The sequence below is a fragment of the Streptomyces sp. MS06 genome, assembly GCF_047200655.1.
GTDB lineage: Bacteria > Actinomycetota > Actinomycetes > Streptomycetales > Streptomycetaceae > Streptomyces.
On sequence record NZ_JBJZOJ010000024.1, the window covers coordinates 1 to 57,671 of the forward strand.

Here is a 57,671-nt window from a genome sequence, read left to right on the forward strand (position 1 = left end):
CCCTCCTCTCCCCCCCCCCCCCCCCCCCCCCCCCCCCCTCTCCCGTGCGGGGGAGTGCCCGCCGGTGCCGCGTCCGTGGTGCGGACCGGCGGACCGGTCTCAGCGCCGGGTGAAGGCCTCGTACTCCTTCATCACTTCCTCGGTCGGGCCGTCCATGCGCAGTTCGCCCCGCTCCAGCCACAGCACGCGCTCGCAGGTGTCGCGGATGGACTTGTTGCTGTGGCTGACCAGGAACACGGTGCCGGCCTCCTTGCGCAGTTCCCGGATGCGTTCCTCGGAACGCCGCTGGAACTTGGCGTCGCCGGTGGCGAGCGCCTCGTCGATGAGGAGCACGTCGTGGCGTTTGGCGGCGGCGATGGAGAAGCGGAGGCGGGCCGACATGCCGGAGGAGTAGGTGCGCATCGGCAGGGTGATGAAGTCGCCCTTCTCGTTGATGCCGGAGAAGTCGACGATGTCGTCGTAGCGCTCCTTGACCTCGGCGCGGGACATGCCCATCGCCAGACCGCCGAGGTGGACGTTGCGCTCGCCGGTCAGGTCGTTCATCAGGGCGGCGTTGACGCCGAGCAGCGAGGGCTGGCCGTCGGTGTAGATCTTGCCGTGCTCCACCGGGAGCAGGCCCGCCACGGCTTTCAGCAGGGTCGACTTGCCGGATCCGTTGGTGCCGATCAGTCCGATCGCCTCGCCCTTGTAGGCGATGAACGAGACCTTCTTCACCGCGTGCACCCGGCGCACCCCGGCGGCCTGCTCGGTCTGCTTGCGGCGCAGGATGCGGTTGAGGGCCGCGGTGGCGGAGCCGCGGCCGGAGCCGGTGCCGTTGACCCGGTAGACGATGTCGACGCCGTCGGCGACGACGGTGGGGATGCGTTCCGCGGGGGCTCCGGCGGTCTGCGGGTGCGGAGCCTGTGTCTGCTCGGGGATGTCGGTGAGGGTCTGCTCAGCCACGGCCGTAGGTCTCCTCTGCCTTCCAGAAGTAGATGAATCCGCCGACGCCGATGACCAGGGCCCAGCCCAGCGAGACCGCCCACACGTGCGGGGGCAGCTGGGATGCACCGTAGCTGTCGATCAGGGCGAAGCGCATCAGGTCGATGTAGACGGCTGCCGGATTGCACTGCAGCACGGTCACCAGCCAGTGCGGCAGGTCGCTGTTGCGCAGGGTGGCGTCGATGCTCCACATCACGCCGGAGGTGTACATCCAGGTGCGCAGCAGGAACGGCATCAGCTGGGCGATGTCGGGGGTCTTGGCGCCCATCCTCGCCATGATCATTGCCAGGCCGGCGTTGAACACGGACTGGAGCACCAGCGCGGGCACCGTCAGCAGCCAGGAGACCCCGACGGGCACCCCGAAGGCCAGCAGGATGACGATCAGCGCCGCCATCGAGAACAGCAGCTGCTGGAGCTGCTGCAGGCAGAAGGACAGCGGCAGTGCGGCGCGCGGGAAGTGCAGGGCCCGCACCAGGCCCAGGTTGCCGGAGATGGCACGGGTGCCCGCCATCACCGAGCTCTGGGTGAACGTCCACACGAACACACCCGTGACCAGGAAGGGCACGAAGTCGTCCACGCCCTTCTTGGTGCCCAGCAGGACGCCGAAGATGAAGTAGTAGACGGCCGCGTTGAGCAGCGGGGTCATCACCTGCCAGAGCTGGCCCAGCTTCGCCTGGCTGTACTGGGCGGTGAGCTTGGCGGTGGCGAAGGCCGTGATGAAGTGGCGGCGCGCCCACAGCCGGCGGACGTAGTCCGGCAGGGAGGGGCGTTCACCGCTGACCGAGAGGCCGTGCCGGGCGGCGAGCGCCGCGGGGTCCAGCTCGTCCGCGGTGCCCGGCAGCCGGGGCGGTGTGTCGAGAACCTGGCTCACATCCGCAGCTTTCGTTCGGGGGGAGGGGGGTCGCGCCGTGACGGTCCGCGGTGGGTACTGCGGTGGGCCACCGTGTGTTCCGGTTTCTCCGAACTGCTCCTACGTCGGAACGGGACCGTATCGTCGCAACGTGAGCGTAAGCCGATCCGACGTCGGAACGCAACCGTTTCGTCGCTACGCCCTATGCTGATGCCATGAGCACCAACGCCGACGGCTCACCGCCGCGTCCGCGCCGCCGGCCCGCCGGGGCCGCCGTCCTGCGCGAGGACGTGACGGAAGCCATCCGTGAGGCCGTCTTCGAGGAACTCGCCTCGGTCGGCTACGCGCGCATGTCCATCGAGGGCATCGCGCGGCGTGCGGGTGTCGGCAAGACCGCGGTGTACCGGCGGTGGCGGTCCAAGCTCCACCTGGTCCTCGACGTGGTGTCGGCGCTTGCGGTGATGGGCCTGCCGGTGCCGGACACCGGCAGTCTGGAGGGCGATCTGCGGCTGCTGTTCGAGGTGACCTCACGCGCCCTCCGCCATCCCGTGGCCTCCCAGGTCATCCCCGATCTGCAGGCCGAGGCGGCCCGCAACCCGGACATCGACGAGGCGATGCAGAAGGCGCTGCGCCAGGGGCAGGAGAGCGTCGCGAGCGGCATCGTGGCGGCGGCCGAGGCGCGCGGCGAGGTGCGCCCGGGGCTCGACCGCGAGCTGGCGCTGGACCTCATCTCCGGTCCGCTGTACTGGCGCTCGGTGGTCATCCGCGGTCCGAAGCCCGCCAGGGCGTACCTGGACGGACTGGCCCGCGCGACGTGCGAGGCCCTCAAGGCGCTCTGAGCAGGCGGCGCCGTCGGGTCCGCCCCCGCCGCCCGGGCGAAGGGCGTCGACGGCACCGCGGTACCGGACGGCGGCTGCACCGGGGTCCGGGCGACCCGGACGGGTGCGCTCCGCGGGGCCGGGGAGGGCTCAGGCGACTCCGGCGCCTTCGGCGAGCGCGGCGTCGTCGAGGGCGGCCGCGTCGAGCGCGGCGGTGAGCCGGTCGAGTCGTTCGCGCAGATCGCGCATCTCGTCGAAGTCGAAACCGGTGGCGGCGGCGATCTTTCGCGGCACCTGGAGGGCGTGCTCGCGCAGGGCCCTCCCCTCCGGCGTGAGCCGCACGTCCACCGACCGTTCGTCACGGGCGCTGCGCTCCCGCCGTACCAGCCCTGCCGACTCCAGTCGCTTCAGCAGCGGCGACAGTGTGCCGGAGTCCAGTCGCAGGTGCTCTCCCAGCTTCTTGACCGGCTGCTCGCCCCGCTCCCAGAGCACCAGCATCACCAGGTACTGCGGGTAGGTGAGGCCGAGGTCCTTGAGGGCCACGCGGTAGACGCCGTTGAAGGCGCGCGTCGCGGCGTGCAGGGAGAAGCAGATCTGGCGGTCGAGGCGGAGCCAGTCCTCTTCGGGGGCGGGGGAAGCGGTGCAGCTCGTCATGGCTCCAGGGTAGCCCTCGGGAAATTTAGTTGAGCACAATTGAATTGTGTGCTCTACTTATGGCCGTGAGGCGGCCGGAGAGGGCCGCCTGCCCGTGATCTGAGAGGGATGGACACCCATGGACGCGCTCTACACCGCAGTCGCCACCGCCACCCACGGCCGTGAGGGCCGGGCCGTCAGCTCCGACGGCAAGGTCGACCTCCAGCTCGCCGTGCCGGTGGAGATGGGCGGCACCGGTCAGGGCACCAACCCCGAGCAGCTCTTCGCCGCGGGCTATGCCGCCTGCTTCGCCAGTGCGCTCGGCCTGGTCGGCCGCCAGGCGAAGGTCGACGTGAGCCAGGCCGCCGTCACCGGTGAGGTCGGCATCGGCAAGCAGGGCGAGGGCTTCGGCCTGGCCGTGACCCTCCGGGTGGAGCTGCCCGACGGTGTCGACGAGGCCACCGGCCGCAAGCTGGTCGAGACCGCGCACCAGGTCTGCCCCTACTCCAACGCCACCCGCGGCAACATCCCGGTCGACCTCGTCATCGAGTGACCGACTGACCGAGTGAGCGCGTGGCCGAGTGACCGGGCCGGCGCGTGGACCGGGTGAAGGAGTGACCGGTCGCAGGAGTCACCGGTCGCAGGAGTCACCGGTCGACGGCAGGCCGGACCGGGTCCGACCCGGTCCGGCACCCGTTTCCGACCCGGTCCGGTACCCGTTTCCGACCCGGTCCGGGTCCGGCCCGGCGGCGATCAACCGACCCGGGCCAGCACCTCACCCGTCCGGTGGCTCCACGCCACCACCACCGCCTCCTCGGGCAGCGGGTCCCGGGGGCCCAGCAGCAGCCAGCGCACGTGGTAGCGGCGGACCACGGCGGCGCGCTCGGCGCGGGTCGAACCGGGTGCCAGATAGGCGCGCACGTCGGCCAGGCGCTGCCGCCGCCGCGGTTCCGGCAGCGCCGGGTCCGGCCAGGGCGGCGCGACGAGGTTCGGGCCGTAGCCCGCGATCGACCGGACCGCCCGGCGGCCGTCGGCGATCACCACCTCGCCGGGGGCCATGTAGCGCGCCGCCCACGCGTACGAGGGCCAGTCCGGCGGCTGCTCGGACCCCACCGGGTCCAGCCATCGCGGTACCACCGCCCCCGCCTGCACCGTGAGGAACCCCAGGCAGGCGCCCGCGGCTGCGGCCGCCGCCAGCGCCCGCCGCCCCGCGCCCCACGGCCGGGGCGCCGCCAGCTCGACCGCGAGCGCGAACTGCGGCGGCACGACGGCGAGTCCGAGGATCCTGCCGTAGGTGTAATGGCCGCTGACCCAGCCGTACGCCGCCACCGCGCAGTCCAGCACGAACATCAGCACCAGCGGGTCCCGCCACGACTCGCGCCGGACCCGGAGCCCCAGCGCGGGCAGGCCGAGCACCAGAGCGAGCCAGAACCGGCCGGGCAGATCGTCGTAGAGCTGCCGGTGCATCGCGTCCACGCTGCCGTCGGCGGGCAGCACGAACACGTCGAAGTACGGCCAGGCGGCGGCGACCAGCACGGCCGCCGCGGCGGCCAGCGCCCAGCGCGCCGCCACCGCCGCCCGCCGGCCGCGCTGCCACCCCGCGACGAGCGACACCCCGCCGATCAGAGCGGCCACCGAGGTGATCGGGTGGATCAGCGCGATCACCCCGTACAGCGCACCCAGCGCCGCGTAGCCGGCCAGGCCGGGCAACCCGTCGGGGCCGACGTAGCGCACCCTCCGCACGTTCCGCGCCCGGGAACCGGTCAGCGCCCACGCCCAGAACGTCAGCCCGATGGCGAAGGTCGAGGGATAGCCCAGGTTGCCGGTCATCGACAGCAGGCCGAGGTAGCCGCTCCACCACATCCGGGCGGTGCCCCACAGCAGGGTCATCGCGGCCAGCGCGAGCACCGGCGCCCACGACCGCGGGGTCAGTACGCGTACGAAGCGGCCCAGGCCGGTCAGCAGGACCAGCAGGTTCACCGGCCCGGCGAGCCGCACCACCGCCCAGCCGTGCCACCCGGTCAGCCGGGCGAACACGCCCTGCGCGACGGTGTACGGCGAGTAGTAGGGGCTGCCCGCGCCCGGCAGGTCGGCCATCGGGTGGCGGGGATGCAGCAGGTCGGCCCGGAGCCGCTCGATGACCGCCGCGTGCTGGCCGGCGTCGCAGCACAGCGGCACCCGCCAGTACGCCAGCGTCATCACCAGCCAGAACACCACGCCCGCGACCTGGTACGGGGTGGGCCGCCGGGGCCGGCCGCCGCGCAGGGCCGTGGCGCCCCGCGGCGGCAGCAGCGTGCCGGTGCTCACCGGACCGCGGCGCCGCGGGGCGTACCGGCCCGGCGGGACCGGCCGGGTGTGCGGGGCGCACGCCCGGGGCAGGGCGTGCATCCGGTGCAGGGCGTACCGGGCGTACATCGCATGCGGTGCATTGCTCTTATATGCCCGGTGCCGTCAGTGGTGCGCCCTCAGGTCACCGCATCGAGTGAGTTCGTCCGCGTCGGGGTCCGCCGGCCGGACGCCGTCCGTCCCCGCCCGGGTCCGTCCGTCCCCGCCCGGGTCCGTCCGTCCCCGCCCGGGTCCGTCCATCCCCGCCCGGGTCCGTCCCCGCCCGGGGCCGCCGGCCGGACGCCAGGTGGTCGGCCGGCTCGGGGTGGGCCGCGACGGACCGGGGGCCAGGGGCGTTCCCGCGGGGGGAACGGCGGCGGTCACCGGCGCTCCGCGGCGGACCCGGCGAGAGGACCCGCGACGGGACCCGCGACGGGACCCGGCCCGGTCGGTCGCGGCACAGCCGGCCGTGGCACAGCCGGCGCGGTGGCCCTGCCGGCGACCGGGGCACGCCCCCGCGCCGACTCCGCCGCCGACGGCACCGGATGGCGCTCGGCCGGCGGGATCACCGGCGGCAGGCCCTCCTCCCCGAACACCAGGCGGCGCACCACCCGCTCCGCCGCCCGCCCGTCGTCGTACGGGCAGAACCGCTCCCGGAACGCGGCGCGGAGCTGCGCCGAGCGCGAGCCCCGCCAGTGGCCCGAGGTGAAGATGTCGACCAGCTCGTCCTCGCTGCGCGCCACCGCGCCCGGCGGGAAGGACCGCAGGTCGAAGTAGGTGCCGCGGGCAGCCCGGTACGCGGCCCAGTCCTCGGTGTGGACCACGATCGGGCGGTCCAGGTTGGCGTAGTCGAACATCAGCGACGAGTAGTCGGTGACCAGCGCGTCCGAGGCCAGGCACAGCTCCTGCACCCGCGGATGGGCGGAGACGTCGATGACCCGCCCGGATCCGGGCACCGCCGGCCCGCCGTGCACCGGATGCGGGCGCGCCAGGACCACGAAGTCCGGTCCCAGGTCGTGCACCACCCGCTCCAGATCGAGGTGCGGGCGCTGGGTGCGCCGGTAGTCGCGGTACGTGGGCGCGTACAGGATCGCCACCGTGCCCGCCGGGACGCCGAGCGCCTCGCGGATCCGGGTCACGTCCGCGGAGGTCGCCTGCTGGAAGACGTCGTTGCGCGGGCTGCCGTACTCCAGGGTGGTGTACCGGCCCGGGTGGACCCGCTCCCAGGTGAGCGTGGTGTGGCGGTTCGCGGACAGCATCCAGTCCCACCGGCCCGCGTCCCGCAGCAGCTCCGCGACGTCCGCGCTCCGGCCGGCCGCCGGCCGCTCCAGCAGATCGAGCCCCATGTGCTTCAGCGGGGTGCCGTGCCCGGTCTGCACCACGACCTGGCCGGGCCGCCGGACCAGGCGCCCGTCGAAGCCGGCGTTGTCGACCAGGTACCGGGAGCGGGCCAGCGCCGTCCAGTAGGCGGCGGTGCCGGGCACCAGGCGCCGGGTCCCCTCCGGGACGGTGCCGCGGTGAGCGGGGCCGGCCACCCATGCCGTCCGCACCTGCGGGGCGTGCAGGCGGAAGGCCTGTTCCAGCGCCCCCGGTTGGCAGCCGTGACCGCCGCCCCACGAGGAGGCGAAGACGGCGCGGTCGGCACGCAGCGGCAGGCACCGCTGGACGCGGTAGTGCAGCCGCAGGGCGGTCGCCCGTACCGAGCGCGCCAGCCGGGCGGCCGCCTTCGCGGCGCGGCGGCGGCCGGCGGCGCAGGCGCGCAGCACCCGGTAGGTGCGGTGCAGACCGAACCGCACCAGGGTGTGCCGCGGGCGGGCCCGCAGCGGCAACCGCCCGGCCGCGGCCCGGTGGCGGCGGTAGTGGGTCCGCGCGGCGCGCAGGAACTCGGACCGGGCCCGGCGGCCCGTCGCGCCGGGCCCGTCGCGCAGCGGACCGGCCAGGAGCGACGCCACGTCGTCGACCATGCGGCGGAACAGCACCGGCCGCCACGCGGCCAGGTCGCTCCGCCCGGCGAGGAAGCCGAAGACCCGCTCGTACTGTGCGAACACGCCGGTGGGCCGGCGGTCCCCGGGGCCGTCCACCGCGTGCGAAGGCCGCCGCCGGACGCACACGCCGTCCAGCACGGCGATCGACTCCGCCGCCATCAGCAGCGGGAACGTCCACGCGACGTCGCCGTGGTCGCCCGGCGGGAAGGCCAGCCCCTGCCGCTCCACGAACTCCCGCCGCCAGGCCCTGGTCCAGGGAGCGGCCGGGGCGTGCAGCAGGCCGGGGCGGTCCTCCGGCCGGAACGGAGCCCGCCCCTGTGCGGCGAGACGCGGCGCGGAGGAGTCGCGGACCGCCTCGCCGCTCCAGCGGGTGCGGGCGAATCCGTGGACCAGCACGTCGGGTTCGCCGGCGTCCTTCACACGGTCGGCGAGCGCCCGCAGTGCGTGCGGCGCGAGGGTGTCACCGCCGTCCAGGAAGAGCAGGTAGTCGCCGAGGGCCCGGTCCAGCCCGGCGTTGCGTGCCGGGCCCAGGCCCCGGCTCCGCGCCAGGTGCACGGGGCGGACACGGGCGTCGCGGGCCGCGAACTCGTCGGCGAGCTCCCCGCAGGCGTCCGGCGAACCGTCGTCCACCACGATGAGTTCCAGATCGGTGTACGACTGGGACAGCACCGATTCCAGGCATCCGGAGAGGTGCGCCTGAACCTGGTGGGCGGGGACGATGACACTGAACCTGGGCAACGGGACATCCATGGGTCGGCCGGGGCGTTCTGCCCGCCAACGGCCGGCCGGGTGAGCAGGTCACGGCCCGGTACGGCATCCGGGGGACCACCGGTACGGCGAACAGGGGACGGCCCGGCGCGGCCTCCGGGCCCGCCTCACTTCACCGCGCCCGCCATGACGCCGGACACGAACTGCCGCTGGAACGCGAAGAACACGGCCAGCGGGATCACCATCGAGATGAACGCGCCGGGCGCCAGTACGTCGATGTTGTTTCCGAACTGCCGTACCTGCGTCTGCAGGGCGACCGTGATCGGCTGGCTGCCCGCGTCGCTGAACACCAGCGCGACCAGCATGTCGTTCCACACCCACAGGAACTGGAAGATGCCCAGCGCGGCGACGGCCGGACCGCCGAGCGGCAGCACCACCCGGGCGAACAGCCGCAGCTCGCCGGCACCGTCCAGCCGGGCCGCCTCCAGCAGCTCCCGCGGGATCTCCGCGAAGAAGTTGCGCAGCAGGAACACCGCGAACGGCAGCCCGAAGCCGACGTGGAACAGGACCACCCCGGCGATGCTGCCGAACAGGTGCAGCTTGCCGAAGAGTTCGGCGATCGGGATCAGCGCCACCTGCACCGGCACCACCAGCAGCCCGACCACGCCCAGGAACCACCAGTCGCGCCCCGGGAACTCCATCCAGGCGAAGGCGTAGCCCGCGAGCGCGCCGATCACCACCACCAGCACCGTCGCCGGGACCGTGATCAGCACCGTGTTGACGAGGGAGCCGGTGACGTCGCCGTTCTCCAGCAGCTTCCGGTAGCTGTCGAAGGTGAGCTGCGACGGCTCGGTGAGGACCGTCCACCAGCCGCTCGCGTTCATGTCCGCCGGCGAGCGCAGCGAGGAGACCAGCAGCCCGATGGTCGGCACCAGCCAGAACAGGGCGACCACGACGAGGAACACCCGCAGCGCTCCGCCGCCGGCCATCCCCGCCAGCCGGGCCCCGAGCGACCGCCGGGCCCTGACGACCGTCACCGGCCGGGCCGGCTCCGTGGGCCTTCCGGCGTCCGCCGTCATCGCCTGACCTCCCGCCTCAGCCTGCGGACGTTGAACCACATCACCGGAACGACCAGCAGCAGCAGGAACACCGCGATGGCGCTGGCCACGCCCGGTCTGCCCTCCGAGAAGCCCTTGCGGTACAGCTCCAGGGCGAGCACGTTCGCGTCGTCCTGGGAGGAGCCGGGGGCGATGATGAACACCAGGTCGAAGACCTTCAGCACGTTGATCATCAGGGTGACGGCGACCACCGCCAGCACCGGTGCCAGCAGCGGCACCGTGATCCGGCGGAACACCTGCCACTCGTTGGCGCCGTCGACCCGGGCCGCCTCCAGGAGGTCCCGGGGGATGCCCGCCAGGCCCGCCGAGATCAGCACCATCGCGAACCCCGCCCACATCCACACGTACGAGCCGATGATCGACGGGGTGACCAGGGAGGCGCCCAGCCAGTTCAGTCCGTTGTACGGCAGCCGGAAGTTGCTCGCCGGCAGCAGCAGCCGTGCCCCGTCCGCGGACGCCGGCAGCGTGAACGTGCCGTCGTCGGCGGCCCGCGTCGACGCCACCACCCTGCCGTCCTTGACCGCCTCGATCCGCATCCCCGGGTAGCCCAGCTCCGAGGGGTCGACGCCGCCCGGTTCGCCGGAGCCCCTGCCCCGGGTGAAGTCCTGCCAGGTGGTGCCGCTGATCCTGCCCGGCTCGGCGGCGGGTACCGCGGCGGGCCGGGCGCTGCCGGGTATCCGGTCGGGCGCGACGCCGACCAGGGGCAGCGCGACGGCGTCCCCGGTGTGCACGACCGCCCGGGTCCGGAAGCCGCCGCCGGGAGCGGGCTCCAGCGGGGAGTCCCGGCCCGGGTGCGCCTTCGGGAAGGCGGAGGACTCGGCGAAGGTGTCGTGCACACCCACCCACACCGCGTTCGCCACGCCCCGGTCCGGGTCCTGGTCGTAGACGAGCCGGAAGATGATGCCGGCGGCCAGCATGGAGATCGCCATCGGCATGAAGACGACCAGCTTGAACGCGGTGCCCCAGCGCACCCGCTCGGTCAGCACCGCGAAGACCAGCCCGAGCGCGGTCGCCACCGTCGGGGCGAACACCACCCAGATCACGTTGTTCCTCAGCGCGGTGCGGATGCCGTCGTCGGTGAACAGGGCCCGGTAGTTGTCGATCCCGGTGAAGGTGTCGCCGGACCGGTCGTAGAGGCTGCGGAGGACCGAGTAGCCGATCGGGTAGACCACCAGTGCGCCCAGCAGTACGAACGCGGGCAGCAGGAAGAGGACCGCCACCGTTCTGCGGGTGCCGGTCACACTCCTGCGGGAACGACGGGGAGCGGGGGGTGCGGCCGCGGTCCCGGCGCCACCCCCCGGCGCTGCCGACGCCACGTCGTCAGTTCCCGTAGGCGGCGGCCGCGTCGGCCTCCAGCCTGCGCTGCGTGCCCGCCACGTCCGACGGGTTCTTCAGGAAGTCCTGCAGGTCCTTCCACTCACCCTTCCCGGGGGTGCCTCCGAACGCCTGCGGGGCCTGGTCCGACATGTCGAACCGGAAGTCGTCGCCCGAGGCGATCAGGGACTTGGCGATGGTCTGCTGCACCTGGTTCGGGTAGGCCGAGATCGGCACGTTCCGGTTCGGCGAGAGGTAGCCGCCCAGCTTCGCCTGGATCGTCGCGGCGTCCGGCGAGGCCAGGAACCTCACCAGGGCCTGGGCCCCCGGGGAGTCCTTGAGGATCACCGCCGCGTCGCCGCCGGTGACCACGGGCGCGGTGCCACCCACGGACGGGAACGGGAACACCTTCGCGCCGCTGCCCACCTTCGACTCGGTCTCCGCGATGTTGACCTGGACGAAGTCGCCCTCGTAGACCATGGCCGCGGCGGGCTGGTCGCCCCCGGTGAAGGTCTGCGTCACGGACTTGGGGAACTCGACCTGCAGCGCGCCGGTGGGGCCGCCCGCGACCCAGTTCTTGTGCCCCCACACCTGGGCGAGCGTCGTCAGGGCCTCCTTCACCGAGGGATCGGTCCACTTGATCCTGTGCTGGGCGAGCTGGTCGTACTTCTCCGGCCCCGCCTGGGAGAGGTAGACGTTCTCGAACCAGTCGGTGAGCGTCCAGCCGTCGGCACCGGCCACGGAGAACGGTGTCACACCCGAGTCGTACAGCGTCTGCGCGGTGCTCAGCAGGTCCTGCCAGGTCTTGGGCTCGCTCGCGCCCGCGTTGTCGAAGGCGGTGGCGTTGTACCAGATCAGCGACTTGTTGGCGGCCTTGTAGTAGGCGCCGTACTGCTTGCCGTCCACCTTGCCGATGTCCTGCCAGCCCTGCGAGTAGTTCTTGGCGAGCTCCGCGCGGGTGCCGGCGTCGAGCGGTTTGGCCCAGCCCTTGTCGACGGCCTGCCTGATCGCCCCGGGCTGCGGCAGCATCGCCACGTCCGGCGGCTGACCGCCGGCCACCTTCGAACCGAGGAAGTTGACGATCGGGTCCTGGGCGGGAACGAAGGTGATCTCGGCGCCGGTGCGCTTCTCGAACTCGGCCAGTACCTTCTTGAAGTTGTCCTGCTCCGCGCCGGTCCACACGGCGGCGACCTCCAGGGTCGTCCCGTCCAGCTTCGGCAGGTCCGGGCCGCCGCCGCTCGCGGAGCTCTCGGGGCTCTCGCCGCCGCCGCTGCCGTCGTCGCTGCCGCCGCAGGCGGTGAGCGAGAGTGCGAGGGCACCCGCGGCGAGGACCGCCGCCGCCCGCGCGGCCCTGCTTGTCCGGTATGTGCTGCTCGTGCTGCGCATGACTGCCCCGTTCTCCGTCCGTCGTCGAACGCCGAGCGCTGTCCCGTTCGCTCCGGTGTACGCCCGGCGACCGGGGTCGGCAAGACCGCGAACCATGTCAAGTAGGCGATCGTGACCGCGTTGTGACGCAGCGTCATGCGACTTTCGCGGGGGTGTCCCCGACGCGGGGCCGCCCCCGGGCCGTAGTCGATGCGGGGCCGCCCCCGGGCCGTAGTCGATGCGGATCTGTCGACGACGGCCCGGGGGCGGCGTGAGCGGAGCGGCACCCCGAGGCGTGCCGACGGCTCAGACCGGCAGCTTCCAGTTCTGGGCGGCCGAGCCGTTGCAGCCGTACAGCTGGAGCTGGGTGCCCACCGCGGTCGAGGAGCCGGGGTCGTCCAGGCACAGCCCGGACTCGGGGTTGACGAGCGATCCGTCGGCCCCCGGGGCCCACTGCTGGGCGCCGCTGCCGTTGCACGTCCACAACTGGATCAGGGTGCCGTTGGTGGTCCCGCTGTGATCCGCGTCCAGGCACTTGCCGAGGGCGCGGATCGTCCCGTCACCGGCGATGATCCAGTCCTGCGCATAGGTGCTGTTGCAGTCCCAGATCTGCACGTGGGTCCCGTCGGCGGTGCCGGAGGAGGCGACGTCCACGCAGAGGTGCGTGCCGACCGAGGAGTTCAGGGGGCCGATGCGGGGCGACGCCGGGGCCTCGGTGCCACCGGCGTAGGACGGCGGCGCCGCGGACGCCGCGGTCGCCCAGGAGGTGTCGGGGCTGGTGCCGAGGGTGAAGTCGAGCGTGCCGCCGGCGGTGATCGCCGCCGTGGGGGCGTAGGCGTTGTTCCAGGCGGCGCCGTTCCAGGCCGCGGACTGCACGTAGGGCGCGTCGTCCGCCGCGCCGTCGCCGTTGACCGTCAGCTTCGCACCCGACGGGAGGGTGACGACGGCCCGGGTGAACAGCGGTGAGCCCAGGGCGAGATCGGAGGTGCCCGGGGTCTCGGGGAACATGCCGAGCGCGGACCACACGTACCAGGCGCTCATCGCGCCGAGGTCGTCGTTGCCGTCGGCCAGCCCGCCGGGGGTGTTCGCCCAGATCCGGTCCTGGATCGCCCGCACGGTGCCCTGCGTCCTGTACGGCTGCCCGGTGTAGTCGTACTCCCAGGGCAGTTCGATGCTGGGCTCGTTGCCGACCCAGGCGTAGCCGTGGGCGCCGGTGAAGCTGCGCAGCACGGTGTCCAGGTAGTGGTTCATCGCCGTGTTGCCGCCCTTGGCCCGGGCCAGGCCCGCGATGTCGAAGGGGACCATGCCGGTGTAGATCCAGGAGTCCGCCTCGACCATGTCGGTGCCGCCGGTGGGGTCGAAACCGCCGGTCCACGTGCCGTCGGCGTTTCGCGGCTGGACGAAGCCGGAGGCCGGGTCGAGCACGTTGCGCCAGTCCTGGGCGCGGCGCGCGTACGTCTTCTGGTCGGCGGTGTCGCCGAGCGCCCCGGCCATCGCGGAGAGCGCGAAGTCGGCGGTGTCGTACTCCAGCGTGGTGGCCACCGGACCGTAGAAGTTGCAGCAGCCGTAGCTGCCGTCGTGCGGCATGTACCCGGGTGAGTTCAGGTAGTCGAGGCCGGGGCGGTCGTTGTTGGCGGTGCTCGCCTGCTCGACCATGTCGGCGAGGGCGGTCCTGGTGTCGAAGTCCCGGGCGCCGAAGGCGTAGTAGTCGGCGATGACGGCGTCCGCCGGGTCGCCGACCATGACGTACGACTCCCCGTTGTTCTCGGACCACTTGGGGAAGACGCCGGTCTGGGCGTAGTCGTCGACCATCGACTGCGCGGTGTCCGACGCCACCCGGGGGGCGAGCAGGGCCTCGAGCTGGGCCTGCGAACGGTAGATGTCCCAGCCGGAGTAGTTGGCGTACGCCGCGTCGTGCCCCGCGTCCACCGTGTGGGTCCTGCCGTCGAAGCCGTGGTACCGGCCGTCGGTGTCGCTGATCACGTTCGGGTGCAGCAGCGAGTGGTAGAGCGCGGTGTAGAAGGTCTCCTGCTGTGCGGCCGTCCCGCCGGCGATCCGCACCTTGCCGAGGGCGCTGTTCCAGGCGTTCCGTGCGGCGGTGCGGGTCCCGTCGAAGTCCCAGCCGGGGTTCTCCGCCGTCCGGTTGGCGACGGCGCCCGCGGCCGAGACGTAGGAGACGCCGACCTTGGCCTGGACGACCGGGTCGGACGTGGTGTCGAAGGTGACGTATCCGTTCGAGGCGGCGGCGTCCGGGGAGGTGCTGCCCTCGGCTGTCCGCGAGGCCGTCGTCCCGGGGGCCTCGCCGTGCAGCACCGGCTCGCCGGGCTGGTCGGCGGCGCTCCCGGACGCCGTGTCCGGCTGGGCGGGCTCGACGGCCGGCGCCTTCGCGAGGGAGCTGCCCTGCGAGGAGAAGGGCTGGTCGAAGACCATGTCGAAGTACACGGTGTACGTGTTGCCCGCGCCGCAGAAGTGGCCACTGGTGACCCGGCCGCTCACCTCGGTGTCCGAGACCTTGGTGAACTGCGTGGCAGAGGCGCCGTTCTGGCTGCCCGTCAGCTTGAAGACCAGGTTGGCCCGGTCGGTCCTCGGAAAGGTGAAGCGCGCCATGCCGCTGCGGGTGGTGGTGGTCAGCTCGGTGGTCACCCCGTTGTCGAGCGTGACCTTGTACGATCCGGCCGACGCGGACTCGTTCGCGTGTGAGAAGGCGTCCGTGGCACTGGTGCTCACAGCCCCCACCGTGGGCAGGACCGGAACGTCACCGGCCGCGCCGCAGCCGGGCCCGGCGATGTGGGTCAGGCTGAAACCGGTGATCGACGAGTCGTTGTACTCGTAGCCGCCGCCCGCGGGCCGCGACGGCGTGTCCGGGCTCCACTGCACCATGCCGAACGGCACGTCGGCGCCGGGGAAGTCGTTGGCCTGGTTCGATGTCCCGATGAACGGGTTGACCACGGTGGCGGGAGAGGTGACGAAGGCCGCCTCTCCGGCCGCCCACGCGGGTGCGGACAACCCGGCGGCGGCCAGCGCCGCCGCCGCGAGCAGGCCGATCGCCGCGGTTCCTGGAGGTCTCGGCAGTCGTGTCATCACGGAGAGTTCTCCTCTACTCGGAGCGAGAGGCCGACAACGTTGTCTCCGTTGCGACGCGAGGACGCGGGCGTCCGGGCGGGGGACGGGGTGACAATCTGACAACGTTGTCAAGCCCTGGAGACTGAGGTGCCTGACGGGGGCGCTGCGATGGCACCCAGGGCGTGCGACGCCCGGGGTGCCGACGTGAACCGTCCGCGAAGCTAGCTATCGGGCAGGGGCATGACAATAACTCCGGCAACGGTGCGGGCCCGGAGGTCGCTGCGAGTGGATGGTCGGCGGCCCGGAAGAGGTGTTCCGGTTCGCCGGATTCGCGGTGTTCCAGTGGCGACTCGCGCAGCGATCCGGAAGCGGCGCCCCGGGTGCCCGGCCGGCTTTCCGGGTGCCGGTGCCAGGCGGCCGCGATGTCCGGGCTTCAGCCATGGGTGCCGTCTGAGTGCCGTCTGATCAGCCGCCGACCGCCACGACCCTCCCCACACCCCCTAGAGCAGTGGAGGCACTTCGGACGCCGACACCTCGCGGGCCGCCCGCTCCAGAGCACTGGCCAGCAGGGCCAGGTCGGTGGGGCCGTTGCCCAGTTCCCGCACCGGGCGCCGGGCGGGTGGATCGCCCATCCGGTGCCACTCCAGCGGGACGACGGTCGGCCGCAGCGTCGCCGTCCGCGGGATGCGCCCCGAGACGCGCCCGCCCTGGAACGGCGTGGTCCGCCCGTCCGGGCCGGCCAGGCGGCCCCGCCCGGGCGCCGGATCCTGCGGTTCGGAACCGGGCTCGTCGAGTGCGATCCGCAGCGAGGCCCGCCGGGCCGGCTCCGACTCGGACGTACGGTCGTCCGGACCGGTGGCCGCCACCAGGTGCACGCCCAGCCGTTCACCCTCCCGGGCCACCGCCTCCAGCGCCCGCATCACCGAACCGGCCGCGGGCCGGCCCGGAGCGCCCAGCGGCGGTGAGACCAGCGCGTCCAGATCGTCCACCACCACCACGAGCCGGGGCAGCGACGGCGGGCTCTGCGCCTGCCGGCGGGCGGCCGCCCTGGACGGGCGCAGGCGGAGCGTCGAACTGGGCGGGGTGTCCAGGTCCGCGGCGCCCGTGTCCGCGGACACCGGGGTGCCGGAGTCGCCGGAGTCGCCGGAGGCGGCGGAGGCGCCCGCGCCGCGGTCCGCGGTGCCGCCTGGAGCGGCGGTGGCCGGGGTGTCGGCGGCCGCCGCGGGAGCGCTGGTCCGGACGCCTCGCGCGGGCGTCCGGGTGCGCTGGGCGACGATCCGGCCGGACGCCTCGCTCCGCCCGTGCCACTCGGCGAAGTCCGAGCGCCCCAGCAGCTCCGACCTCCGCTTCAGCTCGGCACTCAGCGCCTGCGCGAACTCCCGCATCCGGACCGGGTCCCCGGCGGTGAGGTAGGTGGTGACGTGCGGGACGTCGGTGCAGGCCCGCAGCCCGTCGCCGCGCCCCCCGCCCGCGGTGCCGGCCCGGTCCCGGCCGTCCATCAGCACGACGGCGAGCCGGTCGGGGCGCTCCGCCGAGGCGAGCGAGGCGACGACGGCCCGGAGCAGTTCCGTACGCCCGCTGCCCGGCGGCCCCTCGACGAGCAGGTGCGGCCCGTCGGCGACCAGGTCCGCGCCCACCGGCCCGCGCGGACCGGCGCCCAGCACCGCGCGGGCGCGTCCGCCGGGCACCTTCGTGTCGTCGGCCGCGTCCGCCCAGCGCGCCATCAGGGACGCCGGAGTCGCCCTGGCCAGCCCCAACTCGTCCAGCAGCCGCGCCGACTGGGGCAACGGCGCCGCCACGCGGGTCCGCCGCCCGCCCGCACCCTCCGGACGCAGCGGTGCCAGCGCCCGTGCGAACCGCTCGGCCCAGAGCGGTGAGACCGCGTCCACGGTGGCGAGGGTGCCGTTGCCGACCGGGGCCGGGTCCGGGGTCTCCCGGTCGGGCCGGGCCACCCGCAGCAGCCGCAGGGTGGTGGCCACGTCGCCGCTGAGCAGCGCGACGGCGCCGCAGGCCCGGAACGGGGGCGAGACGGCGCAGGCCGCCTCGTACGTCTCCGCCACCGGGGAGGTCGGTGAGACCGGGTCGGTCTCCGCCAGGCACACCACGTGTATCCCGGCGCGCGGGCCTTCCAGCGCCAGCCGGGTCACCGCCTCGCGCAGGCCCGGGCCGCCCGGGTCCCCGTCGACCAGGACGACGGTGTACGGACCGGCGAAGGCGGTGGCGCCCTCCGGACCGGTCGCGGCGCCCTGGGGGCCGTCGTCGGCGCGGGCCCACGACGGGCGCCGGGCGGGTGCCGCGGTTCCCGGGGCGCGGTCGGCCGAGGCGGTGGAGTCCGCGGGGTTGGGGAGCGGGCCCGCGTCGGTCGCCGTCCGCGGGTCCGGGTGGTCCGCCAGGCGGCGCAGGAGTTCGTCGGTGCGTGCTGCCGCCTGCTCCCGGTCATGGGCGAGCAGCAGACGGCAGTCCTGGCCGTGCCCGGGCCGCAGATGGGGCAGCCAGCCCAGCCAGGCCCACTCCGCAGTGCGGTCCTGAAGCGGGCGGACACGGTCCACGCTGATCAGGACGATTTCCAGTGCGTCGGGGGAGTGCAGCGCGGCGAGCTGTGCCACCACCGCGCGGGCCAGCCCGGCCAGGCGCGGGCGCGGGCCGGCCAGACCCAGCGCGCCCGCCTCCCGCAGACCGGCCGTCACCGGGACGGCCGGCAGCAGCCCCGAGCCGTCCGAGGCGGCGCGGTCGGCGGTGCCCAGCCGCACGGTGAGCGCCTCCGGGTGGCCGGGCCCCCGTTCCCACAGCCGCGGGCCCGGGCCCAGCGCCGTCAGCAGCAGCGTCGCCGGGTCGGGCCACCGCTCCGGCACCCGGATCGGCTGCGGCAGGTCGGAGGTGGTGGCCCGCTCCTCGTCCTGCGCTCCGGTGCCGACCGCGGCCGCTGCCTCCGGCGCACCCCGCCCGCCGGCCAGCCGCCGGGCCCACGAGGTGAGCCCGCCCCGCCTGCGCACGTGCTGGGGCACCTCGGTGCCGCGCGGTGGCGTCGGTTTGCGGCGCGCGCCGGGGACCGCACCGGACGGTGCGCCCGACCCCGGGGCACCGGTCAGGGCGGAGTCACCGGAAACCCCGGAGGTGCCGGGAGTTCCGGAAGCACCGGGGGCGGTGGGATCGGCGGAACCGGCCGGCAGGCGGGAAGGGGCGGAAGGGGCGGAAGGAGCGGAGGGGACCGGGGAGTCGGGCGAGGGGGACGGGGCGGGGACGCGCTCCCCGGCCGCGGGGCCGGACCGGCCCTGCCGGCCGTCCGACGCGTACGGGCCGTCCGACGCGTACGCGGCGTCCGGGGTGTACGGGCGGTCGTCCGGGGTGTACGGGCCGGCCGGGGAGCGAGGGTCGGGACGACCCGGCGCGCCCTGCCGACCCGGCCCGCCGGACGCAGCCCGCGGGGCCGCGGCACCCGGCGCCGGGAGCGGGCTGCTCGGTCCGCCCACCGCCGCCCGCGGGTCGGGCGTGCCGGGCGGCGAAGCCTGCCGCTCCGGTCCCCTCGGGAAGCCGCGGAGACCCTCCGGGCCGGGCGTGGTGCCCGGGGGAGACGGTGCTGCGCCGGCCGCCTCACCCTGCGAGGGCAGGCGGACGCCGGCGCCGTGGGTCTCCGGCCCGCCGGCGTGGGTCTGCCCCTGGGCGGTCCCCGGCCCCGAACCATGGCCGGACTCGTGCCCGGACCCGTGCCCGGACTCGTGCCCGGACCCGTGCCCGGACTCAAGGCTGTTCTCGTGGCCGGACCCGTGCGCGCGCCCCGGCCCGGCCGCCCACTCGGACGCGGGCTCCGCTCCGGACCCCGGCTCCGCTCCGGACGCGGGCCGGCCGAAAGCCGTGCGTGCCCGGTTGCCGGGGAGACCCGCATCCGGGTCCCCGACCTCCTGCACGCGACCGCCGCCACCGTGGGCCTCGCCGCCGCGGAACCTGCCGCCGTGGGCCTTGCCGCCAGGGGCCTCGCCCCTGTGTCGCTCACCACCCGGTGGCCGGCCCCCGGGTGCCCGCCCGCCCGCGGTCACCTCGCCGGGGCTCTCATCGGGGCTCTCATCGGGGCTCGCACCGGGGTTCTCACCGGGGTGGAGCCCGGTGCCTCCGAGTCCGCCGCCCCGGGGCGGGGCGGGCCGCGGCCCGCCCTGGCCCGGGAGCCGCGGCTGCCGCACGGGGCGGTGCGCGCGGGCCTCGGGGGCGTGCCCGGAGCTGCCCCAGTCCGTGGCGCCGTAGTCGTGGGCGGCGGGGTCCGGCGGGGCGGCCGTACGTGCCCGGGCGCCCTGGATCCCCCGGTCGCCGACGGTGGCCGCCCCGGGGCCGGTCACCGGGTCCGGGCCGACGGCCCGGACCGCTGCGGGGGAGCCGATCACCCCGTCCGCGGTCCCGGCCAACCCGTCGGCCGGTTCCCCGGCCGGTTCCCCGGGGCAGGGAACGCGTACGTGTCCCTCCCCGTCCGGCGCCGTCGCCACCCGCGTACCCGGCCCGCCGGCGGGCGCCACCCGCAGGGCGGACTCGCCGATCCGCAGCAGCGCACCCGGTGGGAACCGCACCGGCCGCCCGCCCACGCGGGTGCCGTCCAGTTCGGTGCCGTTGGTGGAGTGCAGGTCCGCGACGGAGACGCGGCCGTCGGACGCCAGGGTCACCGCGCAGTGCAGCCGGGAGACGTCCGGGTCGTCCAGCGGGACGTCGGCGTCGGCGGAGCGGCCGACGCGGACCTCGCCGCCGTGCAGCAGGTGCACCCCGCCCGCGTCGGGCCCCGCCACCACGTGGAGCTGGGCCGGGGCGTCGTCCAGCTCGGGGTGCGGCTCGGGCTGGACGGGCGTGCCCAGCGACAGGACGGCGCCGTCGGTCAGCGGGGGCTCCCCCAGGGTGCAGCGGGCTGCGTCCAGCCGCTGCGCGCCCGCGTACAGGACCACCGGTCCGCCGGAGTCCCGGCCGCGCTCGCCCGCGGTGCCGCCGCTCTCCCCGGACACCGCCGCCGCCAGCCCGGACGCCACCGCGGCCAGGGCCGTGCCCGCGGGCGCGGTCACCAGCACGTCGCAGCTCGCGGCGCGGTCCCGGCCCCCCGCCTCGGCGGCTGTCCCCAGCGGGTCTACGACGGTCAGCCGGATCTGCATCGACGTCTGCGATCCCTTCTGCGCGCACGGGAGCTGCCCCCCACCCCTGCACGAGCACGTCGGTCAGTACTGCCCGCATCCTCGCACCCGGCACCGACAACGCGCTCGCACTCCGGGAAGAAGTGATCTTGATTGGTCGGCTCTGCCCGCAAAAGTGCCTGACCGATGGAGTGCCGGCGACCGCTTGAGATCGGTCACGTTTCGCTCCTGGCAACCGGGAGACCAATACGGGCGTCTTTGCCTCCAACCTTTCCTCGGTATGCGTCGAACGTATGGGAGAACCGGGACCCGGCACCGCACCGCGACGACAGCCCACGCCGCGCCGGGCGGCACTACAGTGGGTCGGAACACTCGGCGCAGTCCGATCACCGGACCAGCAACCAGCAGGGAGCGCGTGACGTGCGGCCAGTCGGCAGCAAGTACCTGCTCGAGGAGCCGCTCGGCCGCGGCGCCACGGGCACTGTCTGGCGTGCCCACGTGGGGGCACCCCCCGGCGCGTCGGCGCACCGCGGGAGTGAGACGGCGGGCGCCGAGGGGGGCGTCGCCGGTCAGCCCGGGGAGACCGTGGCGATCAAGGTCCTCAAGGAGGAGCTGGCAGGCGACGCCGATGTCGTGATGCGCTTCCTGCGGGAGCGGTCGGTGCTGCTGAGGCTCACCCACCCGAACATCGTCCGGGTGCGCGACCTGGTCGTCGAGGGCGATCTGCTCGCCCTCGTCATGGACCTGGTCGACGGTCCGGACCTCCACCGCTACCTGCGCGACAGCGGCCCCTTCACGCCCGTCGGCGCCGCGCTGCTGACCGCGCAGATCGCCGACGCGCTCGCCGCCAGCCACGCCGACGGCGTCGTCCACCGCGACCTGAAACCGGCCAACGTGCTGCTGCGCCAGCACGGCGGCGAGATGCACCCGATGCTGACCGACTTCGGCATCGCCCGCCTGGCCGACTCCCCGGGACTGACCCGCACCCACGAGTTCGTCGGCACCCCCGCCTACGTTGCGCCCGAGTCGGCGGAGGGCCGCCCGCAGACCTCCGCCGTCGACGTCTACGGCGCCGGCATCCTGCTGTACGAGCTGGTCACCGGCCGCCCGCCGTTCTCCGGCGGCAGCGCCCTGGAAGTCCTGCACCAGCATCTCAGCGCCGAACCGCGCCGCCCGTCCACGGTCCCGGACCCGCTGTGGACGGTCATCGAGCGCTGCCTGCGCAAGAACCCCGACGAGCGGCCCAGCGCGGAGAACCTCGCCCGCGGCCTGCGCGTCGCCGCCGAGGGCATCGGCGTGCACGCGAGCGCCGCGCAGATCGCCGCCGCGGAGGGTGTCGGCGCCCTGCTCGCCCCCGACCCGGCGCCGACCGCCGTGCCCGGCGCCGCCGACGCGACGCAGGTGCTGCCGCACGGCACCGCGGGCCAGTACGACCCGAACGCCGCGACCAGCGTCCTGCCGCACACCGGAGGCCCGTCCGGTGCGGCCGACCCCACCGCCGTCATGCCGACCGGCGGCGACCCGAACCACCCCGGCCGGTACGGCCAGCAGGGGCAGTACGGGCAGCAGGACCAGTACGGCCGGCAGGACCGGTACGACGGGCAGCCCGAGCAGCCCGAGCAGCCGCATCCCTGGCAGTCCCAACTGCGCGCCGCGCGCGACCGCAACGAGCAGACGCAGGTCCAGTACCTCGACCCCGACCAGGACCCGCTGCGCCGCCGCCCCCAGCGGCAGGCCGCGCCACCCCAGCAGCCGCAGCAGCGCCCCCGTCAGGAGTACGGGTACCCGCAGCGGCAGCACCAGCAGGTGCAGCGCCCCCAGCAGGGGTACGGGTACCCGCAGCAGCCCCCGCCCGAGCAGTACCCGCAGCAGCAGCCCCGCCGGTCCAGACCGCAGCAGCCGCAGCGCTACGCGCCACCGCCCGCCCCGGAGCCGCAGCGGCCCGCGCGGGAGCCGAGGCCGGCGCGGGAGCCGAGGCAGCGCAGCGCCAACCCGATGAAGATCCCGGGCCTCGGCTGCCTGAAGGGCTGCCTCTTCACCCTCGTCATCCTGTTCGTGGCCGGCTGGCTGGTCTGGGAACTCAGCCCCCTCCAGGACTGGATCGGCACCAGCAAGAGCTACTGGCAGCAGCTGAGCGACTGGTTCGACACGGTCTCCGGCTGGATCGGAGACCTGGGCAACGCCACGTCGGGCGGCGGCGGAGGCTGACGCCTGCCTGTGGACATGTCGACAACGGGCGGGTGATTTCCGCCTCCGCGGTCGGACACGGCTCCCGGGGCGCGTAGTTTTGGCGACAACACGCGTCCGTAGGAGCAGCCTTGGCACGGAAGATCGGCAGCCGGTACACCGCCCACCAGGTCCTGGGCCGGGGCAGCGCCGGCACGGTGTGGCTGGGTGAGGGGCCGGAGGGCCCCGTCGCCATCAAGCTGCTGCGCGAGGACCTCGCCTCCGACGAGGAACTCGTGGGCCGCTTCGTGCAGGAGCGCACCGCGCTGCTCGGCCTGGAGCACCCCCATGTGGTCGCCGTGCGCGACCTCGTGGTCGACGGCAACGACCTCGCCCTGGTGATGGACCTGGTCCGCGGCACCGATCTGCGCACCCGGTTGGAGCGGGAGAGGCGGCTGGCCCCCGCGGCGGCCGTGGCGATCGCGGCCGACGTGGCGGAGGGCCTGGCCGCGGCGCACGCCGCCGGGGTCGTGCACCGGGACGTCAAGCCGGAGAACGTACTCCTCGACATGCAGGGGCCGCTGGGCCCGGCCGGCTCGCACCGCGCTCTGCTCACGGACTTCGGTGTCGCCAAGCTGATCGACACCCCCAGACGCTCCCGCGCCACGAAGATCATCGGAACGCCGGACTACCTGGCCCCGGAGATCGTGGAGGGCCTCCCGCCGCGCGCGGCCGTGGACATCTACGCCCTGGCGACCGTCCTGTACGAGCTGCTGGCCGGCTTCACCCCGTTCGGCGGGGGCCACCCCGGCGCGGTGCTGCGGCGCCATGTCACCGAGACGGTCGTCCCGCTGCCCGGCATCCCCGAGGAGCTCTGGCAGCTTCTCGTGCAGTGCCTGGCCAAGGCCCCGGCGTCCCGGCTGCGGGCCTCCGAGCTGGCGGCGCGGCTGCGGGAACAGCTGCCGACGCTGGACGGGATCGGGCCGCTGGACGTGGACGAGCCGGACGCGGAGCAGGAACCGGGGACGGAGGAACCGGCGGACGCCGCCGGGGCGACCGGCCCGGCCCGGTGCTCCTCCGCGGTACCGGCGGAGGCCGGTGGGCCCGCCCGGAGGGGAGCGGTACCGCTCGTGCCGGGCGCGAAACCCGACTCCAACCGGGACACGCACACCTCGATGCGGGTGCCCGCCGCCGACGAGTTGGCCGGCGGGGCCCGGGGTACCGCCCGCGCTCCCCGGGCCGCCGGCGCGCCGCGCCCCGGGTCGGCCCGCCACCGGGCCGCGACCCGCCGCCGGCGGCTGACGCTCGCCGCGGCCGCGACGGTACTGGCCGCGGCGGCCGGTGCCGGGGCGTGGTGGGCCACCTCGGGCGACGACTCCGGTGGCACGCCCCCGGAGCACCGGCAGACGGCGCCCGCCGCGCCCTGAGGGCGCCCGCACCGCTCGGAAGCCGCCCGTCCCACCCCGACCCCGCCCTGACGGCGCCCACGGCGCGCGGAAGAACCCCTCGGCCGTTCACCTTCCGCTACGACCGTTCACCTTCTGCTACGGCGGCCGGTGCGTGCTGAGACGTGCGGCGGTGCGACGACCGGAGGCGGTGGCCCGTGCGGTCGGCGGGGCGATCGGGGTGGTGACCAGGGCGGCCCGCTGAACACCCCGACCGGGGCGACCGGGTGGCCAGGGTGACCGGGGCGACCGGGTGGCCAGGGCGGCGGAGGGCGCGGTGACCGGGGCGGATGTCCGGCTCCGTGCCCCGCTCGGCACCGTCGGACCGGACCCGACGGTGGAGCCGTTACGCTGGAGGCGTGGCAGTCGTCGATGTATCCGAAGAGCTCAAGTCCCTCTCCTCGACCATGGAGTCGATCGAGGCCGTTCTGGACCTCGACAAGATGAGGGCAGACATCGCCGTGCTCGAGGAGCAGGCGGCCGCGCCGTCCCTCTGGGACGACCCGGACGAGGCGCAGAAGATCACCAGCAGGCTCTCCCACCTGCAGGCCGACGTGCGCAAGGCCGACGCCCTGCGCGGCCGGATCGACGATCTCGGCGTGCTCTTCGAGATGGCCGAGGAGGAGGACGACCCGGACACCCGCGCCGAGGCCGAGGCCGAGCTGGCCGAGGTCCGCAAGGCGCTGGACGAGATGGAGGTCCGCACCCTCCTGTCGGGCGAGTACGACGAGCGCGAGGCGCTGGTCACCATCCGCGCGGAGGCCGGCGGCGTCGACGCCTCCGACTTCGCCGAGCGCCTGCAGCGCATGTACCTGCGCTGGGCGGAGCAGCACGGCTACAAGAGCGAGATCTACGAGACCTCGTACGCGGAGGAGGCCGGCGTGAAGTCGACCACCTTCGTCGTGCACGCCCCGTACGCCTACGGCACGCTCTCGGTGGAGCAGGGCACCCACCGCCTGGTGCGCATCTCGCCGTTCGACAACCAGGGCCGCCGCCAGACCTCCTTCGCGGGCGTCGAGGTGCTGCCCGTCGTCGAGCAGACCGACCACATCGACATCCCGGAGAACGACCTCCGCATCGACGTGTACCGGTCCTCCGGTCCGGGCGGCCAGTCCGTCAACACCACCGACTCCGCGGTGCGCATCACGCACATCCCGACCGGTGTCGTGGTCTCCTGCCAGAACGAGAAGTCGCAGATCCAGAACAAGGCCTCCGCCCTTCGCGTCCTCCAGGCCAGGCTGCTGGAGCGGCAGCGCCAGGAGGAGCAGGCCAGGATGGACGCCCTCAAGGACGGCGGCAGTTCCTGGGGCAACCAGATGCGGTCCTACGTCCTGCACCCGTACCAGATGGTCAAGGACCTGCGCACCGAGTACGAGGTCGGCAACCCCGAGGCCGTGTTCAACGGAGAGATCGACGGCTTCCTGGAGGCCGGTATTCGCTGGCGCAAGCAGCAGGAGAAGTAGGCGGTTTGTCGACAAGGCAACTGCCGCCCACCGGGCGGCAGTTGCCTTTTCCCTTCCCCGTTCGCCTGGGGTTTACGTCACACTCACACGCGCCGCCCCCGGCAAAGCCCCCTATCCGGACATTGCGCCCGCAACGGCCTTGACGCTGCTTTGAAAAATGGGAAGGGTGAAGCGCGGCATGCGTGTTTCTGGGGCGCATGTGAACCGGGGGGCTCGTGCGAAGTGCAGCTACCTCCGTCGATCACGGCCCCCGAGCGCCGCCTCATGACGATTTCAGCTACTGGGGGTAGCAACCACATGACTAAGAAGACGCGGATCCGCGTCGCGCGCGTAGCCGCCGGTGCCGTGATCGCGGCCGGCGCGTGCCTGACGGCCGCCGGTGCCGCCTCGGCCAGCGGCGTCAACCTCCCCTTCGCCGGCGACCAGGCGCCCGGTGCGCCCGTCGAGGACCCCGAGCCGACCATCCCGACCGGGGACCCCGACCCGACCATCCCGACCGAGCCGACCGACGACCCGGGCACGCCCACCGACGACCCGGGTACACCGACCGACGATCCGGGCACGCCGACCGACGACCCGGGCACGCCCACCGACGACCCGGGCACGCCCACCGACGACCCGGGCACGCCCACCGAGGAGCCCGGCGGTCAGGGGACCACCGAACCGGACCCGGGCGGGTCGGAGACCACCCAGCCCGGCGGGTCGACCGGCAACGGAAACGGCAACGGTGGGGGCAACGGCAACACCAACCCGGACGGCGGCTCCGGGAGTTCCACGCAGGAGCAGGGCACCTCGGCCCTGACCAGCACCGGTTCCGGCAGCACCGGTTCCGGTTCCCACACCGCCGTCCAGGGCAGCGGGGAGCAGCTCGCCGAGACCGGTGCCGCGCAGACCACCTTCCTGGTGATCGGCGCCGCCACCATGATCGCCGGCGGTGTGGGCTTCCGCGTGCTGCCGCGCCTGATGGGCGGCCGCGGCGGCGCCACCGCCTGAGAGCGACCGTCCGCAGCCGAACGGTCACCGCTCGGCTGCGGACGGTGAAGGGGCCCGGAGCGCGCCACGCACTCCGGGCCCCTTCCCGTCTCTTCGTCGCCCCGCCGCTCGAGCGGCGCCGGTGTGTGTCCTCGCGGGGCGAGCGCAAGCCCGTGCCGCGCCCTGGCGCGCCCGCGGAGCCCTAGATGGTCTGGTGCGCGAGCAGCGCCACCGCGGCCACCAGTATCGCGAGCAGCACGATCAGGGCCGTCGGGTTCAGTCCGGAGAGGAAGTTCTGCTGCTGCAACCGCTCGCGGTTCGCACGGCACACGGGACAGCGACCCTCGTTCACGGGCGCCGCACAGTTCGCGCACACCAGCCGGTCGTACGTCATGCGCTCGCCCTCCTTGCACCGGTCCTGTCCTTCACAACGCTCACCCGGATGCGAACGTTCCCTTCCACTGTGCCAGGTTCCGGCGCCGCGTGCGCGGGGCTCCGCAACCACGCCGCCGCCCCGCCCCGTGCCCCGGAGTCCCGGCGCCGATCGGCACAAAAGCACACAAGCGCCGCGCAACCCCGTCCGGTGCCTGCGCTCCCCTACCCGGTTCGCGTATGGTCACGCTCATCTACCCCCGGCGACCCGTGGTGCATCCGTGATCCGATTCGACAACGTCTCCAAGGTCTACCCCAAGCAGGCCCACCCCGCACTCAGGGACGTGTCCCTGGAAGTGGAGAAGGGCGAGTTCGTGTTCCTCGTCGGGTCCTCCGGCTCCGGTAAGTCGACCTTCCTGCGGCTGGTCCTCCGCGAGGAGCGGGCCAGCCACGGGCAGGTGCACATCCTCGGCAAGGACCTCGCCCGCCTCTCCAACTGGAAGGTGCCGCAGATGCGCCGCCAGCTGGGGACGGTGTTCCAGGACTTCCGCCTGCTGCCGAACAAGACGGTCGGCGAGAACGTCGCCTTCGCGCAGGAGGTCATCGGCAAGTCCCGGGGCGAGATCCGCAAGTCCGTGCCGCAGGTGCTGGACCTGGTCGGTCTGTCCGGCAAGGAGGACCGGATGCCCGGCGAGCTGTCCGGTGGCGAGCAGCAGCGCGTCGCCGTCGCACGCGCCTTCGTCAACCGGCCCAAGCTGCTGATCTGCGACGAGCCGACCGGAAACCTCGACCCGCAGACGTCCGTCGGCATCATGAAGCTGCTCGACCGGATCAACCGGACCGGTACCACCGTCGTCATGGCGACGCACGACCAGAACATCGTGGACCAGATGCGCAAGCGCGTCATCGAGCTGGAGAAGGGCCGCCTCGTCCGCGACCAGGCGCGCGGCGTCTACGGCTACCAGCACTGACGACCGGTCTGCTGCACGGAAAGGCTTAACCAGACGCCATGCGCGCCCAGTTCGTTCTGTCGGAGATCGGTGTCGGTCTCCGCCGCAACCTGACGATGACCTTCGCGGTGATCGTCTCCGTGGCCCTGTCCCTGGCCCTGTTCGGCGGTTCGCTCCTGATGAGCGACCAGGTCAACACCATGAAGGGCTACTGGTACGACAAGGTCAACGTCTCGGTCTTCCTCTGCAACAAGAGCGACGCCGAGTCCGACCCCAACTGCGCCAAGGGCGCGGTCACCGAGGACCAGAAGAAGCAGATCAAGGCCGACCTGGACAAGATGTCCGTGGTCGAGAAGATCACGTACGAGTCGCAGGACGAGGCGTACAAGCACTACAAGGAGCAGTTCGGCGACTCCCCGCTGGCGGCCTCCCTCACGCCCGACCAGATGCAGGAGTCGTACCGCATCAAGCTGAAGGACCCGCAGAAGTACAAGGTCATCGCGACGGCGTTCGACGGACGCGACGGGGTGCAGTCGGTCCAGGACCAGAAGGGCATCCTGGACAACCTCTTCGGACTGCTCAACGGCATGAACTGGGCCGCCCGGGCGGTGATGGCACTGATGCTGGCCGTCGCGGTGATGCTGATCATCAACACGGTGCGGGTGTCCGCGTTCAGCCGCAGGCGGGAAACCGGGATCATGCGGCTGGTCGGTGCCTCCGGCTTCTACATCCAGGCCCCGTTCATCGCGGAGGCCGCGGTGGCCGGGCTCATCGGCGGTACCGTCGCCTGCGGATTCCTGGTGGTCGGCCGGTATTTCCTCATCGATCACGGGCTGGCCCTGTCGCACAAGCTGAACCTGATCAACTTCATCGGCTGGGACGCCGTGCTGGCGAAACTGCCGCTCATCCTCGCGACGAGCCTGCTGATGCCCGCGCTGGCGGCTTTCTTCGCTCTGCGCAAGTACCTGAAGGTGTGACACATACCAACAGGGCCGTAACGGCAATGGGCCGTGCGGCCCTGTAGTGCTGTCCTAGACTCACCGCCATGTCAGGTCGTGCCCTGTTCTGCCAGCCTCGCCGAGTCGGCCGCGGGGCCGCCCTGACGTTGCTGTTCGCCGGCGCGCTCGTCGCGGGTGCCGCGACCGGGTCGCTGCCCGGCGTCGACCGGAAGACCTCCTCCGACACGCCCCGCTCGGCGGCCGTCGCCCACCACGAGGACGTCGCCGAGGCCGCCGCGGAGGCCATGGCGGAGGGCAAGTCCCCGATGGAGGCCGCGGAGCGCGCGGTCAGCCGCAGCGGAGACCGCTGGGGCGCCGTCTACTCCCCGGACGAGTACGAGGAGTTCGAGCAGAGCCTCGACGGCAGCTACACCGGCGTCGGCCTGTGGACGCGGCGCGAGCGCAGCGGCCGGATAGAGGTCACCAAGGTCGCCTCCGGATCGCCCGCGGCCGCCGCCGGCATCCGGTCCGGGGACCGGCTGCGCAGCGTCGACGGGCAGCGGGTCGACGGGCGCCCGGTGACCGAGGTCGTCTCGCTGCTGCGCGGCGACGCGACCGAGGCCGCCGCCGGCACGTCCGTCACCGTCGGTCTGGAGCGCGGCGCCCGCGCCTGGCGCCTCACCCTGCACCGCGCGCGGCTGTCCACCCAGTCGGTGGCGGTGCGCACGCTGCCCGGGCACGTGACCGTCGTGCGGGTCTCCGCGTTCAGCAAGGGCGTCGGCGACGCCGTGCGCACCGCGGTGCGGGACGCCCCGGCCGGCGGGGGGATCGTGCTCGACCTGCGCGGAAACTCCGGCGGACTGGTCACCGAGGCGGTCGAGACCGCCTCCGCGTTCCTGGACGGCGGCCTCGTCGCCACGTACGACGTGAACGGCGAGCAGCGCGCCCTGCACGCCGATCCGGGCGGCGACACCTCCAGGCCCCTGGTGGTGCTCGTCGACGGCGGCACGATGAGCGCGGCAGAGCTGCTCACCGGTGCCCTGCAGGACCGCGGGCGGGCGATGGTGCTGGGGTCCCGCACCTTCGGCAAGGGGTCGGTGCAGATGCCGAGCCGGCTGCCCGGCGGCTCCGTCGCCGAGCTGACCGTCGGGCACTACCGGACCCCCTCCGGCCGCGCCGTCGACGGCCGGGGCATCACCCCGGACGTGGAGGTGGACGGCGAGGGGCAGGCGCTGGAGCGCGCCGAGACCGTCCTGAGCGGCCTGGGCCGGTAGACCCCGAGCGGGCCTCCGGGGCCGCGGAGGCCTTCAGCGCTCGCACCGCACGCCGGGCCCCGTCGCGCCGCGTCGGCAATCGACTTTCCCCGTAGCCCCTCCCTGGTGCGAAAATGGGCGGCACTATGGCTAAGGAAAAAGGGCGCAAACTGATCGCGCAGAACAAGAAGGCGCGGCACGACTACCTCATCCTCGACACCTACGAGGCCGGGCTCGTCCTGACCGGGACCGAGGTGAAGTCGCTGCGCCAGGGGCGGGCCTCACTGGCGGACGGCTTCGTCCAGCTCGACGGGCACGAGGCATGGCTCTACAACGTGCACGTGCCGGAGTACAGCCAGGGCACCTGGACCAACCACTCGGCCCGCCGCAAGCGGAAGCTGCTGCTGCACCGCGTGGAGATCGAGAAGCTGGAGGCCAAGTCCCAGGAGACCGGGCACACGATCGTGCCGCTGGCCCTGTACTTCAAGGACGGCCGAGCCAAGGTCGAGATCGCGCTGGCGAAGGGCAAGAAGGAGTACGACAAGCGGCAGACGCTGCGGGAGAAGCAGGACCGGCGGGAGGCCGACCGGGCGATCTCGGCGGCCCGGCGCCGCCAGCGGGCCTGAGCCCCGAGCCCGGTCCGCGCGGGCAGCGGGCCGGACGCTCCCGGGGCGGGAGCCGGCAGGCCGAGGCCCGGTAGGGCACGAGCCGGCGCGAGTCGGCAGGTCGGCGGGGGGATGCCGGTGCGCTGCGGGGCCCGCTGCCGGACCGTGCCGCGCCGCCCGGGAATACGCTGGCACGGACGAGCGTCGTTCACGTACGATGGCAACTGCACCGCACAGCCGGTGCGCACCTTGAGAAATCAACATGGGGATGATCGGTTTCGACAGCGGCTGTCGAAGCAGGGGAAGCGTGTCGAGGAAGCGGCCATGATCTCGTAAACCACAGGCCGAAAAAAATAATCGCCAACACCAAGCGCGATTCCTCCCAGCAGGCCTTCGCCCTCGCTGCCTGACAGGCAGCAAGAGCGAGCCTCCTACTAAAGGGAGTGTCAGCCCGGGGGTGTTCCCGACCCGGATCCTGGCATCAGCTAGGGAACTCCACCTCTAGGCCCGGTCACGGGGTGTAGAGGGAAACCACACAGTGACTGAGCCCGTCGGAGACTTGTCCGCGTGATCTCCGGGGCTGAGAAAATCGCAGCGGACTGCACACGGAGAAGCCCTGGTTCCGCACCGTTGGACGCGGGTTCGATTCCCGCCATCTCCACCCATGCGACGAAGGCGACGTGGACCGCGAGAGCGCGGACCGCGTCGCCTTCGTCGTGCCCGGCCCGGCCCGGCCCGGCCGGCCCCCCCTCGGGCTCCCCGGGCTCACCCAGGCTCACTCCCTTCCCGGGCGCCACCCCGGGGAGCGGGCGGCCGCCGTGCCGACCCGGCGCAACGCGTGAGTCGGGAGCAGCACGACGCGCCGGGGCTACCCGGCCGTGCCGAGCGCGATCAGCAGGGCGACCGCCGCCGCCGTGACCGGCACCCCGTACCCGGCGGTCGGCGACAGGTGCTCCACCACCCAGCCGCCGCTCGCGCTGCCGGCCGCGATACCGCCGAGCAGTCCGGTCACCGCGAGGGTCATGCCCTCGTTCAGCCGACCCTCCGGGGTGCGTTCCTGCACCAGCGTCATCGTGGTGATCATCGTCGGTGCGGTGGCGGTCCCCGCGATCAGCAGCGCGCCCGCCAGCAGCAGCAGCGACCCGGTCAGGGCCGCGGCCAGCAGCGGCAGCGTCAGCAGCGCCGCCATCGCGGCCAGGCACCAGGGCTGCCGCCAGGCCGCCGGGCCGGAGAACCGCAGCGCGCCGTAGACCAGGCCCGCCGCTCCGGAGCCGGCCGCCTGGAACGCCAGCACCACCCCCGCCGCGGTGCGGTGCCCGTGGCCGTCCGCGAAGGCGATCGTGACCACCTCCGTGGCGCCGAAGACGGCACCGGTGGCCAGGCAGACCGCCAGCAGGGCCGGCATCCCCGCGGCCCGCCACGGTGCCCTGTGGCCGGTCCGGCCGGACGGCGGCGGTTCGGTCGCCCGCTGGGCGGCGAACAGCAGCACCCCGCCCACCTGCAGCACCACACCGGTCAGCGTGCCGGCCTCCGGGAAGAACGTGCCGCACAGGACGGCGGCCAGCACCGGCCCGAGCACGAAGCACAGCTCGTCCGCGGCCTGTTCGAAGGAGTTGGCGGTGTGCAGTGCCTCGGGCTCCCCGGCGAGCAGATGCGCCCAGCGGGCCCGGGACATGCCGCCGGTGTTGGGGGTGGTCGCGGTCGCCGCGTACGCCGCGAACAGGGTCCAGTCGGGTGCGCCGGAGCGCACGCACAGCACCAGGGCCAGGCTGCCCAGCGCGGCGAACAGCGTGGCGGGCACCGCGACGCGAGCCTGCCCGTACCGGTCGACCATCCGGGCGACGCGCGGGGCGACCGCCGCGGTCGCGGCGAGCCCGGTCGCGGTGACGGCGCCGGCGAGCGCGTACGAACCCCGCGAGCCGGCGATCATCACGACCGCGCTCACGCTGAACATGCCCATCGGCAGGCGGGCGATGAGGTTGCCGAGGGTGAAGGCGCGGGTGCCGGGGCGGGCGAAGAGGCGGCGGTAGGGGCCCGGCGGGCGGCGTGCGCGCGGGCCGAAGTCGGCGAGGACCAGGGTGTCGGCGGTGAGGGTGGGCAGCGGGGCGGCAGATCGGGTCCGGTGCGGCATGCGCTCACCGTCGCCCGGCCCGGACCGGATGGTCCAACACCTTTCCGGTGCCGATTCACACAGCCGCGTTGTAGATTCACCGGATGCCCGCCGGTCCCGCCTCCCGACCCAGCCTCGTCCCCCACCTCGATCCGCGTCTGCTGCGCGCCTTCCTCGCGGTCGCCGAGGAACTGCACTTCACCCGCGCCGCGGCCCGCCTCTACGTCGCCCAGCAGGCACTGAGCCGGGACGTGCGGCGGCTGGAAAGCGCGCTGGGCGCCGACCTGTTCGTACGCTCGACCCGGCAGGTCGCGCTGACCGCCGACGGGGCGCGGCTGCTGCCGCTGGCGCGCCGGGCGCTCCAGGCGCAGGACGATCTGCTGGCCGCGTTCGGGCAGGCCCGCCCGCTGCTGGTGGACCTGAACTCCCCGGGTCTGACGACTCCGCGCCGGGTGCTGCACCGGGCCCGCGAACTCGCCCCCGAGCACGAGCTGATGGCCCGGTACGAGAGCGGTCTGACCGGTGCCGCCGTGGAGATGACCGCCGGCCGGCTCGACGCCTCCTTCGGCCGTTTCGCCGGGCTGGACCCGGCGCTGCGGGCGCTGCTCGACCACCAGCCCGTGCGCCACGAGCCGATGGCGCTGGTGCTGCCCGACGACCACCGGCTGGCCGGCCGGGAGACGGTACCGATGGCCGAGCTGGCGGGGGAGACGGTCTACGCCGGCGCCGGCAACGAGCGCACCCTGGAGTGGACCGACCTCGCCCACCACCTGTTCGAGGGACACGGCATCCGGATGGCGCCACCGGTTCCGCTGGCCGTCGGGGAGGAGGAGTTCCAGCGGGTCATGGCCAGAACGGGCAACCCGGTCCTCGCGGTGGTGGACTTTCCGGCCATGCCGCACACTGTGGTGCGGCCCCTGGTGGACCCGGTCCCCCTGTCCCCGGTGTCCCTGGTGTGGCGAAAGGGTCTGGTGCATCCCGCTTTCGACGCGCTCCGGCGGGCTGCCGCCGAGTTGTCGGCCGAGGAGGGATGGCTCCGCAAGGCGGCCGGCGGGTGGTTTTTGGACACCGAGTAGGACACAAAATGGCTCCACAACCGGCCCGTCGTGAACGAGGACGCTCCGGGTGCGCTACATTCTTGGCCTGAGCACAGTGTGGTAAAGGGGGCGTTCGGACCGGCTGGGGGCCTGGAGCCGTCGACGTGCGGTCGGGGTCGTAGGCGCTTCCAGAACACTCCCGTGGGGGGAAGTACGCGCGTGAACAACTGGCGGGAAGACGCCCAACCGGAATGGCCCGAGGCGGCGTCGGCGACCCGAAACACCCCGGCAGCCGGTGGAGACACCCGGCCGTTTGGGGAAAACGGACCTGGCGCGCGGCACGAGCGGCCGGAGGACGGCCGCGCCGATGCCGGGGACTTCCCGGGCACCGGTGCCCGGCGCCCCGGAACCCCCGAGCACGAAGACCCGGCCCACGAAGACCCGGCCCACGAAGACCCCGACACCGACGCGGCGGAGTTCCTCTCCCGTGCGGCCCGGGCACGGCTGCGCGCGGCCGGCGACGACGTGCCCGCCGAGCCGCCGCACACCCCTGCCGGGGAGGACACGGCACGACCCGCTCCCTCCTGGACCGCCCGCGCACCGTTCGACCCCTCGGACGCCGACCCGACCGACGTCCTGCCCCGCTCGGGCGGCGCCGACGCCGGGTCGCCGCGCTCCGCGTTCGGCACCCCCGCGAAGGACGACGGCGCCGCAGGGGCGCCGCCCGCCACCCGCCCGACCCGCGCCTTCCCGCAACCCGCGGACGCATCCTCCGCGCTGCGCGACCCCTGGGCCGAGTCCGGCGGCGCCGAGCACACCCACGACCCGCACGAGGTGACCGTCCAGCTCGACGCGGTGCAGCTCGGTCCGGGCGGTCTGCGGTCCGCGGCGGGCGCTCCGGCCGGCGGGCACGACGCCGCCGACGGGCCGGTCTTCGTGGACGAGTCGGGGCGACGCAGCAAGCGGTTCCGCCGTCTCGGCATGGTCATCGGCCTGGCCTGCGCGGTCTACGCCGTGGTCATCGTCGTCACGGTGCTGTCCGGCAACTCCAGCGCGCCGTGGGTACCGGTCCCGGACCAGCCGGAGCAGCAGCCGGCCGGGCAGGTCGACCCCTCCCCGGTGCCGGAGCAGTCCACCGGGCCGTCCGGCTCGCCGAGCGCCTCGCCGAGCGCCACCCCGTCGTCCGGCGGCGCCGCGGCGCCGTCCCCCACCACCGCTCCGTCCGGCACGGCACCCGCCGCGTCCACGCAGCCGGGCACCTCCGCCGACCCCAGCCCGACGGCGACCGGCGCGTCGCCCGGCACGGGCGGTTCCGGCACCGGTGCCAGCACGGCCCCCGCCTCGCCGACGACCGCGCCGTCCGCCTCGACGCCGGCCGACCCCGGTCCGTCGCCGAGCACGTCCACCGGGCCCACCGCCGACCCGAGCGCCAGTTCGGGCACCAGCGGGGGAACCGCCGGCGGCAGCGGCACCGTCTCGGGTACCGACACCCAGGCCGAGGGTCCCAGCGACCCCGCCCCGATCGCGGAGGGTCCCGCCGTGGAGGCGGGCGCCACCGCCGACTCCCCGTCCGTCCCCGTTGTTTCGCACTCCCCGGAGTACGTCCTCTGATGGCACCACGTCCCCGCCGACCCGTCGCGAAGGTCGGCGTCGGCGCCTCCCGGCGCCGCCTGCCCATGCGCCTGCTGCTGCCGCTCCTCCTGCTTCTCGCACTGGTCGCGATGCTGATGCTGCGCGGCTACGTGCACAGCGAGATCCTCGCCGACCACCGCATCCGCCCCGAGGCGGCCACCGACAAGGTGCCCGACAAGATCCTCGACGGCGGCCCGGTCATCGACACCCGCAACGGCCGCACCACCAGCCTGTCGGTGCCCAAGCACCGGCTCGTCCTCACCTTCGACGACGGCCCGGACCCGACCTGGACCCCCAAGGTCCTGGACGTGCTGAAGAAGTACCACGCGCACGCCGTCTGGTTCGTCACCGGCACCATGACCTCCCGCTACCCGGACCTGGTCAAACGGATGGTGGACGAGGGCCACGAGGTCGGCCTGCACACCTTCGACCACCCCGACCTGTCCTACCAGTCGAAGAGCCGCATCAACTGGGAGCTGTCCCAGAACCAGTTGGCGATCACCGGCGCGGCCGGCATCCGCACCTCCCTGTTCCGCCCGCCCTACTCCTCCTTCCCCGACGCCATGGACGACGAGTCCTGGCCGGTCACCGAGTACATCGGCAGCCTCGGCTACATCACGGTGGTCAACAACACCGACAGTGAGGACTGGCAGAAGCCCGGCGTCGACGAGATCATCCGACGGGCCACCCCGCACCACGGCGACGGCGCCATCGTGCTGATGCACGACTCCGGCGGCGACCGCCACCAGACGGTGCAGGCGCTGGACAAGTTCATCCCGATGCTGCAGAAGCGGGGCTACACCTTCGACAACCTCACCGAGGCCCTCGACTCGCCCAGCGCGAACACCAAGGTCACCGGGGTCGACCTGTGGAAGGGCAAGGCCTGGATCTTCCTGGTCCAGGCGGCGGAGAACATCACCGGCGTGCTCGTCGTCGGACTCGCCGTCATCGGCGCGCTGGTCATCGGCCGGTTCGTGCTGATGCTGCTGCTGTCCGGCTTCCACGCCCGCCGGGTGCGCCGCCGGGACTTCAGCTGGGGGCCACCGGTCACCGAACCGGTGTCGGTGCTCGTCCCGGCGTACAACGAGGCCAAGTGCATCGAGAACACGGTGCGTTCCCTCGCGGCCAGTGACCACCCGATCGAGGTGCTGGTCATCGACGACGGCTCCAGCGACGGCACCGCCCGCATCGTCGAGGCGATGGACCTGCCCAACGTCCGGGTCGTCCGCCAGCTCAACGCGGGCAAGCCCGCCGCGCTCAACCGCGGTCTGGCCAACGCCAGCCACGACCTCATCGTGATGATGGACGGCGACACCGTCTTCGAGCCGTCCACGGTCCGCGAACTCGTCCAGCCCTTCGGCGACCCGAGGGTCGGCGCGGTCGCGGGCAACGCGAAGGTCGGCAACCGGGACTCGATGATCGGCGCCTGGCAGCACATCGAGTACGTGATGGGCTTCAACCTGGACCGGCGCATGTACGACGTGCTGCGCTGCATGCCGACCATCCCCGGCGCGGTCGGCGCCTTCCGGCGCACCGCCCTGGAGCGCGTCGGCGGGATGAGCGAGGACACGCTCGCCGAGGACACCGACATCACCATGGCGCTGCACCGCGACGGCTGGCGGGTCGTCTACGCGGAGAACGCCCGCGCCTGGACCGAGGCCCCGGAAACGGTCCAGCAGCTGTGGTCCCAGCGCTACCGCTGGTCCTACGGCACCATGCAGGCGATCTGGAAGCACCGCGGGGCGCTGGTGGAACGCGGCACCTCGGGCCGGTTCGGCCGGGTCGGCCTGCCGCTGGTGTCCCTTTTCATGGTGGTCGCCCCGCTGCTCGCGCCGCTGATCGACATCTTCCTGCTGTACGGCGTGGTCTTCGGGCCGACCGAGAAGACGATCGTCGCCTGGCTGGGCGTGCTGGCGATCCAGGCGGTCTGCGCGGCCTACGCCTTCCGCCTGGACCGCGAACGCATGACGCACCTGATCTCGCTTCCGCTCCAGCAGGTCCTCTACCGGCAGATCATGTACGTCGTGCTGCTCCAGTCCTGGATCACGGCGCTCACCGGCGGCCGGCTGCGCTGGCAGAAGCTGCGCCGCACCGGCGTCGTGGAGGCGCCCGGCGGACCGGTGCCGAGCCAGCGCACCGGTGGCGGCAGTGAGCGGAGGCCCGTGGGATGACCGAGCAGCACCCCACCGGTACGGGCGCGGCACCGGAGCCGACGCCGCCGTACGGATTCCCGCATCAGCGGACGACGGGCTTCCCGCCGCCCGCCGCGCACGGCGCCCCCGCGCACGGCGCCCCCACCGGCCCCGCCGCGCAGACGGCGGCCACCGCGACGACCGGGACCGCCGAGCCGCCGGAACCGGCCGCGCCGGCCGCGCCGGCCAAACCCGGCCGGGACCGCTATCTGGACCTCCTGCGCTCCCTGGCGCTGGTCCGCGTGGTGATGTACCACCTGTTCGGGTGGGCCTGGCTGACCGTGCTGTTCCCTTCGATGGGCGTGATGTTCGCGCTGGCGGGCTCGCTGATGGCGCGTTCGCTGCAGCGGCCCGCGCTCAGCGTGATCCGGAGCCGGGTCCGCCGCCTGCTGCCGCCGCTGTGGGCGTTCGCCGCGGTGATCGTGTCGCTGATGTTCCTCAGCGGCTGGAACCCGGCGAAGGACCCGGACCAGGGCGGCACCCTGGGGATCGTCGAACTGCTCAACTACATCGTTCCGATCGGCGCCCCGCCGTACCCCGAGACGCTCGGTTCCCCGGGCGGCCTGCTGGACCACACCTGGACCGACTCGGCGGCGGGGGTGCTCTGGTACCTGCGCGCCTACCTGTGGTTCGTGTTCGCCTCCCCGCTGCTGCTGCGTGCCTTCCGCCGGATGCCGTGGGTGACGCTTGCCGCTCCGCTGCTGCTGACGGCCGTGGTGGGTACGGGCCTGGTGAAGATCCCCGGCGAGACCGGCAACGCGGTCACCGACTTCGCCGTCTACTGCGGCTGCTGGGTGCTGGGCTTCGCCCACCACGACGGCATGCTCAAGCGGATCCCCCGCTACGTCGCCGTCTCCTGCGCGACGCTGGTGATGGCCTTCGGACTGTGGTGGGCCTCCGGTCATCTGGGTCCCTCGGGCTGGGACCTGAACGACATCCCGCTCTCCCAGGCGACCTGGTCCTTCGGGTGCGTCGTGATCCTGCTGCTGTACTCGCCCTCCTGGCAGCGGCTCCCCGGCCGCCTGGCCCGCTGGGACAAGCTGGTCACCCTCTCCAACAACCGGGCCGTCACGATCTACCTGTGGCACAACTTCATGATCGTCCTCACCGTACCGATCATCGACAAGGCGTACGGTCTGCCGTTCATGAACGACCGGATGTCGGCCGCGCTCGACGCGACGGACTCGCTGTGGATGTTCTCCCTCACCTGGCCGCTGGTCGGCGTGGCGATCCTCTGCTTCGGCTGGATCGAGGACATCGCCGCCAAGCGCAGACCGCGGTTGTGGCCGAACGGTGCGAAGAAGCGGGGGCGCGGGCAGGGCGCCGCGCACACCGGAGCGCACGGGAGGCGCTGAGCCGGGCCGCAGCGGGGAAGGCGGGGCTCTCGGCGCCGTCGGCGCACTGAGCGGTCGGGGGCGGTGCGGAACGCCCGAGTCCGCTGTGAGCAGGGCGAATTGACGGGTGGTCCCCGGGTGGCATGGGGGAGACTGGTCGGGCGCGTGATGCGCCGACCAGCCCTCCGGCCCCCGGGACCGACAAGGAGAACCCACCCAGATGACGCACCCTCCCGCGCAGCCCCCGCAGGACGGACCGGACTCCGGCACCGGATACGGTGCCCCTCAGCAGCCTCAGCAGCCTCAGCAGCCCCAGCAGCCCCAGCAGCCCCAGCAGCCCCAGCAGCCCCAGCAGCCCCAGCAGGGTGCGGGTGCAGCCCCGGGACCGTACGGGCCGCCGCCGCAGGCGCCGGGCGCGGGACAGCAGCCGAACCCGTACGCGACACCGCCCGGCCCGCCCCAGGCACCCATACCCGGGCCGGCTCAGCCCGGCGGTCCCGGACCGTACGGCGCTCAGCCGGCCGCCGGGGCACCTCAGCCCCCGTACGGAGCGCAGCCGGCCTACGGAGCGCAGCCCCCGTACGCTTCCCAGCCGGCCTACGGCACCCACCCCGCGTACGGACAGCAGCCGTTCGGCGGCGGGGCTCCGTACCCGCCGCCCCCCGGTGAGGGACCGCCCCGCACCCGCCGACTGGCGCTGATCATCGGTGGTGCCGTCGCGGCCGTCGTACTGGTCGCGGGCGGCGTGTACCTGGCGACGAGCGGCGGCGGCACGACACCGCAGGCCGGCACCCAGACGTCCACCGGTCCGAGCACCTTCCGGAGCCCGACCGGCGGATCAACCGGTGAAGCGGCCCCGGACCCCGTCGACGAGCCGACCGGGGAGCCGACCGGCGAGCAGACCGGGGACCCGTCCTACGACGATTCCGGCGACGCCCCGGCCGACGACTCCGGCCCGGCTCCCGCGACCGGGTTCAAGGGCCAGTGGCAGGACGGTGACGGTAGGACGCTCACCATCGGGGACAAGTTCACCTCCGGCGAATACAAGGGCAAGTACAACGTCAACTACATCGCGTCCGGAGTCGGCATCATGCTCGGCCTCGGCGAGGACCGCGGCGGCGGCAGCTTCCGCATCGTGCTCAAGCCGGTCGGCAGCGACAAGGAGAGCGACTACCGGGCGGCGACCCTGACCCGGTCCGGCGACGCGGTGAAGGTCGCCTGGGACAAGGGCGGCACGGACACGCTCGACTGGGTCGGCTGACCGGGGCCCGCACGACCTCTCATCCCGCTTCCGCCCGGGGTGAGAGCATCGTTCCCTTCCGGTCACCCGGTGCCACAGCCCGGAAACGCGGCCTTTCTACCTTCGGTTCTCAGCCAGTCGTCAGACGACGTACCGCCCGAGCCCGGAGCACCGTGGAGGCGCGATGACAGCCCCGAGCACCACCAGAGCACCCCACAAGGGGTCCCGCTGGATCGATGAGTGGGACCCCGAGGACGCGACCTTCTGGGAGACGGAGGGGAAGCGGATCGCCCGCCGGAACCTGGCCTTCTCCGTGATCTCCGAGCACATCGGGTTCTCCGTCTGGAGCATGTTCTCGGTGATGGCCCTGTTCATGGGCCCCGAGTACGGGATCGACCCGGCCGGGAAGTTCCTGCTGGTCGCCACCGCCTCACTGGTCGGTGCGGCACTGCGGGTGCCGTACGGCTTCGCCGTGGCCCGCTTCGGCGGCCGGAACTGGACCATCTTCAGCGCGGGGCTCCTGCTGGTTCCGACGACCGCGCTGCTGGTGGTGATGGAGCCGGGCACGTCCTACGGCACCTTCCTGGCGGTGGCGGTCTTCACCGGAGTGGGCGGCGCGAACTTCGCCTCCTCCATGACCAACATCAACAACTTCTACCCGATGCGGCTGAAGGGCTGGGCCCTCGGCGTGAACGCGGGCGGCGGCAACATCGGCGTCGCCGTCGTCAAACTCGTCGCGCTGCTGGTCATCGCCGTCGCCGGAGCCACCGAGCCGCGGGTGCTGCTGGCCGTCTACCTGCCGCTGATCGTGGTCGCCACGGTGCTCAGCATGAAGTACATGGACAACCTGGGCCCCGTGCGCAACGACACCGGGGCGGCCAAGGACGCGCTGCGCGAACGCCACACCTGGATCATGTCCGTGCTGTACATCGGCACCTTCGGATCCTTCATCGGCTACAGCTTCGCCTTCGGGCTGGTGCTGCAGAACCAGTTCGGCCGCACCCCGCTGGAGGCCGCCGCGGTCACCTGGATCGGTCCGGCGCTCGGCTCCCTCATCCGGCCCGTCGGCGGCCGGCTCGCCGACCGGATGGGCGGCGCGCGGGTCACGCTGTGGAACTTCGCGCTGATGATCGTCGCCGCGGCGGTGGTCGTCCTCGCCTCCGTGCAGCACTCGCTGGCGCTGTTCACGATCGGCTTCATCGCCCTGTTCGTGCTCACCGGCATCGGCAACGGCTCCACGTTCAAGATGATCCCCGGCATCTACGCGGCGAAGGCCGCCGCCAAGGGCATCACCGGCGAGGCCGCCCACGTCTTCGCGCGCCGCATGTCCGGCGCGTCGATGGCCCTGATCGGCTCGGTCGGAGCCTTCGGAGGCGTCGCGATCAACCTGTCGCTGCGCCAGTCGTTCCTGTCCTCCGGCAACGGCACCGGCGCCTTCGTCGGCTTCCTCGCCTACTACGGCCTGTGCTTCGTGGTCACCTGGGCCGTATACCTTCGAGGGGTGCCCTCCCGGGTGCAGGCGACGGCGGCTGCAGAGGCGAAGCCGCAGCTCAGCTATGCCGAGGTGTGACGTAACACCGGCGACATGAGGCCGAACCGAGCCTGTCACGAGCCGTTGACAGGCTCGTTCGGCATGAGGGCAGGCCGACCAGGCGGGTGAGGCGACGATGCGGGTAGCGCCCCACCCCTTGCAGGGACGACGACTCGAGTGCGGGACGAGAGCCATGGACGAGGAACTGCAGCGACCGGACCACGGGCCCCTCGCGGGGTTCACCGTCGGGGTGACCGCCGCGCGCCGGGCCGAGGAGCTGGGGGCGCTGCTCCAGCGGCGCGGGGCGGCGGTGCTGCACGCGCCCGCCCTGCGCATCGTGCCCCTGTCCGACGACGGCGAACTGCTGACGGCCACCAAGGAACTGATCGACCACGCTCCCGACGTCGTGGTGGCCACCACCGCCATCGGCTTCCGCGGCTGGGTGGAGGCCGCCGAGGGCTGGGGCCTGGGCGAGGACCTGCTGGCCCGGCTGCGCGGGGTGGAACTGCTGGCCCGCGGACCCAAGGTGAAGGGCGCCATCCGGGCGGCCGGCCTGACCGAGGAGTGGTCGCCGTCGAGCGAGTCCATGGCCGAGGTCCTCGACCGGCTGCTGGAGGAGGGCGTCGACGGCCGCCGGGTCGCCGTCCAACTGCACGGCGAGCCGCTGCCCGGCTTCGTGGAGGCGCTGCGGGCCGGGGGAGCGGAGGTCGTCGGCGTGCCGGTGTACCGGTGGATGCCGCCGGAGGACCTGACGCCCGTCGACCGGCTCCTGGACGCCGCGGTCTCCCGCGGCCTGGACGCGGTCACCTTCACCAGCGCCCCCGCCGCCGCCTCACTGCTGTCCCGGGCCGAGGAGCGCGGACTGCTCCCGGAACTGCTCGCCGCCTTCCACCACGACGTGCTTCCGGCCTGCGTCGGACCGGTCACCGCGCTGCCGTTGCAGGCGCGGGGCGTGGACACCGTGCAGCCCGAGCGGTTCCGGCTCGGCCCGCTGGTGCAGTTGCTGTGCCAGGAACTGCCGGGACGGTCCCGCAACCTGCCCATCGCCGGGCACCGCCTGGAGATCCGCGGCCACGCCGTGCTGCTGGACGGCGAGCTGAAGCCGGTCCCGCCGGCCGGCATGTCGCTGCTGCGTGCGCTGTCCCGGCGGCCGGGCTGGGTCGTCGCGCGCGCCGACCTGCTGCGTGCGCTGCCCGGCACGGGGCGCGACGAGCACGCCGTCGAGACGGCCATGGCCCGGCTGCGTACCGCGCTGGGCGCGCCGAAGCTGATCCAGACGGTGGTCAAGCGCGGCTACCGGCTCGCGCTGGACCCGGCCGCGGACGCCAAGTACGCGGACGCCTGAGGGCGGTGCAGGGGAGCGGTGCGCTGCGGGAGCGCCGGTCACGCGGCGACCGGCCGTGACGTCCCGTTCCGCCGCCCGCCCACCTCGAACCACAGCAGCTTCCCGACACCGCGGTCCAGCAGGCCGTCCAGCGGGCCGTCCCGCAGCGGCCAGGCGCCCCAGCAGTCGGCGTACTCCTGCACGAGCCGCAGCCCGCGCCCGCCCTCGGCGTCCGCCGGGACGAGCGGCACGCGGTCCCTCGGCGGCCGGCCGAACGGGGCCGGGACCCGCGGGTGGCTGTCCCAGACCCCGACCCGCAGCCGACCGTCCGCGAGCGCGGTCAGGCGCAGCGACGCGGGACCGCGGGTGTGCAGGTAGGCGTTGGTGACCAGCTCGGACGCCAACAGCTCCACGGCGTCGAGGATGTCGGGTCTGCCGTGACTGGTCAGCGCAGTCCGGACGGTCATGCGTGCGACGCGCGCCGCGCGGGGGTCGTGCGGCAGGCGAAGCGCGTACACCCAGGTGTCGGGCAGGGATACGGTGCTCAAGGAGACCTCCGGTGACCACAGGGGAGGGGCAGGGGATGAGGTTCCGCTCAAACGACCGCGCCGTGCGGTGGCAGTGCCTGGATCGGTGCGCTTCCGGCTTGTGGGCGCGGGGAGTTGGGCGGTTCGACACAGACAACGTAGCGAGAAAATTGGTAGGTATTCCATGAGATCCTCGAATAGCTACCAATACTCACTCTTGTGAGTGATGCCGTCTGCCCGCATCGAGGAGAGAAGCACTTCGCACATGCCATCCGTCCCCAGTGCCACGCTGCGCCAACAACGTCTTGGCGCGGAGCTGCGCAAGCTACGGGAACGCGCCGGGCTCACCTCGACCAGGGCCGCTGCGCTTCTCGGCGTCCCTCAGGCCCGGATCAGCAACATCGAGGCCGGACGCTATGCCGTGAGCGCCGATCGTGTGCGTACGTTGGCGCGCACCTACAGCTGCCCGGATGCGGCACACGTCGACGCTCTCGCCGGAATGACGGGTGCGAGGAAGCGTGGTTGGTGGGAGGAGTACCGGGACGACCTCCCGTCCGGTCTCCTCGACCTCGCGGAGCTCGAACACCACGCCCGCGCGATGCGGGTCGCCGTGACGGTCCACATGCCGGGCCTGCTGCAGACTCCCGAACACGCCCGCGCCACCATGCGCGAGGTCGTCCCGCCGCTGCGCCCGTACGAGATCGAGCACCGCGTCTCCTACCGCGTGAAGCGCCAGGTCGTGCTCTTCGAAGATCGTCCCACCCCGTACACGGCCGTCGTCCACGAAGCCGCTCTGCGCATGGGCTTCGGCGGTACGGAAGTCGCCCGTGCCCAGCTTCGGTACTTGCTGGAGATGAGTCAGGAGCCGACCATCACCGTGCTGGTCCTGCCCTTCGGGCAGACGGGCTTTCCCGCCGCGGGGCAGCCCATCACCTATGCGACGGGTCCCGTTGCCCAGCTCGACACGGTAGTGCTGGACACCGACCACGGTTGCGACTTCCTTGACGCCGAGGCGCAGCTTCAGCGCTACCGCTCCGTACTGGACCGCATGGAGTCGCGCGCCCTGCCGCGCGGGCAGTCCCGAGACCTCATTCACCGTATCGTCAAAGAACTCTGAGGAGACGTCATGCCCGAGCCTGCCTGGCACAAGTCCACTCACAGCGCCGAGGCGGCCAACTGCCTGGAGATAGCCGACACCCCCCTCGCCGTTCATGTGCGGGACTCCAAGGTGCCGGCCGGTCCCCGGCTCTCCTTCCCGCCCGACGCCTGGGCCGGGTTCCTGTCCTTCGCGGTGCAGGAGGAGGCGGGTCGGTCCGGGGTTGGGCCGCAGGCGTGCTGACGCAGCGGATGGGGCGGGCCTCGCGCGATCCTGAACTCGACGTTCGCATTTTCCGGAAGTCCGCCGAACCGCCCCCGCCGCACCCCACCGTTCGACATGCTGGGGCCATGACCGATATCGGGGACGCGTTGTGGAATGCCGCGATCGGCCCGTCCGACTACGCGGAGGCCAACGACCGGTACCGTCAGGCGATACTCGAACAGTACAAACTCTGTGTGGAGACGGCCGACCGGGTCAGTGCCCGGCGCAACCTGACCAACACGTTCTTCCTGTCGCTCAACAGTGCGGTCGTGACGGTGGTCGCGGCCGTGTCGACCGGCGCGCTGTCTGAAATGCCCGTTCTGCTCCTTCTGGTGGGGCTGATCATCCTGCTCGCCCAGTGCGCTGCCTGGTTCGTCGTCGTGCGGTCGTACCGACAGCTCAACTCCGCCAAGTGGGCCGTCATCGGAGCCCTCGAAGAGCGGCTGCCGGCGTTCGTGTACTCCCGGGCGGAGTGGGGAGCGCTCGGCGAGGGCCGCGACTGGCGCCGGTACCTGCCGCTGACCTACGTCGAGCAGTGGGTGCCGGTCATCTTCGGCGTCTCCTACGTCGTGGGCTTCTGCGCCCTCGCGGCCATGTGAGCGGTCACGACAGCGAGTGGGGATAGCGGGCCGAGAACCCGAGGCCGGACAGCTCCCGTTCGGTGGTGGCGAGCGCCGCCTCAAGCGCCCGCCGGTAGAGGCGCATCGTGTTCTTGCGGCCGCGGCGTCCCTTGACGAACCACCACCGCAGCTGCGCCGTTTCCTCCGGTTTCGACCTGTGGTACTTCAGCACCTGGGTCCGCTCGTGCAGGATCCGCTCCACCTGGAGGACGCTCAGCGGATCGACGTCGTCGATGGATCCCGCGAACTCCTGCAGGGCGGCGGCGATCACGCAGGCGTCCTGGAACGCGGACGGAAAGTCCTCCCGGTAGAGGCGGTACGGCGGCAGGACGACGGTCAGCCGGGTCTGGAGGTTGTGCTGGGTGATCTGGTCGATCTCCCATTTGAGGGCGTCGCGGATGCCCTGCCCCGGCGGCAGGATCAGCACGATGGAGTGCGCGCGGCGGATGAGGGCGTGCACGGCGCTCTGCCACTGGTCGTGGGGTGCCCGCATGTATGTGGGACCGGGAGGCGCGAGCCGCCGGTCCTGGTCCACCAGCGCGTAGGTCTTCAGCCGGAGTCTCTTCCGCGCGGCCCGGGCGATGACCTGTTCGATGGTCGACGCACCGTGCAAACCGTGCGGCAGTACCACCTCGCCGTCGGCGCCGAAGGGCCGCAGGATGAGGCAGAATTCCTGGTCGGAATCGATCAGCGGCCCGAGGACTTCCGTGTACGGCTTCGTCTCGGCGGAGCGCTTGTACCGGCCCCAGCTGAGGGCGATGGGAATCCCGATCAGTGCGAAGTAGAAGAGGGGTCGCACGAACGTCAGTGGATCGAAGTAGAAGCCGTATCGCTGATGCAGCGACAGCAGCTTGAGACCGAGTACCAGGATGACGACCACGAGCAGGAGCTGCACCACGCCGCTCCACCGCAGTCCACGCCACAGCTTGCGCCCCCGCATGGGCAAGAACGTAGCGCAGCACCAGGACGCGGTCCAGGCGCACCGCGCCAACAAGGCTGCCCAGAAGGGGGATTGAGCCCGTAGCCCTGGGTGGGCGGTGGGAGGTCGGGCAGCCGGGGCGGGCCCGCGATAGGATCCGTGACCTGCTGAGAAGTCAATGGCCGATGGGGAGGGAACGTGACGACCCTTGCGGTGACCGGACACATGGACCTGACCGAGGACAGCGTCCCGCTGGTCCGCACCGCTCTGGACAAGCTCCTGGACCTGTACGCCGACGACACGCTCGTCGGGATCTCCTGTATCGCCAAGGGCTCCGACACCCTCTTCGCACAAGCCGTCCTCGCCGTCGGCGGACGGCTGATCGTCGTCATGCCCTCCCGGGACTACCGGCGCAGCACCGTCGAGCAGGACGACGCGCCCGTCTTCGACCAACTCGTCGAAGCCGCCGGCGAAGTCGTCGTCCTGCCCCACGAGGTCGCCGATCGACAGGCGTACGACGCCGCCAACCGCGTGCTCCTGGAGCGTGCCGACCGCCTCGTCGCCGTATGGAACGGCGAACCGCCCAGCGGTAAGGGCGGCGGCACCGCCGACACGGTCCTCGCGGCGCGGGCGGCGGGCATCCCGGTCGACGTGGTCTGGCCCGACGGGGCCGAGCGCCAGGGCTGACAACGCGCTTTCAGGGGTCAGCCGTGCGTGGTCGCAGGACGGTCGCGTTCCGCGAGCTGTTCCGGGGCTTGCGGCTCGGAGCCGCCGGCGCTGGTGGCACCGTGCTCGTGCGCCGCCGCCCCACCCACCCGGTGGACGGAAACTGCAACACCCGCGCGGAATCCGTCGCACTTTGCCGGACCCCACCCGAGACCCCCACCTCGCTTCCCCCCGCCCCTCCCGCCCAGCGCATCCGTTCCGCGGCGGTACGAGGGGTTCCGGGCGCGGGAGCGGGCAGGCACTGTGAAAGGGCGACTGCGTGAGGGCGACTGCTCCTACCTAGGCGGGTGACAGGCACATGGCACTTCGTACGGCCACGGCCCCGTACGAGCTGCGGTTCGACACCGGACGGATCTGCCTGGACCTCCTGGCGACCGCGCACCCGGTCGAACGGCTCGACGCCCCGCCCCCGCTGCGCGCCTGGATCACCGGATGCGCGCTGGTGCCGCCGGGCACCCCGCTGGAGGCGGTCGACCCCTCCTGGATCGCGGCGTTCCGGGAACTGCGTTCCTGCGTGGAGAAGTTGGTGGGCGCCTGGCTGAGCGGGGACTCCCGGCCGTACGACCGAGCCCTGGCCCGGATCAACGTGCTGGCCCGGGCCGAGCCCCCCGCGCCGCGCGCGGTGCGCGGGGAGGACGGCTCGCTCACCCGCGAGCTGGCCGAGCCGCCCGAGTGTGCCGCGCTGCTCGCGGCCGTCGCGCGGGACGCGGTGGAACTGCTCACCGACCCCGAGGCGCGAGCCGGGCTGCGCCAGTGCGCGGGCGACGGTTGCGCGATCGTCTACCTGGACACCTCCCGGGGGCGCAGGAGGCGCTGGTGCAGCAGTGAGGTGTGCGGGAACCGGGAGAGGGTCGCCCGCCACCGCCGCCGGGCAGCGCTCACCCGCGCCTGAGCGCCTCGCGGGCCCCGCCGGCCCGGGGCGGGCTTCGCCGCCCGCCGAGCTCGTCCGGGTGGCTGCCGGTCTCAGCCGACCCAGGAGCCGGTCATCGTCTGCACGGAGGAGCCGTCGAGGTCCGTCAGCTTCGAGCCCACGAAGGCGCGCGCGGTGTCGGAGGTGAGCGTGCGGAAGGCGGGGCGCTCGGCCGCGATCAGTTCCGCGATCTGCTCGCCCACCTCCTCCGAGGTCTGCGCCGCGCCGAACATGGCGCGGACGTGCTCCAGATAGCCCGACAGGGCCGGCGCGTACGGTCCGGCCTGCTCCAGAACGTCGGCCTCCAGGCCCACGTTGCTGACGAACTCGCTGGCCACCGCGCCCGGTTCGATCACACCGACCGAGACGCCGACCGTGGCCGCGACCGGCGCCAGCGACTCCATGAAGCCCTCCACCGCGAACTTGGCCGCGCAGTAGGCCTCGTTGAAGGGCTGGCCGATGACGCCGCCGACGCTCGTCACGGTCAGCACGCGGCCCCCGCTCGCCCGCAGCAGGGGCAGGGCGGCCCGCGTGACGTGAAGCACGCCGAAGAAGTTGACCTCCATGACGGCGCGCACGTCCTCGACGCTCTCCTGTTCCAGAGTGCCGATGTGGCCCGCGCCCGCGTTGTTGACCAGCGCGTCCAGCCGGTCGACGCCTGCCAGGCACGCCTCGGTGGCGGCGGGGTCGGTCACGTCCAGGGCGCGGACGTCGACGGCGACCCCGGCCGCCTCGGCCGCCGCGCGCAGCGGACCGGCCTTGGCGGTGTCGCGCATGGTGGCGATCACGTGCCAGCCGCTCCGCGCGGCTGCGACGGCGGCGGCCAGGCCGATGCCGGAGGACGTGCCGGTGATCAGGACGGTCTTGGTGCTCATCGCGGAACCTCTCGTTTGCTTATGCCTCATAACTAATATGAAGCATAACTATGGTGCCTCATATTTGAGCGTGTCAAGCACATCGCTACGCTGGACGGCATGTCCCAGCCATCGGATGAGCTCACCAGGCAGATCACCGGTCTCTTCGCGGCCGTCAACCGTCGCTACGCGCAGGAGTCCGAGGCCGCGGCGGCGGTGCACGACCTGACCCCGCTCCAGGCCAAGGCGCTGCTGGCCGCCGGGGAGCCCGTCCCGACGCGGCAGATCGCCGACCGGCTGCACGCGGAGCCGTCCAACGTGACGGCGATCATCGACCGGCTGGAGTCCCGCGGCCTGATCGAGCGAAGTCCGGATCCGGCCGACCGCCGTATCAAGCGCGTCGCCGCCAGCGGGACCGGCCGCACCGTCGCCGCCGACCTCCGCAGCCGCATGCCCTTCGCCGCCGACCCCCTGGCCCGGCTCACCGTGCAGCAGCGCGAGGTCCTCCGGGAGTTGCTGGAACTGATCCTGGAGGCCTGACGGCCGTTCGGTTCCCGCGGCGGGCCGCGATCCCGGACGTGATGTCGGTTACACGTGTGCCCCCGGCCCTCGGCGGAAGGCGTCGCGCGGGCCCTGTCCCGTGCGGCGGAAATGTGGAGAAAGAGCGGGGGGAATGTGCAGGCATGTCCCGCTCGTGAGGTCGCCGTGCAGAAATCCGCCGCTGTGCTTTGAACATCGCGGGACCCGGGGCCGTACCCGTGGGCGAGCGACCGACTGGGGGAACCCCCGGACATCGGAGGTGGGCGTGCGCAAGGATTCCGTCGTGGCCAATGAACGTGGATCGAGGGCCCGACATCGCGCTTCCCAGCCCTCGGAACCAGACGAGGAGCTGATGCGCGCCCTGTACCGCGAGCACGCCGGACCGCTGCTCGCTTACGTGCTGCGCCTGGTCGCGGGGGATCGGCAGCGCGCCGAGGACGTGGTGCAGGAGACGCTCATCCGTGCCTGGAAGAACGCCGGTCAGCTCAATCGAGCGACCGGATCGGTACGCCCCTGGCTGGTGACGGTCGCGCGCCGCATCGTCATCGACGGCCACCGCAGCCGGCAGGCCCGGCCGCAGGAGGTCGATCCGTCGCCGCTGGAGGTCATCCCCGCGGAGGACGAGATCGACAAGGCGCTGTGGCTGATGACGCTGTCTGACGCGCTCGACGACCTGACCCCGGCCCACAGGGAGGTACTCGTCGAGACGTACTTCAAAGGGCGTACCGTCAACGAGGCGGCGCAGACGCTGGGCATACCCAGCGGCACCGTCCGCTCAAGGGTTTTCTACGCTCTGCGGTCGATGAAGCTGGCACTGGAGGAGCGGGGGGTGACGGCGTGACGAGCGGGTACGGGGGAATGCCGGGATTCGGAACGGGTGGTCCGGGTATGTCTGGCCCCATGAGCCCCACGCAGGGATCTTCGGTGCCCAACGAGCACGAGACCGTCGGCGCCTACGCCCTCGGCCTGCTGGACGACGCCGAGGCAACCGCTTTCGAGGCGCATCTCGCCGGCTGCGAGTGGTGTGCCCAGCAACTCGACGAACTGGCCGGCATGGAGCCCGTGCTGGCCGCGCTCGCCGACCTTCCGGGGGCCGGCACGCCCGCCATCGGCGAGTCCCTCTCGGCCCGGCCCACCCCGCGGGTGGCGGAGAAGCTCGTCGACGAGGTGGCCGAGCGGCGCGCCCGCAAGCGCCGGCGCAACCTCTACATGGTGGCGGCAGCCGGTGCGCTGATCGCCGGCGGGCCGTTCGTCGCCGTGGCGACCACCGGCGGCGGCTCCGGCGGGAACGTGGCGGCATCCGCCGTCAACCCCGCCAAGACCCTGTTCGCCACCATGACCGACAAGGCCAGCGCGACGGATCCGGCGACCCACGCGAGCGCGACCGTCGGGATGGCCCGCAAGGACTGGGGCACCCAGGCGGTGCTGGAGCTGAAGAACGTCAAGGGGCCGCTGCGCTGCTCCCTGGTCGCGGTCGGCAAGAACGGCGAACGCGAGACCCTCTCGTCCTGGTCCGTTCCCAACTGGGGGTACGGCATTCCCGACGCCACCAGGGAAGAGGCCAAGAACCCGCTCTACATCGGCGGCGGTGCGGCCTTCCAGCCCAACGAGATCGACCACTTCGAGGTGACGACCTTCGACGGGCAGAAGCTCGTCGAGGTGGATTCGTAGCCTCCCGGGGCCCCCTTCGCGTACGGTTGACGGCTGCCCAGCACGTCAGAAGGGGGCCCGGTGGCCGCTCAGGCTCAACAATCCGCGGTCGGCCCGGTTCACGACTCCGCCCGCGATTCGGCGCGTGACCGGGAGATCAGCGTCGAACAGGAACACCTGGACCGGGTGTACCGGCGTCTGGAGGAGAAGATCCACGAGGCCGAGTTCCTGATGAACGACGCGGCCCAGCGCGGCCAGGTGGGCACGCCCGGCGCCCTCGCCGAGCGGGACGCGCAGGTCTTCCGGGCCGGCGTCCACCTCAACCGGCTGAACAACGAGTTCGAGGACTTCCTCTTCGGGCGGATCGACCTGCTCCTCGGCAAGGACGGCGAGAAGGGTCCCGACGGCGCCTACACCGCCGTGGAGCCCGCCGAGGGAGCGGTGCGGCCCGACCGTACCGCCGACATCGCCGAGACCCTGCACATCGGACGCATCGGAGTGCTCGACCAGGACTACACGCCGCTGGTCATCGACTGGCGCGCCCCCGCCGCCGCGCCGTTCTACCGCTCCACTCCGGTCGACCCCGGCCGGGTCGTGCGGCGCCGGGTCATCCGCTCCAAGGGGCGCCGGGTGCTCGGCGTCGAGGACGACCTGATGCGGCCCGAGCTGACGGCGTACCTCGACGGCGGCGAACTGGCCGTCGTCGGCGACGGCGCGCTGATGGCCGCGCTCGGCCGGGCCCGCGGCCACACCATGCAGGACATCGTCGCCTCCATCCAGGTCGAGCAGGACCTCGTCATCCGCGCACCCGCCTCCTCGGTGACGTACGTCGAGGGCGGGCCCGGCACCGGGAAGACGGCCGTCGCCCTGCACCGCGCCGCCTACCTGCTCTACCGGGACCGGCGCCGCTACGCGGGCGGCATCCTCATCGTCTCCCCGACCCCGCTGCTGGTGGCGTACACCGAAGGGGTGCTGCCCTCCCTCGGGGAGGAGGGGCAGGTCGCCGTCCGGGCGATCGGCTCACTGGCCGTCGACACGGTCGGCGCCGAGGCCACCCTCCACGACTCCCCGGCCACGGCCCGCACCAAGGGCTCGGCGCGCATGCTGAAGGTGCTCCGCAAGGCCGCCCGCGGTGCCCTGGAGACGGACGGCGCGCCGACCCGGCTGCGCGTGGTCGCCTTCGGACGCCGGCTCGAACTGGAAGCCGGGGAACTGGAGCGGGTCCGCCGGTCCGCGCTCGGCGGCACCGCACCGGTCAACCTGCTGCGCCCGCGCGCCCGCAAGCTGCTCCTGGACGCCCTGTGGGAGCGGTCGGGGGCAGAAGCCCGGCACGCCGACCCGGAACTCGCCGCCGAGCTGCGCTCCTCCTTCGACGAGGACGTCACCGGCGAGGACTCCTTCACCGCCTTCCTCGACGCCTGGTGGCCGGAGTTGACCCCGCGCGCCGTGCTCGCGGCCATGGCGGACGACAAGCGCCTCGGCCGTTGGGGCCGCCGGGTGCTCAACCCCGGAGAGATCCGCAGGGTGGCCCGGTCGCTGCGCCGGGACGGGTACTCCGTGCACGACGTCGCCCTGCTCGACGAACTCCACGCGATCCTCGGCGTGCCGGCCCGCCCGCGGAAGAAGCGCGAACTCGACCCGCTGGACCAGCTCACCGGACTTCAGGAGCTGATGCCGGTGCGCGAGGAGTCGCAGCGCGAGCGGGCCGAGCGGCTCGCCGCCGAACGCGTCGAGTACGCGCACGTCATCGTCGACGAGGCACAGGACCTCACGCCGATGCAGTGGCGCATGGTCGGCCGCCGCGGCCGGCACGCCACCTGGACGGTCGTCGGGGACCCGGCGCAGTCCTCCTGGTCGGACCCGGAGGAGGCGGCCGAGGCCCGCGACGAGGCCCTGGGCACCCGGACGTACGGGCAGGGCCGCCCGTCGTCCCGGGGCCGCCGCTTCCGGCTCACCGTCAACTACCGCAACCCCTCGGAGATCGCCGAGCTGGCCGCGAAGGTGCTCGCCCTGGCCATGCCCGGCGCGGAGTCCCCGTCGGCGGTGCGTTCCACCGGCGTGGAGCCGCGCTTCACCGTCGCGGGGGACTCGCTCGCCGAGACCGTGCGCGGGGAGGCCGCGCGGCTGCTGGAGCAGGTGGACGGGACCGTCGGGGTGGTCGTCGCCATGCAGCGCCGTGAGGAGGCCGCCCGCTGGCTGGCCGGTCTGGGCGACCGGGTGGTGGCCCTGGGCAGCCTGGAGGCCAAGGGCCTGGAGTACGACGCGACCGTCGTCGTCTCGCCCGCGGAGATCGCCGACGAGTCCCCGGCCGGGCTGCGGGTGCTGTACGTGGCGCTCACCCGGGCCACCCGGCAGCTCACCGTGGTGTCGGGGGAGCGGGACGAGCCGGACGGGAACGGGGTGCCGGATCTGCTGCGGGACTGACTCCCGCCGGGGGGAATGGCCTTGCGGGATCCGTTTGTTAGCCTGGACGTGGCACCGGCCCGATCCAAGCCCCCGGGCCCAACCATAGTCGCTGCGAGCGACCACTTGCCGCGAGGCGAGCATGGCGGGTCGGTGCCGTCAGGCATCCGGAGAGGCCCACGTCACAGTGTGACGTGGGCCTCTCCCTTTGGTGGTGCGGCCACCTTCCCCCATCCCGGGTTCTCTCGTATGGTGGAATTACTTTTCCGAAAGTGCCCCCTTCAGTGCCCCCTCCGGGGTGCGGCGGGATCGCCCGCCCGTGAACAAAACGTCCGCAATCCAGAGCGGCTACCGCGTACCCGGCGGTAGGTGCGACGATCGGACGGCACGACTTCGCGACACCGTGAAAGCAGAGGAAGCGGCCATGGCAACGGCGCCCAGCGTCTCCTACTCGATGACGATCCGGCTGGAGGTGCCCGCGAGCGGAACCGCCGTCTCGCAGCTCACCACGGTCGTGGAGTCCTCCGGAGGCTCGGTCACCGGCCTCGACGTCACCGCCTCCGGGCACGAGAAGCTCCGCATCGACGTCACCATCGCCGCCTCCTCCACCGCGCACGCCGACGAGATCGTCCAGAAGCTCCGCGGCGTCGACGGCATCGTGCTGGGCAAGGTCTCGGACCGCACCTTCCTGATGCACCTCGGCGGCAAGATCGAGATGCAGTCCAAGCACCCCATCCGCAACCGCGACGACCTCTCCATGGTCTACACGCCCGGTGTGGCCCGGGTGTGCACGGCGATCGCCGAGAACCCCGACGACGCCCGCCGCCTCACCATCAAGCGCAACTCCGTCGCGGTCGTGACGGACGGCTCCGCCGTGCTCGGCCTGGGCAACATCGGCCCGAAGGCCGCCCTCCCCGTGATGGAGGGCAAGGCGGCGCTGTTCAAGCGGTTCGCCGGGATCGACGCCTGGCCGCTGTGCCTGGACACCCAGGACACCGACGCCATCGTCGAGATCGTCAAGGCCATCGCCCCCGGTTTCGCCGGCATCAACCTGGAGGACATCTCCGCACCCCGCTGCTTCGAGATCGAGGCGCGGCTGCGGGAGGCCCTCGACATCCCGGTCTTCCACGACGACCAGCACGGCACCGCCATCGTCGTGCTCGCCGCCCTGACCAACGCCCTCCGCGTGGTCGGCAAGGGCATCGGGGACGTCCGGGTGGTCATGTCCGGTGCCGGCGCGGCCGGCACCGCCATCCTGAAACTGCTGCTCGCCGCCGGGGTCAAGAACGCCGTCGTCGCCGACATCCACGGCGTCGTCCACGCCGGACGCGAGGACCTGGTGGCCGCGCCCGCCGACTCGCCGCTGCGCTGGATCGCCGACAACACCAACCCCGAGAACCTCACGGGCACCCTCAAGGAGGCCGTCCGAGACGCCGACGTCTTCATCGGCGTCTCCGCCCCGAACGTACTGGACGGCGACGACGTGGCCACCATGGCGGACGGCGCCATCGTGTTCGCGCTCGCGAACCCGGACCCCGAGGTGGACCCCGCGATCGCCCGCCAGACGGCGGCGGTCGTCGCCACCGGCCGCTCCGACTTCCCCAACCAGATCAACAACGTGCTGGTCTTCCCCGGTGTCTTCCGCGGCCTGCTGGACGCCCAGTCCCGCACCGTCAACACCGAGATGATGCTCGCGGCCGCGAAGGCGCTGGCGGACGTGGTGACCGAGGACGAGCTGAACCCCAACTACATCGTGCCGAGCGTCTTCAACGACAAGGTGGCCGGAGCCGTCGCCGGCGCGGTGCGCGACGCGGCGAAGGCGGCCGGCGCCACCGTCTGAGCCCGCGACCCGCGCCCCACCCGCGCCCCGACCCGCCCCACCGCCGCCCCCGCGGAGCTGTGAGGCTCGCCACGAGGGGCCGCGAAACCGGCGCGTCGCGGAACCGGCGCGCCCCGGCCGCCCTCTAGGGTGGACGGCCGGGTAGGCGCTTTTCGTGTGACCCCCAAGGGTGTTCTCACGAGTCCTGCGGACGCCGGATTGGCTTTACCGCCGCAGGTAGGGGCAGGATGCGTCCCTGGGCGCGAGCGTCCGACGGCGGACCCCGACCCCGGGGACCGTCCGAGGGACCTGGCAGCATCGGCTTCGCTGTGCCCGACAGGCGGCTTGACCGCGTGGCACGCCCCAACGGCAAGAAGAACACGGGAGTAACAACATGAACCGCAGTGAGCTGGTGGCCGCGCTGGCCGACCGCGCCGAGGTGACCCGCAAGGACGCCGACGCCGTGCTGGCCGCGTTCGCCGACGTCGTCGGCGATGTCGTCTCCAAGGGGGACGAGAAGGTCACCATCCCCGGCTTCCTCACCTTCGAGCGCACCCACCGTGCCGCTCGCACCGCCCGCAACCCGCAGACCGGCGAGCCGATCCAGATCCCGGCCGGCTACAGCGTCAAGGTCTCCGCGGGCTCCAAGCTCAAGGAAGCCGCCAAGGGCAAGTGACCCTGCCGCGCGTGCACCGCGGGACGGTGCACGCGGCGCAGTGACGCCGAAGGGGCGGCCACCCGGTACCGGGCGGCCGCCCCTTCGCCGTGCGCCGGGCCGTTCCCCGTCAGCCGAGGGCCTTGCCGGGCAGCTCCACCTTCGCTCCCAGCTCCACCAGCTTCTCCATGAAGTTCTCGTAGCCCCGGTTGATCAGATCGATGCCGTGCACCCGGGACGTGCCCTGGGCGGCCAGCGCCGCGATGAGGTAGGAGAAACCGCCGCGCAGGTCCGGGATGACCAGGTCGGCGCCCTGCAGCCGGGTCGGCCCGGAGACCACCGCCGAATGCAGGAAGTTGCGCTGGCCGAAACGGCAGTCGGAACCGCCCAGGCACTCCCGGTAGAGCTGGATGTGCGCGCCCATCTGGTTCAGGGCCGAGGTGAAGCCGAGCCGGGACTCGTAGACCGTCTCGTGGATGATGGACAGCCCCGTCGCCTGCGTCAGGGCCACCACCAGCGGCTGCTGCCAGTCCGTCTGGAAGCCCGGGTGGACGTCCGTCTCCAGCGCTATCGACTCCAGCCGCCCGCCCGGATGCCAGAACCGGATGCCCTCGTCCTCGATCTCGAAGGCGCCGCCGACCTTCCGGAAGGTGTTCAGGAAGGTCATCATCGACCGCTGCTGGGCGCCCCGGATGTAGATGTCGCCCTCGGTCGCCAGCGCCGCCGACGCCCAGGACGCGGCCTCCAGGCGGTCCGAAAGGGCGCGGTGGGTGTAGCCGCCGAGCCTGTCCACACCGGTCACCCGGATGGTGCGGTCGGTGTCCATCGCGATGATCGCGCCCATCTTCTGCAGTACGCAGATCAGGTCCTCGATCTCGGGCTCCACGGCCGCGTTGGACAGCTCCGTCACGCCCTCCGCCAGCACCGCGGTCAGCAGCACCTGCTCCGTCGCGCCGACCGACGGGTACGGCAGCCGGATCTTCGTGCCCCGCAGGCCCTTCGGCGCCTCCAGGTACTGCCCGCCCGCCCGCTTCTCGATGACCGCGCCGAACTGCCGCAGCACGTCGAAGTGGAAGTCGATGGGACGGCCGCCGATGTCGCAACCGCCCAGGCCGGGGATGAAGGCGTGCCCCAGCCGGTGCAGCAGCGGACCGCAGAACAGGATCGGTATCCGGCTCGACCCCGCGTGGGCGTCGATGTCCGCCACGTTGGCGCTCTCCACCCGGGTCGGGTCGAGGACCAGCTCGCCCGGCTCCTCACCCGGGCGGACCGACACCCCGTGCAGTTGCAGCAGACCGCGGACGACTCTCACGTCACGGATGTCCGGAACGTTGCGCAGCCGGCTCGGTTCCTCGCCCAGCAGCGCGGCGACCATGGCCTTGGGCACGAGGTTCTTCGCACCGCGGACACGGATCTCGCCCTGCAGCGGGGTGCCGCCGTGGACAAGCAGGACATCGTCGTTGACGGTCATGTATCTCGCGTTCCGATGAGTCGGGCAGGGGGGTGAAGAGACAGAGTAATAGCCACCGGCCCCCCTGCCGTAAGCCCGAGGACGCACTCGGCCGTCATAGGTCTGTCACAACACGAACCGTCCCCGGGCGGGCACACGAGGTCACCCCGGCCGCCGTGCGCAGGCGGCGCTCCCGTGCGCCCCGCCCCGCTTCCGCACCGCTCGCACCGTTGCCTCCCCGCGCCCGGCCAAGATGCGGGATCATGTCTGGCATGACCGAGGTGTCCTCGCTCACAGGACGGCTGCTCGTGGCCACGCCCGCCCTGGCGGACCCGAACTTCGACCGCGCGGTGGTGCTGCTCCTCGACCACGACGAGGAGGGCTCCCTCGGCGTCGTCCTCAACCGCCCCACCCC

General features: G+C 72.9%; 45 protein-coding genes and 1 other RNA gene (1 of these 46 running past the window's edge). 30 read left to right on the forward strand and 16 right to left on the reverse strand.

Features of this window, described 5'->3' with window-relative positions:
* Positions 1–99 precede the first annotated feature (99 nt).
* Positions 100–918, reverse strand: a complete 819-nt coding sequence (locus tag ACL02U_RS15165) for an ABC transporter ATP-binding protein (RefSeq protein ID WP_412791421.1) — start codon at positions 916–918, stop codon at positions 100–102.
* A gap of 16 nt (positions 919–934) precedes the next feature.
* Entirely contained in the window at positions 935–1,852 is a 918-nt protein-coding gene (locus ACL02U_RS15170; RefSeq protein WP_412791337.1) for an ABC transporter permease, read from the reverse strand.
* Between the two features lie 194 nt (positions 1,853–2,046).
* Here ACL02U_RS15170 and ACL02U_RS15175 point away from each other — a divergent pair, with 194 nt between their 5' ends.
* Positions 2,047–2,670 (forward strand): TetR/AcrR family transcriptional regulator, encoded by a 624-nt coding sequence (locus ACL02U_RS15175; RefSeq protein ID WP_412791338.1) that lies wholly within the window; start codon positions 2,047–2,049, stop codon positions 2,668–2,670.
* Positions 2,671–2,799: 129 nt separating this feature from the next.
* Here ACL02U_RS15175 and ACL02U_RS15180 read toward each other — a convergent pair whose 3' ends face one another.
* On the reverse strand, positions 2,800–3,303 hold the full coding sequence (locus tag ACL02U_RS15180; RefSeq protein ID WP_412791339.1) for a MarR family winged helix-turn-helix transcriptional regulator: 504 nt from the start codon (positions 3,301–3,303) through the stop codon (positions 2,800–2,802).
* A gap of 118 nt (positions 3,304–3,421) precedes the next feature.
* On the opposite strand from ACL02U_RS15180, the gene ACL02U_RS15185 reads away from it, so the two are divergent.
* Positions 3,422–3,835, forward strand: coding sequence for an organic hydroperoxide resistance protein (locus ACL02U_RS15185; RefSeq protein ID WP_412791340.1), 414 nt, complete (start codon positions 3,422–3,424; stop codon positions 3,833–3,835).
* Between the two features lie 200 nt (positions 3,836–4,035).
* Here ACL02U_RS15185 and ACL02U_RS15190 read toward each other — a convergent pair whose 3' ends face one another.
* The 7 genes from ACL02U_RS15190 to ACL02U_RS15220 form a co-directional block, all read right to left on the reverse strand.
* Positions 4,036–5,697 carry a hypothetical protein gene (locus ACL02U_RS15190; RefSeq protein WP_412791341.1) on the reverse strand — a complete coding sequence of 554 codons (1,662 nt, stop codon included), beginning with the start codon at positions 5,695–5,697 and terminating at the stop codon, positions 4,036–4,038.
* Between the two features lie 290 nt (positions 5,698–5,987).
* A complete protein-coding gene (locus tag ACL02U_RS15195; RefSeq protein WP_412791342.1) occupies positions 5,988–8,330 on the reverse strand; it encodes a CDP-glycerol glycerophosphotransferase family protein in 2,343 nt (780 codons plus the stop codon).
* A 137-nt stretch (positions 8,331–8,467) separates the two neighbouring features.
* Positions 8,468–9,379, reverse strand: a complete 912-nt coding sequence (locus tag ACL02U_RS15200) for a carbohydrate ABC transporter permease (RefSeq protein WP_412791343.1) — start codon at positions 9,377–9,379, stop codon at positions 8,468–8,470.
* Positions 9,376–10,659 carry a carbohydrate ABC transporter permease gene (locus ACL02U_RS15205; protein WP_412791344.1) on the reverse strand — a complete coding sequence of 428 codons (1,284 nt, stop codon included), beginning with the start codon at positions 10,657–10,659 and terminating at the stop codon, positions 9,376–9,378. The genes ACL02U_RS15200 and ACL02U_RS15205 overlap by 4 nt, the downstream gene beginning before the upstream one ends.
* Before the next feature lie 79 nt (positions 10,660–10,738).
* A complete protein-coding gene (locus tag ACL02U_RS15210; RefSeq protein ID WP_412791345.1) occupies positions 10,739–12,118 on the reverse strand; it encodes an ABC transporter substrate-binding protein in 1,380 nt (459 codons plus the stop codon).
* Between the two features lie 285 nt (positions 12,119–12,403).
* On the reverse strand, positions 12,404–15,178 hold the full coding sequence (locus tag ACL02U_RS15215; RefSeq protein ID WP_412791346.1) for a lectin: 2,775 nt from the start codon (positions 15,176–15,178) through the stop codon (positions 12,404–12,406).
* A gap of 482 nt (positions 15,179–15,660) precedes the next feature.
* On the reverse strand, positions 15,661–20,280 hold the full coding sequence (locus ACL02U_RS15220) for an FHA domain-containing protein (RefSeq protein WP_412791347.1): 4,620 nt from the start codon (positions 20,278–20,280) through the stop codon (positions 15,661–15,663).
* 399 nt (positions 20,281–20,679) lie between these two features.
* Between ACL02U_RS15220 and ACL02U_RS15225 the strand changes: the two genes are divergently transcribed.
* The 4 genes from ACL02U_RS15225 (at position 20,680) to ACL02U_RS15240 (ending at position 26,326) form a co-directional block, all read left to right on the forward strand.
* Positions 20,680–22,467 (forward strand): serine/threonine-protein kinase, encoded by a 1,788-nt coding sequence (locus ACL02U_RS15225; RefSeq protein WP_412791348.1) that lies wholly within the window; start codon positions 20,680–20,682, stop codon positions 22,465–22,467.
* A gap of 110 nt (positions 22,468–22,577) precedes the next feature.
* On the forward strand, positions 22,578–23,852 hold the full coding sequence (locus tag ACL02U_RS15230) for a serine/threonine-protein kinase (RefSeq protein ID WP_412791349.1): 1,275 nt from the start codon (positions 22,578–22,580) through the stop codon (positions 23,850–23,852).
* Positions 23,853–24,229: 377 nt separating this feature from the next.
* Positions 24,230–25,333 (forward strand): peptide chain release factor 2, encoded by a 1,104-nt coding sequence (gene prfB, locus ACL02U_RS15235; protein WP_412791350.1) that lies wholly within the window; start codon positions 24,230–24,232, stop codon positions 25,331–25,333.
* Positions 25,334–25,630: 297 nt separating this feature from the next.
* Entirely contained in the window at positions 25,631–26,326 is a 696-nt protein-coding gene (locus tag ACL02U_RS15240; protein ID WP_412791351.1) for a hypothetical protein, read from the forward strand.
* Positions 26,327–26,507: 181 nt separating this feature from the next.
* Here ACL02U_RS15240 and ACL02U_RS15245 read toward each other — a convergent pair whose 3' ends face one another.
* Complete coding sequence (locus tag ACL02U_RS15245; protein ID WP_412791352.1) at positions 26,508–26,699, reverse strand: hypothetical protein; 192 nt, start codon at positions 26,697–26,699, stop codon at positions 26,508–26,510.
* Positions 26,700–26,958: 259 nt separating this feature from the next.
* On the opposite strand from ACL02U_RS15245, the gene ftsE reads away from it, so the two are divergent.
* The 5 genes from ftsE to ssrA all read left to right on the forward strand — a co-directional run bounded on the left by ftsE (position 26,959) and on the right by ssrA (position 31,087).
* Complete coding sequence (gene ftsE / locus ACL02U_RS15250; protein ID WP_412791353.1) at positions 26,959–27,648, forward strand: cell division ATP-binding protein FtsE; 690 nt, start codon at positions 26,959–26,961, stop codon at positions 27,646–27,648.
* Between the two features lie 38 nt (positions 27,649–27,686).
* Entirely contained in the window at positions 27,687–28,604 is a 918-nt protein-coding gene (ftsX, locus tag ACL02U_RS15255; protein ID WP_412791354.1) for a permease-like cell division protein FtsX, read from the forward strand.
* A gap of 68 nt (positions 28,605–28,672) precedes the next feature.
* Positions 28,673–29,839: a S41 family peptidase gene (locus tag ACL02U_RS15260; RefSeq protein ID WP_412791355.1), complete on the forward strand. Its 1,167-nt coding sequence runs from the start codon at positions 28,673–28,675 to the stop codon at positions 29,837–29,839.
* A 125-nt stretch (positions 29,840–29,964) separates the two neighbouring features.
* Positions 29,965–30,444, forward strand: a complete 480-nt coding sequence (smpB, locus tag ACL02U_RS15265) for an SsrA-binding protein SmpB (protein WP_412791356.1) — start codon at positions 29,965–29,967, stop codon at positions 30,442–30,444.
* A gap of 243 nt (positions 30,445–30,687) precedes the next feature.
* Positions 30,688–31,087: a transfer-messenger RNA gene (gene ssrA, locus ACL02U_RS15270) on the forward strand.
* A gap of 204 nt (positions 31,088–31,291) precedes the next feature.
* Here ssrA and ACL02U_RS15275 read toward each other — a convergent pair.
* The gene (locus tag ACL02U_RS15275; RefSeq protein ID WP_412791357.1) at positions 31,292–32,554 is read right to left on the reverse strand and encodes an MFS transporter; all 1,263 of its coding nucleotides are present in this window, start codon (positions 32,552–32,554) and stop codon (positions 31,292–31,294) included.
* 83 nt (positions 32,555–32,637) lie between these two features.
* Here ACL02U_RS15275 and ACL02U_RS15280 point away from each other — a divergent pair, with 83 nt between their 5' ends.
* The 7 genes from ACL02U_RS15280 (at position 32,638) to ACL02U_RS15310 (ending at position 42,844) form a co-directional block, all read left to right on the forward strand.
* On the forward strand, positions 32,638–33,609 hold the full coding sequence (locus ACL02U_RS15280) for a LysR family transcriptional regulator (protein ID WP_412791358.1): 972 nt from the start codon (positions 32,638–32,640) through the stop codon (positions 33,607–33,609).
* Positions 33,610–33,789: 180 nt separating this feature from the next.
* The gene (locus tag ACL02U_RS15285) at positions 33,790–35,181 is read left to right on the forward strand and encodes a hypothetical protein (RefSeq protein WP_412791359.1); all 1,392 of its coding nucleotides are present in this window, start codon (positions 33,790–33,792) and stop codon (positions 35,179–35,181) included.
* Positions 35,181–37,373: a glycosyltransferase gene (locus ACL02U_RS15290; RefSeq protein ID WP_412791360.1), complete on the forward strand. Its 2,193-nt coding sequence runs from the start codon at positions 35,181–35,183 to the stop codon at positions 37,371–37,373. The genes ACL02U_RS15285 and ACL02U_RS15290 overlap by 1 nt, the downstream gene beginning before the upstream one ends.
* Positions 37,370–38,749 (forward strand): acyltransferase family protein, encoded by a 1,380-nt coding sequence (locus ACL02U_RS15295; protein WP_412791361.1) that lies wholly within the window; start codon positions 37,370–37,372, stop codon positions 38,747–38,749. The genes ACL02U_RS15290 and ACL02U_RS15295 overlap by 4 nt, the downstream gene beginning before the upstream one ends.
* Before the next feature lie 199 nt (positions 38,750–38,948).
* Entirely contained in the window at positions 38,949–39,989 is a 1,041-nt protein-coding gene (locus tag ACL02U_RS15300) for a hypothetical protein (RefSeq protein ID WP_412791362.1), read from the forward strand.
* Between the two features lie 163 nt (positions 39,990–40,152).
* On the forward strand, positions 40,153–41,538 hold the full coding sequence (locus ACL02U_RS15305; protein ID WP_412791363.1) for a nitrate/nitrite transporter: 1,386 nt from the start codon (positions 40,153–40,155) through the stop codon (positions 41,536–41,538).
* 154 nt (positions 41,539–41,692) lie between these two features.
* The gene (locus ACL02U_RS15310) at positions 41,693–42,844 is read left to right on the forward strand and encodes a uroporphyrinogen-III synthase (RefSeq protein WP_412791364.1); all 1,152 of its coding nucleotides are present in this window, start codon (positions 41,693–41,695) and stop codon (positions 42,842–42,844) included.
* A gap of 38 nt (positions 42,845–42,882) precedes the next feature.
* On the opposite strand, the gene ACL02U_RS15315 is transcribed toward ACL02U_RS15310, so the two are convergent.
* Positions 42,883–43,371 carry an ATP-binding protein gene (locus ACL02U_RS15315; RefSeq protein WP_412791365.1) on the reverse strand — a complete coding sequence of 163 codons (489 nt, stop codon included), beginning with the start codon at positions 43,369–43,371 and terminating at the stop codon, positions 42,883–42,885.
* A gap of 244 nt (positions 43,372–43,615) precedes the next feature.
* Here ACL02U_RS15315 and ACL02U_RS15320 point away from each other — a divergent pair, with 244 nt between their 5' ends.
* From ACL02U_RS15320 to ACL02U_RS15330, 3 genes are all read left to right on the forward strand, one after another.
* Positions 43,616–44,467, forward strand: a complete 852-nt coding sequence (locus ACL02U_RS15320; protein WP_412791366.1) for a helix-turn-helix domain-containing protein — start codon at positions 43,616–43,618, stop codon at positions 44,465–44,467.
* A gap of 9 nt (positions 44,468–44,476) precedes the next feature.
* Positions 44,477–44,689 carry a DUF397 domain-containing protein gene (locus tag ACL02U_RS15325; protein ID WP_412791367.1) on the forward strand — a complete coding sequence of 71 codons (213 nt, stop codon included), beginning with the start codon at positions 44,477–44,479 and terminating at the stop codon, positions 44,687–44,689.
* 107 nt (positions 44,690–44,796) lie between these two features.
* Positions 44,797–45,309 carry a hypothetical protein gene (locus tag ACL02U_RS15330; RefSeq protein ID WP_412791368.1) on the forward strand — a complete coding sequence of 171 codons (513 nt, stop codon included), beginning with the start codon at positions 44,797–44,799 and terminating at the stop codon, positions 45,307–45,309.
* Positions 45,310–45,313: 4 nt separating this feature from the next.
* Here ACL02U_RS15330 and ACL02U_RS15335 read toward each other — a convergent pair whose 3' ends face one another.
* Complete coding sequence (locus ACL02U_RS15335) at positions 45,314–46,270, reverse strand: hypothetical protein (protein ID WP_412791369.1); 957 nt, start codon at positions 46,268–46,270, stop codon at positions 45,314–45,316.
* Between the two features lie 177 nt (positions 46,271–46,447).
* On the opposite strand from ACL02U_RS15335, the gene ACL02U_RS15340 reads away from it, so the two are divergent.
* Together ACL02U_RS15340 and ACL02U_RS15345 are read left to right on the forward strand one after the other, a co-directional pair.
* Positions 46,448–46,936 (forward strand): hypothetical protein, encoded by a 489-nt coding sequence (locus ACL02U_RS15340; protein WP_412791370.1) that lies wholly within the window; start codon positions 46,448–46,450, stop codon positions 46,934–46,936.
* Between the two features lie 337 nt (positions 46,937–47,273).
* Complete coding sequence (locus ACL02U_RS15345; protein ID WP_412791371.1) at positions 47,274–47,867, forward strand: CGNR zinc finger domain-containing protein; 594 nt, start codon at positions 47,274–47,276, stop codon at positions 47,865–47,867.
* 71 nt (positions 47,868–47,938) lie between these two features.
* Here ACL02U_RS15345 and ACL02U_RS15350 read toward each other — a convergent pair whose 3' ends face one another.
* The gene (locus tag ACL02U_RS15350; RefSeq protein WP_412791372.1) at positions 47,939–48,760 is read right to left on the reverse strand and encodes an SDR family oxidoreductase; all 822 of its coding nucleotides are present in this window, start codon (positions 48,758–48,760) and stop codon (positions 47,939–47,941) included.
* A gap of 99 nt (positions 48,761–48,859) precedes the next feature.
* Here ACL02U_RS15350 and ACL02U_RS15355 point away from each other — a divergent pair, with 99 nt between their 5' ends.
* From ACL02U_RS15355 to ACL02U_RS15380, 6 genes are all read left to right on the forward strand, one after another.
* A complete protein-coding gene (locus tag ACL02U_RS15355) occupies positions 48,860–49,279 on the forward strand; it encodes a MarR family winged helix-turn-helix transcriptional regulator (RefSeq protein ID WP_412791373.1) in 420 nt (139 codons plus the stop codon).
* A gap of 259 nt (positions 49,280–49,538) precedes the next feature.
* Entirely contained in the window at positions 49,539–50,120 is a 582-nt protein-coding gene (locus ACL02U_RS15360) for a sigma-70 family RNA polymerase sigma factor (RefSeq protein ID WP_205384041.1), read from the forward strand.
* Between the two features lie 59 nt (positions 50,121–50,179).
* A complete protein-coding gene (locus ACL02U_RS15365) occupies positions 50,180–50,950 on the forward strand; it encodes an anti-sigma factor family protein (protein WP_412791374.1) in 771 nt (256 codons plus the stop codon).
* 60 nt (positions 50,951–51,010) lie between these two features.
* Positions 51,011–53,353, forward strand: coding sequence for a HelD family protein (locus ACL02U_RS15370; protein ID WP_412791375.1), 2,343 nt, complete (start codon positions 51,011–51,013; stop codon positions 53,351–53,353).
* Positions 53,354–53,756: 403 nt separating this feature from the next.
* A complete protein-coding gene (locus ACL02U_RS15375; protein WP_412791376.1) occupies positions 53,757–55,172 on the forward strand; it encodes an NAD-dependent malic enzyme in 1,416 nt (471 codons plus the stop codon).
* A 373-nt stretch (positions 55,173–55,545) separates the two neighbouring features.
* On the forward strand, positions 55,546–55,827 hold the full coding sequence (locus ACL02U_RS15380; protein ID WP_276107279.1) for an HU family DNA-binding protein: 282 nt from the start codon (positions 55,546–55,548) through the stop codon (positions 55,825–55,827).
* A 109-nt stretch (positions 55,828–55,936) separates the two neighbouring features.
* On the opposite strand, the gene murA is transcribed toward ACL02U_RS15380, so the two are convergent.
* On the reverse strand, positions 55,937–57,277 hold the full coding sequence (gene murA, locus ACL02U_RS15385; protein ID WP_412791377.1) for a UDP-N-acetylglucosamine 1-carboxyvinyltransferase: 1,341 nt from the start codon (positions 57,275–57,277) through the stop codon (positions 55,937–55,939).
* Positions 57,278–57,528: 251 nt separating this feature from the next.
* Here murA and ACL02U_RS15390 point away from each other — a divergent pair, with 251 nt between their 5' ends.
* Positions 57,529–57,671, forward strand: partial view of a YqgE/AlgH family protein gene (locus ACL02U_RS15390; RefSeq protein WP_412791378.1) — the beginning only. The gene runs 430 nt beyond the window's last position; only the first 143 of its 573 coding nucleotides appear in the window; its start codon is at positions 57,529–57,531; the stop codon falls past the right edge of the window.

Bases quoted from the DNA above. Each gene is read 5' to 3' on its own strand.
- ACL02U_RS15175 (WP_412791338.1), top strand. From the start codon at position 2,047: ATGAGCACCAACGCCGACGGCTCACCGCCGCGTCCGCGCCGCCGGCCC.
- ACL02U_RS15180 (WP_412791339.1), bottom strand. From the start codon at position 3,303: ATGACGAGCTGCACCGCTTCCCCCGCCCCCGAAGAGGACTGGCTCCGC.
- ACL02U_RS15185 (WP_412791340.1), top strand. From the start codon at position 3,422: ATGGACGCGCTCTACACCGCAGTCGCCACCGCCACCCACGGCCGTGAG.
- ACL02U_RS15190 (WP_412791341.1), bottom strand. From the start codon at position 5,697: ATGTACGCCCGGTACGCCCTGCACCGGATGCACGCCCTGCCCCGGGCG.
- ACL02U_RS15200 (WP_412791343.1), bottom strand. From the start codon at position 9,379: ATGACGGCGGACGCCGGAAGGCCCACGGAGCCGGCCCGGCCGGTGACG.
- ACL02U_RS15210 (WP_412791345.1), bottom strand. From the start codon at position 12,118: ATGCGCAGCACGAGCAGCACATACCGGACAAGCAGGGCCGCGCGGGCG.
- ACL02U_RS15215 (WP_412791346.1), bottom strand. From the start codon at position 15,178: ATGACACGACTGCCGAGACCTCCAGGAACCGCGGCGATCGGCCTGCTC.
- ACL02U_RS15220 (WP_412791347.1), bottom strand. From the start codon at position 20,280: ATGCAGATCCGGCTGACCGTCGTAGACCCGCTGGGGACAGCCGCCGAG.
- ACL02U_RS15240 (WP_412791351.1), top strand. From the start codon at position 25,631: ATGACTAAGAAGACGCGGATCCGCGTCGCGCGCGTAGCCGCCGGTGCC.
- ACL02U_RS15245 (WP_412791352.1), bottom strand. From the start codon at position 26,699: ATGACGTACGACCGGCTGGTGTGCGCGAACTGTGCGGCGCCCGTGAAC.
- ftsX (WP_412791354.1), top strand. From the start codon at position 27,687: ATGCGCGCCCAGTTCGTTCTGTCGGAGATCGGTGTCGGTCTCCGCCGC.
- ACL02U_RS15260 (WP_412791355.1), top strand. From the start codon at position 28,673: ATGTCAGGTCGTGCCCTGTTCTGCCAGCCTCGCCGAGTCGGCCGCGGG.
- smpB (WP_412791356.1), top strand. From the start codon at position 29,965: ATGGCTAAGGAAAAAGGGCGCAAACTGATCGCGCAGAACAAGAAGGCG.
- ACL02U_RS15275 (WP_412791357.1), bottom strand. From the start codon at position 32,554: ATGCCGCACCGGACCCGATCTGCCGCCCCGCTGCCCACCCTCACCGCC.
- ACL02U_RS15280 (WP_412791358.1), top strand. From the start codon at position 32,638: ATGCCCGCCGGTCCCGCCTCCCGACCCAGCCTCGTCCCCCACCTCGAT.
- ACL02U_RS15290 (WP_412791360.1), top strand. From the start codon at position 35,181: ATGGCACCACGTCCCCGCCGACCCGTCGCGAAGGTCGGCGTCGGCGCC.
- ACL02U_RS15295 (WP_412791361.1), top strand. From the start codon at position 37,370: ATGACCGAGCAGCACCCCACCGGTACGGGCGCGGCACCGGAGCCGACG.
- ACL02U_RS15300 (WP_412791362.1), top strand. From the start codon at position 38,949: ATGACGCACCCTCCCGCGCAGCCCCCGCAGGACGGACCGGACTCCGGC.
- ACL02U_RS15305 (WP_412791363.1), top strand. From the start codon at position 40,153: ATGACAGCCCCGAGCACCACCAGAGCACCCCACAAGGGGTCCCGCTGG.
- ACL02U_RS15310 (WP_412791364.1), top strand. From the start codon at position 41,693: ATGGACGAGGAACTGCAGCGACCGGACCACGGGCCCCTCGCGGGGTTC.
- ACL02U_RS15320 (WP_412791366.1), top strand. From the start codon at position 43,616: ATGCCATCCGTCCCCAGTGCCACGCTGCGCCAACAACGTCTTGGCGCG.
- ACL02U_RS15325 (WP_412791367.1), top strand. From the start codon at position 44,477: ATGCCCGAGCCTGCCTGGCACAAGTCCACTCACAGCGCCGAGGCGGCC.
- ACL02U_RS15330 (WP_412791368.1), top strand. From the start codon at position 44,797: ATGACCGATATCGGGGACGCGTTGTGGAATGCCGCGATCGGCCCGTCC.
- ACL02U_RS15335 (WP_412791369.1), bottom strand. From the start codon at position 46,270: ATGCGGGGGCGCAAGCTGTGGCGTGGACTGCGGTGGAGCGGCGTGGTG.
- ACL02U_RS15345 (WP_412791371.1), top strand. From the start codon at position 47,274: ATGGCACTTCGTACGGCCACGGCCCCGTACGAGCTGCGGTTCGACACC.
- ACL02U_RS15350 (WP_412791372.1), bottom strand. From the start codon at position 48,760: ATGAGCACCAAGACCGTCCTGATCACCGGCACGTCCTCCGGCATCGGC.
- ACL02U_RS15355 (WP_412791373.1), top strand. From the start codon at position 48,860: ATGTCCCAGCCATCGGATGAGCTCACCAGGCAGATCACCGGTCTCTTC.
- ACL02U_RS15365 (WP_412791374.1), top strand. From the start codon at position 50,180: ATGAGCCCCACGCAGGGATCTTCGGTGCCCAACGAGCACGAGACCGTC.
- ACL02U_RS15375 (WP_412791376.1), top strand. From the start codon at position 53,757: ATGGCAACGGCGCCCAGCGTCTCCTACTCGATGACGATCCGGCTGGAG.
- ACL02U_RS15380 (WP_276107279.1), top strand. From the start codon at position 55,546: ATGAACCGCAGTGAGCTGGTGGCCGCGCTGGCCGACCGCGCCGAGGTG.
- murA (WP_412791377.1), bottom strand. From the start codon at position 57,277: ATGACCGTCAACGACGATGTCCTGCTTGTCCACGGCGGCACCCCGCTG.